Annotated in this window: 55 protein-coding genes and 2 riboswitches (2 of these 57 only partly in view); of the genes, 22 read left to right on the forward strand and 33 right to left on the reverse strand. The window is 71.5% G+C overall.

The window, feature by feature from the left end; all coding sequences use genetic code 11:
• Positions 1-95, reverse strand: the 5' portion of a protein-coding gene (gene rsmH / locus ACQCO7_RS11120) for a 16S rRNA (cytosine(1402)-N(4))-methyltransferase RsmH (RefSeq protein ID WP_464071666.1). It extends 862 nt beyond the left edge of the window; the window shows 95 of its 957 coding nt (coding positions 1-95); its start codon is at positions 93-95; the stop codon falls past the left edge of the window.
• A gap of 353 nt (positions 96-448) precedes the next feature.
• Here rsmH and ACQCO7_RS11125 point away from each other — a divergent pair, with 353 nt between their 5' ends.
• The 4 genes from ACQCO7_RS11125 to ACQCO7_RS11140 all read left to right on the forward strand — a co-directional run bounded on the left by ACQCO7_RS11125 (position 449) and on the right by ACQCO7_RS11140 (position 6271).
• Positions 449-1000, forward strand: a complete 552-nt coding sequence (locus tag ACQCO7_RS11125; protein WP_464071667.1) for a beta-class carbonic anhydrase — start codon at positions 449-451, stop codon at positions 998-1000.
• Between the two features lie 233 nt (positions 1001-1233).
• On the forward strand, positions 1234-2247 hold the full coding sequence (locus tag ACQCO7_RS11130) for an AAA family ATPase (RefSeq protein WP_409114632.1): 1014 nt from the start codon (positions 1234-1236) through the stop codon (positions 2245-2247).
• On the forward strand, positions 2247-3773 hold the full coding sequence (locus tag ACQCO7_RS11135; protein ID WP_464071668.1) for a DUF58 domain-containing protein: 1527 nt from the start codon (positions 2247-2249) through the stop codon (positions 3771-3773). Before ACQCO7_RS11130 ends, ACQCO7_RS11135 begins: the two co-directional genes overlap by 1 nt.
• Entirely contained in the window at positions 3770-6271 is a 2502-nt protein-coding gene (locus tag ACQCO7_RS11140; RefSeq protein ID WP_464071669.1) for a transglutaminase TgpA family protein, read from the forward strand. The genes ACQCO7_RS11135 and ACQCO7_RS11140 overlap by 4 nt, the downstream gene beginning before the upstream one ends.
• A gap of 117 nt (positions 6272-6388) precedes the next feature.
• Here ACQCO7_RS11140 and ACQCO7_RS11145 read toward each other — a convergent pair whose 3' ends face one another.
• The 3 genes from ACQCO7_RS11145 to ACQCO7_RS11155 form a co-directional block, all read right to left on the reverse strand.
• Positions 6389-6781 (reverse strand): DUF3040 domain-containing protein, encoded by a 393-nt coding sequence (locus ACQCO7_RS11145; protein WP_464071670.1) that lies wholly within the window; start codon positions 6779-6781, stop codon positions 6389-6391.
• 284 nt (positions 6782-7065) lie between these two features.
• Positions 7066-7884: a class I SAM-dependent methyltransferase gene (locus ACQCO7_RS11150; RefSeq protein WP_464071671.1), complete on the reverse strand. Its 819-nt coding sequence runs from the start codon at positions 7882-7884 to the stop codon at positions 7066-7068.
• Positions 7885-7991: 107 nt separating this feature from the next.
• Entirely contained in the window at positions 7992-8534 is a 543-nt protein-coding gene (locus tag ACQCO7_RS11155) for an SAV_6107 family HEPN domain-containing protein (RefSeq protein WP_464071672.1), read from the reverse strand.
• 201 nt (positions 8535-8735) lie between these two features.
• On the opposite strand from ACQCO7_RS11155, the gene ACQCO7_RS11160 reads away from it, so the two are divergent.
• The 3 genes from ACQCO7_RS11160 (at position 8736) to ACQCO7_RS11170 (ending at position 12395) form a co-directional block, all read left to right on the forward strand.
• Complete coding sequence (locus tag ACQCO7_RS11160; protein WP_464071673.1) at positions 8736-9362, forward strand: TetR/AcrR family transcriptional regulator; 627 nt, start codon at positions 8736-8738, stop codon at positions 9360-9362.
• A 425-nt stretch (positions 9363-9787) separates the two neighbouring features.
• A complete protein-coding gene (locus ACQCO7_RS11165; protein ID WP_464071674.1) occupies positions 9788-10399 on the forward strand; it encodes a DUF4126 domain-containing protein in 612 nt (203 codons plus the stop codon).
• Between the two features lie 481 nt (positions 10400-10880).
• The gene (locus tag ACQCO7_RS11170; RefSeq protein ID WP_464071675.1) at positions 10881-12395 is read left to right on the forward strand and encodes a phytoene desaturase family protein; all 1515 of its coding nucleotides are present in this window, start codon (positions 10881-10883) and stop codon (positions 12393-12395) included.
• Between the two features lie 63 nt (positions 12396-12458).
• On the opposite strand, the gene ACQCO7_RS11175 is transcribed toward ACQCO7_RS11170, so the two are convergent.
• The 6 genes from ACQCO7_RS11175 to ACQCO7_RS11200 form a co-directional block, all read right to left on the reverse strand.
• On the reverse strand, positions 12459-13406 hold the full coding sequence (locus ACQCO7_RS11175; RefSeq protein WP_464071676.1) for an SCO2102 family sporulation regulator: 948 nt from the start codon (positions 13404-13406) through the stop codon (positions 12459-12461).
• A gap of 59 nt (positions 13407-13465) precedes the next feature.
• Complete coding sequence (gene metF / locus ACQCO7_RS11180) at positions 13466-14389, reverse strand: methylenetetrahydrofolate reductase [NAD(P)H] (protein WP_464071677.1); 924 nt, start codon at positions 14387-14389, stop codon at positions 13466-13468.
• Between the two features lie 435 nt (positions 14390-14824).
• Complete coding sequence (gene thiE, locus ACQCO7_RS11185) at positions 14825-15469, reverse strand: thiamine phosphate synthase (protein WP_464071678.1); 645 nt, start codon at positions 15467-15469, stop codon at positions 14825-14827.
• A 365-nt stretch (positions 15470-15834) separates the two neighbouring features.
• Positions 15835-16200 carry an Rv2175c family DNA-binding protein gene (locus ACQCO7_RS11190; RefSeq protein WP_010350431.1) on the reverse strand — a complete coding sequence of 122 codons (366 nt, stop codon included), beginning with the start codon at positions 16198-16200 and terminating at the stop codon, positions 15835-15837.
• Positions 16201-16502: 302 nt separating this feature from the next.
• Positions 16503-17735, reverse strand: a complete 1233-nt coding sequence (locus ACQCO7_RS11195; protein WP_464071679.1) for an NAD(P)/FAD-dependent oxidoreductase — start codon at positions 17733-17735, stop codon at positions 16503-16505.
• A 32-nt stretch (positions 17736-17767) separates the two neighbouring features.
• The gene (locus tag ACQCO7_RS11200; protein WP_464071680.1) at positions 17768-18112 is read right to left on the reverse strand and encodes a hypothetical protein; all 345 of its coding nucleotides are present in this window, start codon (positions 18110-18112) and stop codon (positions 17768-17770) included.
• Between the two features lie 52 nt (positions 18113-18164).
• Positions 18165-18277: riboswitch (TPP riboswitch) on the forward strand.
• Between ACQCO7_RS11200 and thiO the strand changes: the two genes are divergently transcribed.
• The 6 genes from thiO to ACQCO7_RS11230 all read left to right on the forward strand — a co-directional run bounded on the left by thiO (position 18275) and on the right by ACQCO7_RS11230 (position 24332).
• The gene (thiO, locus tag ACQCO7_RS11205) at positions 18275-19441 is read left to right on the forward strand and encodes a glycine oxidase ThiO (protein ID WP_464071681.1); all 1167 of its coding nucleotides are present in this window, start codon (positions 18275-18277) and stop codon (positions 19439-19441) included. It overlaps the preceding riboswitch by 3 nt.
• Positions 19438-19638, forward strand: a complete 201-nt coding sequence (gene thiS / locus ACQCO7_RS11210) for a sulfur carrier protein ThiS (protein WP_464071682.1) — start codon at positions 19438-19440, stop codon at positions 19636-19638. The genes thiO and thiS overlap by 4 nt, the downstream gene beginning before the upstream one ends.
• Before the next feature lie 3 nt (positions 19639-19641).
• Positions 19642-20436 (forward strand): thiazole synthase, encoded by a 795-nt coding sequence (locus tag ACQCO7_RS11215; protein ID WP_050369798.1) that lies wholly within the window; start codon positions 19642-19644, stop codon positions 20434-20436.
• Positions 20437-20960: 524 nt separating this feature from the next.
• Entirely contained in the window at positions 20961-22874 is a 1914-nt protein-coding gene (gene pknB / locus ACQCO7_RS11220) for a Stk1 family PASTA domain-containing Ser/Thr kinase (protein WP_464071683.1), read from the forward strand.
• Between the two features lie 47 nt (positions 22875-22921).
• Complete coding sequence (locus tag ACQCO7_RS11225) at positions 22922-23788, forward strand: deoxyribonuclease IV (protein ID WP_464071684.1); 867 nt, start codon at positions 22922-22924, stop codon at positions 23786-23788.
• A gap of 73 nt (positions 23789-23861) precedes the next feature.
• The gene (locus tag ACQCO7_RS11230; RefSeq protein WP_464071685.1) at positions 23862-24332 is read left to right on the forward strand and encodes a DUF4396 domain-containing protein; all 471 of its coding nucleotides are present in this window, start codon (positions 23862-23864) and stop codon (positions 24330-24332) included.
• Between the two features lie 40 nt (positions 24333-24372).
• Here ACQCO7_RS11230 and ACQCO7_RS11235 read toward each other — a convergent pair whose 3' ends face one another.
• Entirely contained in the window at positions 24373-25005 is a 633-nt protein-coding gene (locus ACQCO7_RS11235; protein ID WP_464071686.1) for a sulfite oxidase-like oxidoreductase, read from the reverse strand.
• 182 nt (positions 25006-25187) lie between these two features.
• Here ACQCO7_RS11235 and bfr point away from each other — a divergent pair, with 182 nt between their 5' ends.
• Positions 25188-25667, forward strand: coding sequence for a bacterioferritin (gene bfr, locus ACQCO7_RS11240; protein ID WP_409114653.1), 480 nt, complete (start codon positions 25188-25190; stop codon positions 25665-25667).
• Here the strand turns inward: bfr and ACQCO7_RS11245 are convergent.
• Together ACQCO7_RS11245 and ACQCO7_RS11250 are read right to left on the reverse strand one after the other, a co-directional pair.
• Positions 25664-25885 (reverse strand): (2Fe-2S)-binding protein, encoded by a 222-nt coding sequence (locus ACQCO7_RS11245; protein ID WP_050369793.1) that lies wholly within the window; start codon positions 25883-25885, stop codon positions 25664-25666. The genes bfr and ACQCO7_RS11245 overlap by 4 nt on opposite strands.
• A gap of 124 nt (positions 25886-26009) precedes the next feature.
• Positions 26010-27365, reverse strand: a complete 1356-nt coding sequence (locus ACQCO7_RS11250) for a class II 3-deoxy-7-phosphoheptulonate synthase (RefSeq protein WP_464071687.1) — start codon at positions 27363-27365, stop codon at positions 26010-26012.
• A gap of 82 nt (positions 27366-27447) precedes the next feature.
• Here ACQCO7_RS11250 and ACQCO7_RS11255 point away from each other — a divergent pair, with 82 nt between their 5' ends.
• Positions 27448-27504, forward strand: a complete 57-nt coding sequence (locus ACQCO7_RS11255) for a trp operon leader peptide (RefSeq protein WP_107502881.1) — start codon at positions 27448-27450, stop codon at positions 27502-27504.
• Positions 27505-27592: 88 nt separating this feature from the next.
• Entirely contained in the window at positions 27593-29413 is a 1821-nt protein-coding gene (locus ACQCO7_RS11260) for an anthranilate synthase family protein (RefSeq protein WP_464071688.1), read from the forward strand.
• Here the strand turns inward: ACQCO7_RS11260 and ACQCO7_RS11265 are convergent.
• The 4 genes from ACQCO7_RS11265 to ACQCO7_RS11280 are packed head-to-tail and all read right to left on the reverse strand — an operon-like array spanning position 29410 to position 33143.
• Entirely contained in the window at positions 29410-30438 is a 1029-nt protein-coding gene (locus tag ACQCO7_RS11265) for a 6-phosphofructokinase (protein ID WP_464071689.1), read from the reverse strand. The two genes, ACQCO7_RS11260 and ACQCO7_RS11265, sit on opposite strands and share 4 nt — an antisense overlap.
• A 54-nt stretch (positions 30439-30492) precedes the next feature.
• Positions 30493-31161 carry a response regulator gene (locus ACQCO7_RS11270; protein ID WP_464071690.1) on the reverse strand — a complete coding sequence of 223 codons (669 nt, stop codon included), beginning with the start codon at positions 31159-31161 and terminating at the stop codon, positions 30493-30495.
• The gene (gene macS, locus ACQCO7_RS11275; protein ID WP_464071691.1) at positions 31158-32357 is read right to left on the reverse strand and encodes a MacS family sensor histidine kinase; all 1200 of its coding nucleotides are present in this window, start codon (positions 32355-32357) and stop codon (positions 31158-31160) included. Before macS ends, ACQCO7_RS11270 begins: the two co-directional genes overlap by 4 nt.
• Positions 32358-32399: 42 nt before the next feature.
• Complete coding sequence (locus ACQCO7_RS11280) at positions 32400-33143, reverse strand: lysophospholipid acyltransferase family protein (RefSeq protein ID WP_464071692.1); 744 nt, start codon at positions 33141-33143, stop codon at positions 32400-32402.
• Between the two features lie 158 nt (positions 33144-33301).
• Between ACQCO7_RS11280 and ACQCO7_RS11285 the strand changes: the two genes are divergently transcribed.
• Together ACQCO7_RS11285 and ACQCO7_RS11290 are read left to right on the forward strand one after the other, a co-directional pair.
• Entirely contained in the window at positions 33302-34087 is a 786-nt protein-coding gene (locus ACQCO7_RS11285; RefSeq protein ID WP_464071693.1) for an alpha/beta hydrolase, read from the forward strand.
• Positions 34080-34670: a hypothetical protein gene (locus ACQCO7_RS11290; protein WP_464071694.1), complete on the forward strand. Its 591-nt coding sequence runs from the start codon at positions 34080-34082 to the stop codon at positions 34668-34670. Before ACQCO7_RS11285 ends, ACQCO7_RS11290 begins: the two co-directional genes overlap by 8 nt.
• Here the strand turns inward: ACQCO7_RS11290 and ACQCO7_RS11295 are convergent.
• The 6 genes from ACQCO7_RS11295 to ACQCO7_RS11320 all read right to left on the reverse strand — a co-directional run bounded on the left by ACQCO7_RS11295 (position 34667) and on the right by ACQCO7_RS11320 (position 39922).
• Positions 34667-35383 carry an endonuclease/exonuclease/phosphatase family protein gene (locus tag ACQCO7_RS11295; protein ID WP_464071695.1) on the reverse strand — a complete coding sequence of 239 codons (717 nt, stop codon included), beginning with the start codon at positions 35381-35383 and terminating at the stop codon, positions 34667-34669. The two genes, ACQCO7_RS11290 and ACQCO7_RS11295, sit on opposite strands and share 4 nt — an antisense overlap.
• A gap of 152 nt (positions 35384-35535) precedes the next feature.
• Positions 35536-36489, reverse strand: a complete 954-nt coding sequence (locus tag ACQCO7_RS11300; RefSeq protein ID WP_464071696.1) for an ROK family glucokinase — start codon at positions 36487-36489, stop codon at positions 35536-35538.
• A gap of 148 nt (positions 36490-36637) precedes the next feature.
• On the reverse strand, positions 36638-37102 hold the full coding sequence (locus ACQCO7_RS11305; RefSeq protein ID WP_464071697.1) for a DUF5304 domain-containing protein: 465 nt from the start codon (positions 37100-37102) through the stop codon (positions 36638-36640).
• 53 nt (positions 37103-37155) lie between these two features.
• Entirely contained in the window at positions 37156-38298 is a 1143-nt protein-coding gene (locus ACQCO7_RS11310; protein ID WP_464071698.1) for an ArsA family ATPase, read from the reverse strand.
• Between the two features lie 345 nt (positions 38299-38643).
• A complete protein-coding gene (locus tag ACQCO7_RS11315) occupies positions 38644-39081 on the reverse strand; it encodes an SRPBCC family protein (RefSeq protein WP_464071699.1) in 438 nt (145 codons plus the stop codon).
• Positions 39082-39166: 85 nt separating this feature from the next.
• Complete coding sequence (locus ACQCO7_RS11320; RefSeq protein ID WP_464077193.1) at positions 39167-39922, reverse strand: metallophosphoesterase family protein; 756 nt, start codon at positions 39920-39922, stop codon at positions 39167-39169.
• Positions 39923-40200: 278 nt separating this feature from the next.
• Between ACQCO7_RS11320 and ACQCO7_RS11325 the strand changes: the two genes are divergently transcribed.
• Complete coding sequence (locus ACQCO7_RS11325; RefSeq protein WP_464071700.1) at positions 40201-41997, forward strand: AMP-dependent synthetase/ligase; 1797 nt, start codon at positions 40201-40203, stop codon at positions 41995-41997.
• 19 nt (positions 41998-42016) lie between these two features.
• Here the strand turns inward: ACQCO7_RS11325 and ACQCO7_RS11330 are convergent, their stop codons facing one another.
• Both ACQCO7_RS11330 and ACQCO7_RS11335 read right to left on the reverse strand, forming a co-directional pair.
• The gene (locus tag ACQCO7_RS11330) at positions 42017-43648 is read right to left on the reverse strand and encodes a GMC oxidoreductase (RefSeq protein WP_464071701.1); all 1632 of its coding nucleotides are present in this window, start codon (positions 43646-43648) and stop codon (positions 42017-42019) included.
• Between the two features lie 32 nt (positions 43649-43680).
• Positions 43681-44823, reverse strand: coding sequence for a glycosyltransferase family 4 protein (locus ACQCO7_RS11335; protein WP_464071702.1), 1143 nt, complete (start codon positions 44821-44823; stop codon positions 43681-43683).
• Positions 44824-45014: 191 nt separating this feature from the next.
• On the opposite strand from ACQCO7_RS11335, the gene ACQCO7_RS11340 reads away from it, so the two are divergent.
• Positions 45015-46238, forward strand: coding sequence for a glycosyltransferase 87 family protein (locus ACQCO7_RS11340; protein ID WP_464071703.1), 1224 nt, complete (start codon positions 45015-45017; stop codon positions 46236-46238).
• Between the two features lie 53 nt (positions 46239-46291).
• On the opposite strand, the gene ACQCO7_RS11345 is transcribed toward ACQCO7_RS11340, so the two are convergent.
• The 5 genes from ACQCO7_RS11345 to ACQCO7_RS11365 all read right to left on the reverse strand — a co-directional run bounded on the left by ACQCO7_RS11345 (position 46292) and on the right by ACQCO7_RS11365 (position 51621).
• On the reverse strand, positions 46292-47428 hold the full coding sequence (locus ACQCO7_RS11345) for a hypothetical protein (protein WP_464071704.1): 1137 nt from the start codon (positions 47426-47428) through the stop codon (positions 46292-46294).
• Between the two features lie 92 nt (positions 47429-47520).
• Positions 47521-48540: a C40 family peptidase gene (locus ACQCO7_RS11350; RefSeq protein ID WP_464071705.1), complete on the reverse strand. Its 1020-nt coding sequence runs from the start codon at positions 48538-48540 to the stop codon at positions 47521-47523.
• 209 nt (positions 48541-48749) lie between these two features.
• The gene (locus ACQCO7_RS11355; RefSeq protein ID WP_464071706.1) at positions 48750-49790 is read right to left on the reverse strand and encodes a C40 family peptidase; all 1041 of its coding nucleotides are present in this window, start codon (positions 49788-49790) and stop codon (positions 48750-48752) included.
• 213 nt (positions 49791-50003) lie between these two features.
• Complete coding sequence (locus ACQCO7_RS11360; protein WP_464071707.1) at positions 50004-51344, reverse strand: NYN domain-containing protein; 1341 nt, start codon at positions 51342-51344, stop codon at positions 50004-50006.
• Positions 51345-51381: 37 nt separating this feature from the next.
• Positions 51382-51621: a hypothetical protein gene (locus tag ACQCO7_RS11365; RefSeq protein ID WP_010357226.1), complete on the reverse strand. Its 240-nt coding sequence runs from the start codon at positions 51619-51621 to the stop codon at positions 51382-51384.
• A gap of 155 nt (positions 51622-51776) precedes the next feature.
• Here ACQCO7_RS11365 and ACQCO7_RS11370 point away from each other — a divergent pair, with 155 nt between their 5' ends.
• Positions 51777-52484, forward strand: a complete 708-nt coding sequence (locus tag ACQCO7_RS11370; RefSeq protein WP_464071708.1) for a rhomboid family intramembrane serine protease — start codon at positions 51777-51779, stop codon at positions 52482-52484.
• Positions 52481-52762: an Lrp/AsnC family transcriptional regulator gene (locus ACQCO7_RS11375; protein ID WP_010357228.1), complete on the forward strand. Its 282-nt coding sequence runs from the start codon at positions 52481-52483 to the stop codon at positions 52760-52762. The genes ACQCO7_RS11370 and ACQCO7_RS11375 overlap by 4 nt, the downstream gene beginning before the upstream one ends.
• Here the strand turns inward: ACQCO7_RS11375 and ACQCO7_RS11380 are convergent.
• From ACQCO7_RS11380 to qcrB, 3 genes are all read right to left on the reverse strand, one after another.
• The gene (locus tag ACQCO7_RS11380) at positions 52759-54102 is read right to left on the reverse strand and encodes an aminotransferase class V-fold PLP-dependent enzyme (protein ID WP_464071709.1); all 1344 of its coding nucleotides are present in this window, start codon (positions 54100-54102) and stop codon (positions 52759-52761) included. The two genes, ACQCO7_RS11375 and ACQCO7_RS11380, sit on opposite strands and share 4 nt — an antisense overlap.
• Positions 54103-54143: 41 nt before the next feature.
• A riboswitch (SAM riboswitch) is annotated at positions 54144-54260 on the reverse strand.
• A gap of 180 nt (positions 54261-54440) precedes the next feature.
• Positions 54441-55505: an anthranilate phosphoribosyltransferase gene (trpD, locus tag ACQCO7_RS11385; RefSeq protein WP_464071710.1), complete on the reverse strand. Its 1065-nt coding sequence runs from the start codon at positions 55503-55505 to the stop codon at positions 54441-54443.
• 141 nt (positions 55506-55646) lie between these two features.
• Positions 55647-55775 carry the final stretch of a cytochrome bc1 complex cytochrome b subunit gene (gene qcrB, locus ACQCO7_RS11390; protein WP_464071711.1) on the reverse strand. It continues 1512 nt past the right edge of the window, so 129 of the gene's 1641 nt are visible here — the last part of the coding sequence; the start codon falls outside the window, past its right edge; it ends in the stop codon at positions 55647-55649.

Genomic DNA, 55775 nt, shown 5'->3' on the forward strand with positions numbered 1-55775 from the left:
CAGTCGACGACGACCGCTCCCGGCTCCTGAAGCGCTGGTGCCAGCATGTCCAGGCACCGGTGGAGCATCACGGGGACGTGTCGGCTGTTGCTCAAGGGGCCCTCTCAGTTACCGGCGGGGCCCGTACGTACGCGCCGCGCACGCGGGGAGACCACGAGCGGCCGGGCCGGGGTCCCACGGGGAAGTTTCTCGGGTTCGAGTCGGCAGGGAGAGCCTCCGCTGCCGCGCCTCCCGCTTCGCGTCACTTTAGTCCACGCTGTCTCACGGTCAATCAACCGGCCTGCGCGTCGCGGACCCACGCGCGCGTGGGTCCGCGTACCGCGAGAAATCACCCTTTGGGCCCCCACCCGCTCACCCTTGTGGCTTACCTCACACCGAGGGTGCGATGACCCTCATTTTCCCTTCTCACAACGGGACCGGAACGCGGGTGACCAGTACCGTTACAGATATGACGACTTCCGCATCCGTATCGGCAGACTCCGAAGGCGCCATACCTCACGGCGGCACGGTCACCGACCGGCTGGTACAGGCGAACAAGAGCTATGCCTCAGCGTTCACCGACCCGGGCATGGACGCCCGCCCCGTCCTGCGTGTCGCGGTCGTGGCCTGCATGGACGCCCGTCTCGACCTGCACTCCGCGCTCGGCCTCGAACTGGGCGACTGCCACACGATCCGCAACGCGGGCGGTGTGGTCACCGACGACGTGATCCGCTCGCTCACCATCAGCCAGCGCAAGCTGGGCACCAGCTCGATCGTCCTGATCCACCACACCGGCTGCGGCCTGGAGCAGATCACCGAGGAATTCCGCACCGAGCTGGAGGACGAGGTCGGCCAGCGCCCCGCGTGGGCGGTGGAGGCGTTCCGGGACGTCGACCAGGACGTCCGGCAGTCCATGCAGCGGGTGCGCACGTCTCCGTTCCTGTTGCACGCCGACGATGTGCGAGGCTTCGTCTTCGACGTGAAGACGGGTCTGCTGCGCGAGATCGACCCGGCCCGATAGGGCGAGTACGGGGTCCCCGCCCTGTCAACTTCCTGTCACCATTACCGGCAAAAGCCGCAGACCAGGACACATCTCCGGCAGTTATCCACAGCCGAGTGACACGAATCGGTAACGGCGGCAAGAATGCGGTGAGGGCGCCGAGCCGAACATTCCGGGGGCGGCGTCCGTGATTCGGGGTGGGCCGGTTCGCACGACAGCGGCGGCCCGGAACAGTACGGGCCGAGGAGGGCCGGGTGACGACCTATGACGAACGAGCGAGCCTCACTGATCTGACCACCACCGTGGACAGGGTCCGCGGGTCGGTGGAGGGGGTGATCGAGGGCAAGCCCGAGGTCGTACGACTCGCGCTGACCGTGCTGCTCGCCGAGGGGCATCTGCTGATCGAGGATGTCCCCGGCGTCGGCAAGACGATGCTCGCCAAGACCCTGGCGAAGTCCATCGACTGCTCGGTGCGCCGCATCCAGTTCACCCCCGACCTGCTGCCCTCGGACATCACCGGGGTGTCCATCTGGGACCAGCAGCGCCGTGACTTCGAGTTCAAGCCGGGCGCGATCTTCGCGCAGATCGTGATCGGCGACGAGATCAACCGCGCCTCGCCGAAGACCCAGTCCGCGCTCCTGGAGTCCATGGAGGAGCGCCAGGTCACCATCGACGGGCAGTCGTACGAACTGCCGAGCCCGTTCATGGTCGTCGCGACCCAGAACCCGGTCGAGATGGAGGGCACCTACCCGCTGCCCGAGGCGCAGCGCGACCGCTTCATGGCCCGCGTGTCCATCGGCTACCCGAGCCCCGAGGCCGAGCTGGAGATGCTCGACGTGCACGGCGGGGTGAGCCCCCTGGACGACCTCCAGCCGGTCGCGCACGCGCACGACATCGTCAAGCTCGTCGACGCCGTGCGCGGAGTCCATGTCGCCGAGGCGGTCAAGCGGTACGCCGTGGACCTGGTCGGCGCCACCCGCACGCACCCCGACCTCAGACTGGGCGCCTCCCCGCGCGCGACGCTCCACCTCCTGCGCGCGGCGAAGGCCACCGCCGCCCTCTCGGGCCGCGACTACGCCCTCCCCGACGACGTCCAGTCCCTCGCGGTCCCCGTCCTCGCCCACCGCCTCCTGCCCACCGCCCAGGCCCAGCTCAACCGCCGCTCCTCGGAACAGGTCGTCGAGGAGATCCTCCAGCGCACCCCGGTCCCGGCCACCCCCCAGCAGCAACGCGACTACGGCCAGCCGTACGGCTCGCGGGGCCTGTGATGACGCCTGGAGGACCGACACCCGGCGGGTTCCCCGCGGGGAGTGCGCCGGGCGGACAGGGCGGCTTCGCCGGGTCGCCCGCCTCGGGTGGGTATCCCGAGCGGCCTGCCGCGCCACCGGCGTACGGGTCCGTGGGGACGACCGCGAGCGAGCGTCCGGCGGGTGGCCGTGGCGACGGCAAGCCGGGGGAGAAAGGCGGGGTGCGGACCGCGCTTGCCGGGCTCACCACGCGCGGGCGGTCGTTCCTCGCCGCCGGGATAGCCGCGGCCATCTGCGCGTACGTGCTCGGGCAGCCTGATCTGCTGCGGGTCGGGCTGCTGCTCGCGGTGCTGCCGTTGATCTGTGCGGCGGTGCTGTACCGGACGCGGTACCGGGTGGCGGGCAGCCGCAGGCTGTCCCCCGCGCGCGTGCCCGCCGGCAGCGAGGCCCGCGTGCACCTGCGCATGGACAACGTGTCGCGGATGCCGACCGGCCTGCTGATGCTCCAGGACCGGGTGCCGTACGTCCTCGGCCCGCGCCCCCGCTTCGTCCTGGACCGCGTCGAGGCGGGCGGCAGACGCGAGGTCTCCTACCGGGTCCGCTCCGACCTGCGGGGCCGCTACCCCCTGGGCCCCCTCCAGCTGCGCCTGTCCGACCCGTTCGGCATGTGCGAGCTGACCCGCTCGTTCTCGTCGTACGACACCCTGACGGTGATCCCCCGCGTCGACCCCCTCCCCTCGGTGCGCTTCAGCGGCGAGGCGAAGGGGTACGGCGACGGCCGCCAGCGCTCGCTCGCGCTGGCCGGCGAGGACGACGTGATCCCTCGCGGCTACCGCTACGGCGACGACCTGCGCCGCGTCCACTGGCGCTCGACGGCCCGCTACGGCGAGCTGATGGTCCGCCGCGAGGAACAGCCGCAGCGCGCCCGCTGCACGGTCCTGCTGGACACCCGGGGCATCGCGTACGACGGCGTCGGCCCCGACGCGCCCTTCGAGTGGGCGGTCTCGGGCGCCGCCTCGGTCCTCACGCACATGCTGGAGCGCGGCTTCACGGTCCGCCTCCTCACCGACACCGGCAGCTCGGTCCCCGGCGAGGGCACCGAGGGCTTCGTGGGCGGCGGCGAGTCCGCCGAGGCGGCCGGCCTGATGATGGACACCCTCGCCGTGGTCGACCACTCCGACGGCGCGGGCCTCTCGCGCGCGTACGACGTGCTGCGCGGCGGCAACGAGGGCCTCCTCGTCGCGTTCCTCGGCGATCTGGACGAGGAACAGGCGGCGGTGGCCGCGAAGATGCGCCAGCGCAGCGGAGGAGCGATCGCGTTCCTCATCGACAACGACTCCTGGAGCCGTGCCCCGGGCCGTGAACCGAACGGCGGGTCCGATCCGATGAAGGGGCAGACAGCGCAGGCAGAGCGGCTGAGGATGCTGCGGGACGCGGGCTGGACGGCGGTGAGCGTCCCGAGGGGCACCTCGCTGGAGGACCTGTGGCGCCAGGCGGACCGCGAACGGTCGGGCGTGGTGGGCACGATGGGAAGGACGGGATCATGAGCGGGCGGGCGAGACTGACGCTGTGCTCCGCGGCGGCGACGCTGATGGCGGCGACCGCCCTGCTGCCGCTGGTCGACCGCAGCTCGTGGTTCCTCCAGGCGGTGCTGCTCCTGCTGGTCCAGTCGGGCGTGGGCGCGGCGGCCCGCCGGGTCCCGCTGGCCCGGCCGCTGACGGTGGCGGCGCAGGCTCTGGTGACGGTCCTGCTGCTGACCCTGGTCTTCGCCCGCGAGCAGGCCCTCGCGGGGATCGTCCCGGGCCCGGAGGCGATCACGCGCTTCGCGGACCTGTTCCAGGCGGGCGGGGACGACGTGGGCCGGTACGCGATCCCGGCCCCGCTGTCCGACGGCATCCGGCTGATGCTGATCGGCGGGGTCCTGGTGATCGGCCTGATGGTGGACACCCTCGCGGTGACGTTCCGCAACGCGGCCCCGGCCGGACTGCCGCTGCTGGCCCTGTACTCGGTGGCGGCGGGACTGTCCGAGGGGGGCACGGACTGGCTGTGGTTCCTGGTCGCGGCGGCCGGCTATCTGATGCTGCTGCTCGCCGAGGGCCGCGAGCGGCTCTCCCAGTGGGGCCGCGTCTTCGGCGGCGCCCCGCGCGGGCCGGGCGGTCCCGGCGCGGCGGAGGGCCCGGTGGCCCCGGTGCGCACGGGGCGGCGGATCGGCATGGCCGCGCTCGGTGTCGCCCTGGTGGTGCCGCTGCTGCCGATCCCCGCGATCCAGGGCGGTCTGCTGGACGGCACGGGCGCGGGAGTCGGCGCGGGTACGGGCGGCGGGGGCACGATCTCGGCGGTCAACCCGCTGGTGTCGCTGCGCGACAGCCTGAACATCGACCAGGACCGTACGGTCCTGACGCTGCGGACGAACTCCAACGACCTGTCGGACATGTACCTGCGGATCGTCTCCCTGGACGACTTCGACGGCACGACCTGGCGCCCGTCCCGCAAGCGCATCCAGGAGGTCCCCAAGGACTTCCCGACGCCGGTGGGCCTGCGCTCGGACGTGAAGCGCGCGGAGGTCACCACCCAGGTCACGGCCGCCGACTGGTACGCGCAGGACTGGCTGCCGATGCCGTACCCGCCGAGCGGGGTGCGCATCGCCGGTAACTGGCGGTTCGAGCCGGAGGGCATGACGCTCGTCGGGGACCACGGCCAGAACACGCGCGGTCTGACGTACCAGGTCAACAGCCTGGAGGTGCGGCCGACGGCGGAGCAGCTCGCGGCGGCGCCCGAGGCGCGCGCGTCGATCCTGGGCGACTACACGGAGGTGCCGTCCTCGCTGCCGTCGGTGGTGTGGCAGCAGGCCCGGCAGATCACCCGGGGCGCGGAGACGGACTATGCGAAGGCGGTCGCGCTCCAGGACTACTTCGCGGTGACGGGCGGTTTCCAGTACGACACCCAGGTCGACGTCGGGACGGGTCCGGACGCGATCGCCAAGTTCCTGCGGGACAAGCAGGGCTTCTGTGTCCACTACTCGTTCGCGATGGCGGCGATGGCCCGGACGCTGGGCATCCCGGCGCGGGTCGCGGTCGGTTTCGCGCCGGGCACCCCGCAGGGGAACGGCACGGTCCAGGTGAGTCTGAAGGACGCGCACGCGTGGCCGGAGCTGTACTTCGAGGGCATCGGCTGGACCCGGTTCGAGCCGACGCCGACGCGGGGTTCGACGCCGTCGTACACGCTGCCGGACTCCTCGGAGACGACGCTTCCGGCGGCGCCGGAGATCTCGGCCTCGGCGAGCGCGGCGCCCTCGGCGGCGCCGTCCGCGAACGCGAGCTGCTCGGCGGCGCAGCGCAAGGAGAACGGCTGCGCGAGCGCGCTGCCGGCGGGCTCGGCGGCGGGCGGCGACGGGGGCACCCCCTGGTACAAGCTGGCCTGGTGGTCGCTGCTGGCCGTGCTGGTGATCGCGGTGCCGTCGCTGCCGATGCTGTGGCGGCTGCGCAGGCGGTCGGTGCGGCTGGCGTCGGCGCAGCACGCCGGGGCCGGTCCCGGCCGGGACCGCGCGGGGCCCCAGGGTGCCGTGGGTGATCCGCTGGCGCCGGGTGAGGACCCCTCCGTGCGGGCCGGTGAGGCCGCTGTCGCGCATGTCCTGGCGGTGTGGCGGGAACTGACGGACACGGCGTGGGACTTCGGCATCGCGCCGGACGACGCGCTCACGCCCCGGCGGGCCGCCGCGCGGATCGTCGAGCTCGGTGAGCTGGAGGAGCCCGCGGCGCGGTCCGTGCACCGGGTGGCCGGCGCGGTGGAGCAGGTCCTCTTCGCACCGCACCCCCGCGCGGAGGCCGGTCTGGCGGACGAGGCCCGCGCGGTCCGCGCCGCCCTGCGCACCCGCGCGACCTGGCCGGTCCGTCTGCGCGCCTTCGTCGCCCCCCGCTCCGCCGTCCGGGCGATGTGGGACCTCATGGACCGCTGGACGGCCACGAAGGCGTCGTGGGCGGCCCGTTGGGCCGACCTGGCGCAGCGGGCGCCGTGGGGCCGGCGAGGGCAGCAGCAAGGAGGCTGAGAGGCGCGGGAAGGGCCCCTTCCCGACGCCACTCGGTGCGCAGACTAAAGGGGGCCACCCGATCCGGGTGGCCCCCTCAGTCGTACGTGTCAGGAGCCGTGCGCTACGAGCCTCGGGTCACTGGCCCTGTTGCTCGTCGCGGCGGCGCTGCCAGCGTTGCTCGATGCGGTCCATCATGGAGCGCCTCGACCGGGGCTGGCGGGCCTGCTGGCCGCCGGCCGTGGGCTGCTCGCCCGGCTTGGGAGCCTTGCGCCAACCGGTCACGGCGAGCACGGCGCATCCCAGCATGACGAGGAACCCGACCACGCTGAGCCAGACCTGCTGGGCGACCATACCGGCCATGAGGAGCGCGATACCTACGAGGAAGCCGGCGACCGCCTGGTAGACCCGTCGCCGGGTGTACGTTCGCAGCCCGCTTCCCTCAAGCGCTGTCGCGAACTTGGGGTCTTCGGCGTACAGCGCTCGCTCCATCTGCTCAAGCATTCGCTGCTCGTGCTCAGAGAGCGGCACGGCGTCCTCCTCATCGTGCAGTCGCCGGGGCGACCCGGGGGTCCCTTCAGGATAGGCAGGGAATCGCCCCCGTGAAACCCGCCCCTCTACGCCAATTGGCCAACCAGAACCCGTCAAGAGCGTCCCGGCTCGCTGAGGCTTCCATTCCCCGGCGGCCGACCCGTCATGCCGGACGGTCTCCCTCGATCATACGGCGCACGAAGCCGTAACGGAGGGCCTGTGGCGTACTCCATCACGGCCGGGACCATGATCAAGCCAGGGTCAAGGGGGTGTAAAGGGACCGGTCAGCTCGCGCGGGTCTCGCCGAGGACGTGGAGCTGGGTCGCCACGGAGTGGAAAGCGGGCAGTTCCGCCGCCGCCTCCTCCAGCTTCAGCAGGGCCTCCAGCGCGCCGGGCTCGGTGTCGACGAGGACGCCGGGGACGAGGTCGGCGAAGATCCGTACGCCGTGCACCGCGCCGACGGCGAGGCCCGCGCCCTCGACCAGTTCCGTGAGCTGTCCGGCCGTGAAGCGCCGGGGGACGGGGTCACCCTCGCCCCATCGGCCACTGGGGTCACCGAGCGCGTGCCGGGCCTCCTTGAAGTGCCCGGCGAGCGCCCGCGCGAGGACGGCGCCGCCGAGGCCCGCCACGAGGAGGCTGAGGACGCCCTCGGAGCGCAGCGCGGCCACGGCGTTGTGGACGCCGTCGGCCGGGTCGTCGACGTACTCCAGGACGCCGTGGCACAGGACGGCGTCGTACCCGCCGCGCTCCACGACGTCGAAGAGCCCGCCCGCGTCGCCCTGCACGCCCCGGACGCGGTCGGCGACGCCGGCCTCGGCCGCGCGGCGCTCCAGGGCGAACAGGGCGTTGGGGCTGGGGTCGACGACGGTCACCCGGTGGCCGAGCCGGGCGAGCGGTACGGCGAAGTTGCCGCTCCCGCCCCCGGCGTCCAGCACGTCGAGGGACTCCCGGCCGCTGGCCTTGACCCGGCGCTCCAGCGCCTCCTGGAGCACTTCCCACACGACGGCCGTGCGCAGTGACGAACGCGGCCTCGCCGGATCGGTCCCCAGCGCCCCGGTCTGCGGACGTTCCTGCGGGGCGGACGAGCGCGACGGATCCGACACGGCAACTGACTCCTAGACGCGGCCCCGCCGCGTTACCCGGCGGAGCGGACGGACACCCCCGAGGCGGGGGCTTCGTGCGCGTCCACCCTATTGCCTCGGCCGTGCCGTCAGCCCGCGTGCGGGTAGTCGTGGTCGCCTCCCGGCGGGTTCTGGCGGGGCAGGACCGGCTGGACGGACAGCAGGCGTTCCACCAGGCGGACGAACATCGCGACGTCGCGTATGAGGTCGTCGGCGTCGCGCGGGGACGCCGCGCCGACGATGCCGGCCTCGGCGCGGGCCCGCCGGGTGGCGCCCGCGGCGAAGTGGGCGCTCCACTCGGCGAGTTCGGGGGCGATCTCGGGGAGGAGTTCCCAGGCGCTGCGGATGCGGGCGCGGCGCCGGGGTGTGAGGTCGGGGCGGGCGCGGGCCGCGAGGACGGCGGCGGCGGTGCGCAGCGCCGCGAGGTGTGCCGTGGCGTACCGCTCGTTGGGGGTGTCGAGGACGGCCGCCTCGTCCAGCCCCGTACGCGCCTGCGTGAGCAGGTCGAGGGCGGCGGGCGGGGCCGTGGCGCGGCGCAGGACGGGGTGTACGTCGCTCGCCGGGCCGTTCGGTGAGGGGGCAGGGCCGGTGACGTCGTGCCGGTGTGCGGCTGCCGCGCGGTAGCTGGCCATGACGAACCTCCTGTCGTCTGGGTGACGGCACTGTGGCCGTATGTGCCCATCGTGAGGTATGCCACTGACAATCCGTTCTGACCTGGTCTTTTACCTCGGTCGGGAGTTCGACCACCGTCTCGGGCCGCCGCTCGTGCCCCGTCTTCGCGGCGATCTTCGAACCGGCCTCCCGGCGCTCCCGTTCCTGTGAGAATCGACCCCATGGAAAGCAGCACCACGCCGGGCGGTGGCACCCGCCGCGAGGCCACTCGGCAGAAGCTCTACGAGGCGGCCGTCACGCTCATCGCCGAGCAGGGCTTCTCCGCCACCACGGTGGACGAGATCGCCGAGCGCGCGGGCGTCGCCAAGGGCACCGTGTACTACAACTTCGCCAGCAAGTCCGTCCTCTTCGAGGAGCTGCTGCGCCATGGCGTGGGTCTGCTGACCGCCTCCCTGAGAGAGGCGTCGCAGCGTTCCGCGCGCGCGGGCGGTACACGGGTCGACGCGCTGGACGCGATGATCCGCGCGGGGCTCGTCTTCATCGACCGGTATCCCGCGTTCACGCAGCTGTACGTGGCCGAGCTGTGGCGCACGAACCGCGCGTGGCAGTCGACCCTCATGGTCGTGCGGAAAGAGGCGGTGGCCGTCGTCGAGGACGTCCTGCGCGCGGGCGTGGAGGAGCGCGAGTTCGCGGACGACATCGACGTACCGCTGACCGCCGCCGCGCTCGTCGGGATGGTGCTGGTCGCGGCGCTGGACTGGCAGGCGTTCCAGCCGGAGCGGTCGCTGGACGAGGTCCACGCGGCGCTGTCGCGGCTGTTGCAGGGGCGGGTGAGCGGGCGGCTGTAAGGGGCGTCTTCCTGGAGTAGCGCCCCTTACCGAGGCGTACGACGAAAGCGCCGGTCCGACGTGGCCGCGTCCCCCGCGGGCCACCGTCGAACCGGCGCTTCCTCCTCCCCCGTTTCCCCCTGTTCCCCCGGTCCCCCCGTTCCTGCTTCCCCCGTCGGTCCCCCGTCCGGTCGTTCCCCCAGGGGTCCCCCGTGCCTCGCTCCCGCCGACCAGGCCGGCGGAAGGAGCGGTCCGGGACCGGTGCCGGTTCCGCCGCCCCGTGTCGGCGGTACCGGCGCCGGGCCCCTTTCCGTGCCTCCACTCTCCCGTTCACGCAGGTCGGCACCCATCCGCGCGCGTACTCATCTCGGTGGTTAGGTACGGATACTCAGAGCTGTGTGCTCATCACCAGGCCGGTTCGGCCGGGCCTGGTTACGATCGCGTCCGTGTCCGTACTCCCCCTCGTGTTCACCAGCGGCTGGGCCAGCGGCATCAACGCGTACGCGGTGGTGCTGCTGCTCGGCGTGTTCGGCGCGACAGCTCTGAGCGACGAGATCCCTGAAACCCTGCAACGCCCCGAGGTCCTGGTCGTCGCGGGCGTGCTGTTCCTGTGCGACACGGTCGCCGACAAGATCCCGTACGTGGACTCCGTCTGGGACGCCGTCCACACGCTGATCCGGCCCGTCGCGGGCGCCTGGGTCGGCGCGCTCCTCGCGGGCCACTCCGGGTCGCTCTCCGACATCGCCGCGGGCCTCGTGGGCGGCTCCACCGCGCTCGCGAGCCACGCGGTGAAGGCGGGCACGCGGATGGCCGTCAACACGTCGCCCGAGCCCTTCAGCAACCTGATCGTGAGCCTTGCGGAGGATCTCGGCGTCGGGGGGCTGGTCACGTTCGCGATGTTCCACCCCGGGGCGGCGGCGGTGATCGCGGGCACGCTCCTCGTGACCGGCGCGGTCCTCCTGCTCTTCCTCGCGTCCCGCATCCGCCGCTTCCTGCGCCGCAGGGCCCAACGCCGGGAGGAACGACGGCTGGCGGGACGGGAAGGGCCGCCGGGGTGAGGTGACGGGGCTCTTGAGGTGCTGCGGGGTGGCAGGGCGGTGGGTGAGACGGGGTGAGCAGGGCGGGGCTCGGGCGCGCGGGCGGGCCGCCTGGTGGCCAGTTGCTGCACCCGCTGTGACGCGGGGCTCGGGCGCGCGGGGGCGGACCGTCACCCCTCCACGGTCAGACCCTTCCTGAGCCGCGGGGCTCGGGCGCGGGGGCGGACCACCCCGGGGGCAGTTGCGGGACGGGGCACAGCGGGGCGCGGGCGCGCGAGGCCGGGCCCGTCCGAGGGCAGTCGCCGGGCGGGGTGGGGCGTCGTGGTCGGGGCGCACACCGGTCGCCGGGCGGGAAGGGCCGCCATGATCGGCCCGCAGGCGCCGCCGAGTTCCCGTGCTGCCACGGGCCCGCCCGCCGGACCGGCCCGCCACCGCCCCGTGCCCCTAAAGGTCGGCCACCGCCCCGTGCTCACTGTCAGTGGCGGCCGATACAGTCGCCGACATGGGACGGATCGTGGTGATCGGCGCCGGGATGGGCGCGATGGCGGCGGCTGCGCGGTTGGCTGTCGCGGGGCACCGGGTGGTGGTGTACGAGCGGGGGGAGACGTACGGCGGCGGGGTCGGGCGGTGGGAACGGGACGGGTTCCGGTTCGATGTGGGGCCCGGGGTGCTGACCTTGCCCGCGGTGTGGCGGGATCTGTTCGTCAAGACCGGCAAGGAGGCGTTGGAGGACGTCGTCGGGCTGGTGCAGGTCGATCCCTCGGCACGGCACGTGTTCGCGGACGGGAGCGCGGTGTCCTTGCCGAACGCCTCGCGCGCGGGCGTGGTCGCGGCGCTGGACGAGGCGCTGGGGGCGGGGTCGGGCGCGCGGTGGGGGGACTTCCTCGTACGGGCGCGGGAGGCGTGGGACCGTACGCGGCGGCCGTTGCTGGAGGAGCCCCTGTGGCCGAACTGGGAGGTGCTGGCGGGGCGCGAGCCGTACCCGTCGGTCCCGCACAAGCGGCTCCTGCGTACGCGCAGGGCGGGCACGCTCGCCGAGGTCGGCGCCTGGGAGCTGCGGGACACGCGCCTCGCCGCGCTGCTGGAGAGCCACGCCCTCGCGCACGGCCTCGACCCCCGCACCGCGCCCGCGAGCGCGGCCGTCCTGCCGTACCTGGAGCACGCGTTCGGCACCTGGTACGTCCGGGGCGGCCTGCGCGAACTGGCCCGCGCGGTGTACGAACGGTGCCTCGCGCGGCGGGTGGAGTTCGTGTTCGGCGCGGAGGTGGTGCGGGTGGTGGAGAAGGACGGCCGGGTCGCGGGGGTGGAGGTGGCGGAGAGTACGTCCCGGGACGCTCCTGGCTCAGCCGGCAACACCCTCGTGGACGCCGACTTCGTCGTCACCGGCGCCGCCCCCGGCCTCCTCGGTGTCCCCGCGCGCGCGGGGGGCGAGGTGCAGCCGCAGCGGGGACTGCCCAGCCGGCTGACGGTGCTGCTCGCGCTGCGCGGTGCCCGCCCCGAGGACACCCCGCATCTGACCGTCGTCCACACCCCCGACCGCGAGGCCGAGCTGGCGTCCCTCTTCGGTACGACGCCGGCGCCCCCGGCCGCCCCCACGGTCACCGTCCTGCGCCCCGACGACCCCGCGCCGGCCCCGGACGCCGGGCACGAGGCGGTGGTCCTCACGGCCACGGTCCCGGCCGACGTCGAAGGGGATCACGAAGCCACGGCGGAGGCGATGCTGACGGCGGCCGAACGGGCCGTACCGGGCCTGCGGGAGCGGCTCCTGTGGCGCGAGGTGCGTACCCCGGCGGACGTCGCGGCGGCGACCGGCGCGGAAGGTGGCTCGATTCCGCCCCCCGCGCTGGCCGCGGCGGAGGGCCGTCTGCTGCACCCGGCCAACACGACCGCCCTCACCGGGCTGTTCACCGTGGGCGGCTGGTCCCACCCCGGCGGAGGGCTGCCGCACGCGGGCATGTCGGGGGCACTGGTGGCGGGACTGATCGTGGAGGGGCTGGAGTTCAGGGGGTCGCAGTGAGGGCGGGGGCGGCTACGGCGCACGCTTCCCGGCGAGGGCACGCGCCCCGGAACGCCCAGCGCTTCAGAAACGGTACTGCTGCTCGTCGTACCCGTTGCCGTGCTGCTGCTGTTGGCCCTGGCCGTCCTGGTAGTACTGCTGGTCGGCAGGGAGGTCGCCGTAGGACGGGTCGTCCGTGTTGCGCTGCTGGGGGACCCAGACGCCGCCCGCGGGGGTCTCCGTCGGGTAGCCCTGCTGGGCGTACTGGTCCTGGGGGTAGCCCTGCTGGGTGCCGTACTGCTGCTGGTCGTAGCCGGTGGTGTCGTACGAACCCGTGCCGTAGGTCTGGGTGCCGATGTACGGGTCGGAGTAGGCGGCGTACTGCTGCTGCTCGCCGGTGGTGTCGTAGCCGTAGCCCTGCTGCTGGTCGTAGTACGCGGCGTACTGGTCCTGGCCGGTGGCCGCCGCGTACGCGGCGTCGCTGTAGACGCCGTACGTGCCGGTCTCGTCCGGCAGTGGCTGGGGCTCGTAGACCGTGTCGGCGGACGGCTGGAGGGGGCGGGCCGGAGTGAAGACGTCGTCGCGGTCGAAGTCGTCGTCGTAGTCGCCGGTCGCGCGCTCGAAGGCGGCGGTGGCAGCGGCGTCGAGGGCGGGGTCGGCGGCCTCGTACGGCGCACCGGGGGCCTCGGTCATGCCGGGGGGCGGGGCCAGCGGGCCGGCCGGGTCGTCGTCGGTCTTCTTGCCCTTGCGGCGCTTCGTGAAGCTCTCCGCGAGGCCGGGGCGGCTGACCGCCCAGCCCGACTCGAAGCCCTTGCGGAACGACAGGGTGACGTACGTCTGCCCGATCGCGAACGCGACCGCGCCCACGGCGATCACCGGGACCGATGGAATCAGGACACCGAAGACGACGCCCAGGAAGCCGACGAACGCCAGCAGCCGCCAGCGCAGCCGCGCCTTGTACTGCAACAGCACTTCGCCGAGCAGCCAGAGTGCGACGATGCCGAACGCGATGTAGAGGACCGTCCAGCCCATGTACGCCCCTCTTCTCCCAGTGGCCGCTACGCAGTGTGTCTTATTTCCGTGCGACCGGTCTAGGCCCGCGGGGGATGGTGCAGGCCAAGGTTCTCGTAGATTTCCAGCGACGCCGTGGAGTTGTTGAGCGTGATGAAGTGCAGTCCGGGGACGCCCTCGGCGAGCAGCCGCGCGCAGAACTCCGTGGCGAATTCGATACCGATGGAGCGTACAGCGGCCGGATCGTCCTTCGCTGTGAGGATCCGCTCTTTCAGGGCGGACGGGATGACCGCGTTGCTGAGCTGCGGGAGCCGCTCCAGCATGCGGACGCTGGTGACCGGCATGATCTCGGGGATGACCGGGGTGTCGCAACCCGCGGCGGCGACGCGGTCGCGCAGGCGCAGGTACGACTCCGGCTGGAAGAACATCTGGGTGATCGCGTAGTCCGCGCCCGCGCGGCACTTGTCGACGAAGTGCGCGACGTCCGTGTCCCAGTGGTCCGACCTCGGGTGCATCTCCGGGAACGCGGCGACGCCCACGCAGAAGTCGCCGGACTCCTTGATCAGGCGGACCAGTTCCGCCGCGTACGTCAGTCCGCTGGGGTGCGCGATCCAGTCGGCCATCGGGTCGCCGGGCGGGTCTCCCCTGACCGCGAGTATGTTCCTGATCCCGGCGTCGGCGTACTGGCCGATGATGTTGCGCAGTTCGGCGATCGAGTGGTTCACGGCGGTCAGGTGGGCGACCGGGGTGAGCGTCGTGTCGGCGACGATCTGCTGGGTCTCCTTCACCGTCCCCGCGCGCGTGGAGCCGCCGGCGCCGTAGGTCACCGACACGAAGTCCGGTGCCACCGCCTCGACTCTCCTGAGCGCGCTCCACAGACTCCGTTCGCCCTTCGGCGTCTTCGGGGCCGAGAACTCGAACGAGTACGTCGTCTTGCCGGACGCCAGAATGTCACGCACCGTGCGCGCGCGATCGGTCCTTGTGGATGCGGTTCCGAGGGCCATACCCGCAGGTTAGCCAGCACCGGGCCACTCCCCCAACCGGCCCTGGGAAAATTGCCCTAATCCGCGAGGGGAGTGTCCGTATATCGGACGGAGAGTGGGGGGAATGGGCAAGTTCGGTGGTGTTGGGGGGTGTTGGGGGCTGTAGGCGGGGTCGAGGTGGGGTCTAGGTGAGCGGGGGCGGGGGAGGTAGTTCGGGCTCGGGTGGGGTGAGGTGGCTCCGGGGCGGGTTCCTCCGAGCCCTGGCGGGCGCCGGACGGGCGTGTGCGGGGGGTCTCGGCGTCCTTCGGGGGGCTGCCACGCAGTTCCGGGGGTCGGCCGCAGGGGTCCGAGCTTCGGCCGAACCCCGGTACGGCCCTGTGCGCGCCGGTGTCGTGTCCGTGCGGTTCCCGTACGGCCTTCTGCTCGCCGGCGTTCTGTCCGCGCGGCCTTCCCCGGTTACGCCTCGTTCAAGCGCTTCTTGAAGCTCGCCGCTGCCTCGCCGGGGGCGGTTGCCTCTGAGATCGCGCGTACGACCACCACTCTGCGGGCGCCCGCCTCCAGGACCTGGTCGAGGTTCGTGAGGTCGATGCCGCCGATCGCGAACCAGGGGCGGGCGGGGGCGAGGGACGCGGTGCGGCGGACCAGGTCGAGGCCGGGGGCCGGGCGGCCGGGCTTCGTGGGGGTGGGCCAGCAGGGGCCCGTGCAGAAGTAGTCGACGCCCTCCTCGGCCGCCGCGGCCTCCGCCTCCGCCGCCGAGTGCGTGGAGCGGCCGATCAGTGTGTTCCCGCTCACGATCGCCCTCGCCGCGGGGACGGGGAGGTCGCCCTGTCCGAGGTGCAGTACGTCCGCGGCGGCGGCATGCGCGATGTCCGCGCGGTCGTTCACGGCGAGGAGTTTGCCGTGCCGTGCGCAGGCGTCCGCGAACACGGCAAGGTGCTCCAGCTCCTCGGCGGCCTCCAGCCCCTTGTCCCTGAGCTGCACGATGTCCACTCCCCCGGCGAGCACGGCGTCCAGGAACTCCGGGAGGTCGCCTTGGCGCTTACGGGCGTCCACGCAGAGGTAGAGACGGGCGTCGGCGAGCTGCGCTGCGGCGTCGGGCATGGGGTCCCCCGGGGTGGGTTGGGTGGTGGGTCGATGGGAGGGAGTTCCCGGCGGTGGGGTCGGGAAACTTACGAGGCTGGAGGCGTGGGGAGTTCGTCAGGCCCGAGGTGGGCGCCCCGGAGTTTTCGGGCGCGGTGGTTCCGCCTTCGGAGTTCCCTGAGGCTCACCGGCAGGGTCGAGCGGCACCTCTCAGGGACCTTGGGCGGACACGCCCCGCCGAGCTGCGGCTCCAGAAGGCCCGCTGCTCCAGGCGCCGTGCGGGGGCTCACCAGCCGTCACGGTGCGCCCCTCCAGGGAGTGGGCGCCCCCGACGACGTACGGCCGTGCCTCTTCGGGACGCACGGCCGTACCTCACCGCGTGTCGGTCAGACCGCCAGTGCCTGGGCCCGGCGTTTGACCTCGGTGCCCCGGTTCTCCAGGAGTGCCTGGGCCGGGGTGCCGGGGAGAGTGGGGTCGGGAGTGAAGAGCCACTCGATCATCTCCTCGGCCGTGAAGCCGTCGTCCCTCAGGAGCGTCAGGAGGCCGACGAGGCCCTTGACGACCTTGTCGCCGTCGATGAAGGAGGCGGGGACGTGCAGTGCGCGGTTCTCACCGCGGCGGACGGCGATCAGCTGGCCCTCCTTCACCAGTTGCCGTACGCGCGTCACCTCCTCGTCGAGCAGTTCGGCGATGTCGGGCAGCGTCAGCCAGGCGGGGACAAGCGCGTCGATCTTCGTGTCAATCTCGGTCACGACATCAAGCCTGCCATCTGCCACTGACACGCGGAAACGGAGCCCACCCGGACCGGCCCCCTGAGAGCGCCGCAAGAACCCCTCGGGGAGCCCCCGCGCACCCCAAACAGCCCGCTGGACGCCTGCCGGAAGCCCGCCCAGGGGCCCGCCGGCCACCCGCACCGAGGACCTGCCAGGAACGCCGGCATCCGGCCGCCAAACAGGTCGACAGGGAGACAAAGCAGAAGCCCACCCCGACCTCGACACCTCACCCCGTCACCCGAGCCCCCACCCCGACGCCCCTCCGAAACCCGGCCCGCCCCTCACGCCACCGCCGACTTCAACGGCAGCCCCGCATCCCCCAGCACCCCCACATCCATCACAGCCCCCGCCCCGATCAACCGCCTCCCCTGCGCCAGATCCCGAGGCCGGCCCACTGCCAGGAGTGCCACCAGCCGTCCCTCCCGCAGCCAGCACACCGACCACGCCGGTCCGGACGGCTCGCCGCGCCAGACCATCGTGTCGGCCCCCGCATGGTGCCCCGCGTACTGCACGAACCGCCCGAACTGCTCGGACCAGAAGTACGGGACGGGGTCGTAGGCGACCGGAGGGGCGCCGGTGGCGGAGGCGAGGATGTTCGCGGCGACCGTGCGGGGGCCCTGGAGCGCGTTGTCCCAGTGGTGGATCAGGAGGCGTTCGTCGTACCGCGCGGAGGGGAACGAGGCGCAGTCGCCGACGGCGTAGACGTCGGGCGCGGATGTGCGGAGGTGTTCGTCGGTGACGACCTCGCCGTGCGCGCCCAGGGTCACCCCCGAGGAGCGGAGCCACGCCGTCGCGGGCCGCGCGCCGATGCCGACGAGGACCGCCCCCGCGGGGATGCGCGTGCCGTCGTCCAGGAGAACCGCACCCGGCTCGACGCTCCGTACGCGCGCGTGGGTGCGCAGTTCGACCCCGAGGTCGGCGTACCAGGAGGCCATGGGCGCGGCGACGTCGGCAGGCAGCGCGCCCGCGAGCGGGCGGTCCGCGGCCTCGACGACCGTCACCGCGCACCCCGCCTCGCGCGCGGCGGTGGCGAACTCCGCGCCGATCCATCCCGCCCCGACGACCACGACGTCGTGCTGGTCGGCGAGGACGGGACGGAGGCGTTCGACGTCGTCGAGGGTGCGCAGGAGGTGGACGCCGGGGACGCCCTCCGTGCCGGGCAGAAGAATCGGTTCGGCGCCGGTGGCGAGGACGAGGACGTCGTACGGGACCGTACCGGCGTCCGTGTTGACGATGTGCTCCGAGGGACGCACGGCGAGGGCCTCGCGGCCGAGGACGAGGTCGATGCCGAGGCCGGGGAAGTCGATGTCGAACGCGGAGCCGTCGGACTTGCCGAGCAGGACGGCCTTGGAGAGCGGGGGACGGTCGTACGGCTGGTGGGGTTCCGCGCCGATGACGGTGACCGTCCCGGCGAAGCCCTGTTCGCGCAGGGCGACCGCGGTCTGCACCCCGGCCATCCCGGCGCCGACGACGACCACGCGCGGGGCGTCCGTTTCCTGCGTCTGCTCGCTCACTCGATCACCATAGTTGCGTGACGGTGAGTCAGTCAGGGGCCCGGTTCCGTGACCTGCTCCACAACGCTCGTACCGGCGCCGTCCTGGGACTCCCACTCCCAGGTCTCGTCGAGCCGTACGCGCCCGTCGGGGAGGGGTACGACGGTCGACACGCAGTGGCCGGAGGCGGTCGTCCCGTCGGTGCGCAGCTGGACGTACCGGAAGTCGACGCGGTCCCCCGCGCGCGTGCCGACGAGGTGGCCGCGTACGACGTCCCCGCCCGCGTAGTCGGCCCAGACCACGCCGTCGGACTCGTGGTACGTGAACCGGGTGCCCGTGCCGACCTGGCCGGGCGCCTGGTCGGCGACGGGGGCGAACACGAGGCCGTCGAGGGTCAACTGAGGCTCCCTTTACGAGGTGCGGGGGGTGCGGGCTAGGGTGGGGCCAACGTAAAGCACTCGCGGGAGCCCGGGCGTACCGGGCTGAGAGGGAGGCTGGCCGGCCTCCGACCGTACGAACCTGATCCGGGTCATGCCGGCGAAGGGAGGGGCTGGACGCCCATGTCGCCTACGCGTCCGTCTGACGTCCTCGTGGTCGGGGGCGGGATCATCGGCCTTGTCACCGCCTGGCGGGCCGCACAGCGCGGTCTGAGGGCCTCCGTGGTGGATCCCGAGCCGGGGGGCGGGGCCGCTCAGGTCGCCGCCGGGATGCTGGCCGCCGTCACCGAACTGCACCACGGTGAGCAGACCCTGCTGGGTCTGAACCTCGCCTCCGCGCGCCGGTATCCCGATTTCGTGGCCGAGCTGACCGAGGTCACCGGGCACGACGTCGGCTACCGCCGCTGCGGGACGCTCGCCGTCGCGCTCGATGCCGACGACCGGGCCCACCTGCGGGAGCTGCACACGCTGCAACGCCGGTCCGGGCTGGAGTCGGAGTGGCTGTCCGGGCGGGACTGCCGCCGTCTGGAGCCCATGCTCGCGCCCGGTGTGCGCGGGGGGCTGCGCGTCGACGGTGACCATCAGGTCGATCCCCGTCGGCTCGCCGCCGCGCTCGTCGTCGCCTGTGCGCGTGCGGGGGTCGTCCTCCACCGCGAGTGGGCCGAGCGGCTCGACGTCACCGGGGGGCGGGCCACCGGCGTGCACACGCGCGCGGGTGCGTTCCTCGGTGCCGGGCAGGTCGTGCTCGCCGCGGGCAGCCTCAGCGCACGGCTCGACGGGGTCCCCGACGCCGTACGGCCGCCCGTGCGGCCCGTGAAGGGGCAGGTGCTTCGGCTCTCCGTGCCGGCCTCCCACGCGCCCTTCCTGAGCCGTACCGTGCGGGCCGTCGTGCGGGGCAGTCACGTGTATCTCGTGCCCCGTGCCAACGGGGAGCTCGTCGTGGGGGCCACCACCGAGGAGCAGGGGTGGGACACCGTCGTCACCGCGGGGGGTGTGTACGAGTTGCTGCGCGACGCGCACGAGCTGGTGCCCGGGATCACCGAGCTGCCGCTCACGGAGACGCGCGCGGGGTTGCGGCCGGGGTCTCCCGACAACGCGCCTCTCCTCGGGCCGACCGGGCTCGACGGGCTGCTCCTCGCGACCGGGCACTATCGCAACGGGGTCCTGTTGACGCCGGTCACCGGGGATGCGCTCGCGCACGCGTTGACCTGCGGTGAGCTGCCCGAGGAAGCCCGCCCCTTCACTCCCCGGCGCTTCGGTGCCGGTTCGCTTCTGGAGCACTCCGTATGAACATCTCCGTCAATGGCGAGGTGCACGTGGTTGACGCCGGGACTGTGCTCGATTCCGTCGTCCGTGCGCTCGCGCCTGTTCCCTCCGGGGTTGCCGCCGCGCTCAACGAGATCGTCGTCCCGCGCGCGGGGTGGTCCACGACCGTTCTGTCCGACGGGGATCGTGTCGAAGTCCTCACCGCTGTCCAGGGAGGTTGAGCCATGGCTGATGATGCGTTTCTGCTGGGGGGTACGGCGTACTCCTCCCGGCTGATCATGGGGACCGGGGGTGCGGCCAGTCTCGATGTCCTTGAGCGGGCGCTCGTCGCGTCCGGGACCGAGTTGACGACCGTTGCGATGCGGCGGGTGAATCCCTCCACGCAGGGATCGGTTCTGTCCGTTCTTGATCGGCTCGGGGTTCGGGTGTTGCCCAATACGGCCGGGTGTTTCACCGCGGGGGAGGCCGTGCTAACCGCTCGGCTCGCTCGGGAGGCGCTCGGGACGTCGCTCGTCAAGCTTGAAGTGATCGCCGATGAGCGGACGTTGTTGCCGGATCCTGTGGAGTTGCTGGAGGCGGCGGAGGTGTTGGTGGATGACGGGTTCACGGTGTTGCCGTACACGAACGACGATCCTGTCCTTGCGCGGAAGCTGGAGGATGTGGGGTGTGCGGCCGTGATGCCGCTGGGGTCGCCTATCGGGTCCGGGCTCGGTATCCGTAATCCCCACAACTTCCAGTTGATCGTCGAGCACGCGCGCGTGCCGGTGATTCTTGACGCGGGGGCCGGGACGGCTTCGGATGTGGCGTTCGCGATGGAGTTGGGGTGTGCGGGGGTGATGCTGGCGTCTGCGGTGACTCGGGCGCAGGATCCTGTGCTGATGGCGTCCGCGATGCGCTACGCGGTCGAGGCGGGGAGGTCGGCTCGGCTGGCGGGGCGGATTCCTCGGCGGTACTTCGCGGAGGCGTCGTCCCCGGCGGAGGGGTTGGCGGAGTTCGATCCTGAACGCCCGTCGTTCTGAACGATTCCTTTCCCCACCCACGCGCCACCCGTTTCCAGTCGATTGATGGGTGGACGTTTCTCGTAGGGCTTCCCACCGTCGGCGGCCACCCGTCCGGGGAGTCCCCGCGCGAACGCGGCGGCCGGCGAACGCAGCTACTCGGGCGGGCTCGACTCCGGGCAGGCTCAGCCACCAGGCGGACGGGTCGGCTGTCCGTTGAGGGCTCGCGCGCGAGGGACGCTGTCGGGCCCGGCGGGGCCATCCCTCGGGGGTTGGCCTGGCGAGGCCCCCGGGGGCGGGCGCCGGGGGAGGGGTGGCTTCTCGGGCTGGGAGTTTTAGTTTGCGGGGCCCGGTGGTCTGTTCGTCGGGGTGGCGGTGAGCCCTGCCCGTACCCTCTCGGTCTTGCCGTCGTCGCCCTCGCCCCGTGATCCCCGCCACTACCGGAACCCTTCCCTCCAGGGAACTCGCGCGTTTCGCGTCACAAGCGCGTTCCCATTCCGGGTGGGCGGATCTCCGTGTCAGTGGTGGCTCGTAGACTCGGCGGCGTGGATACGACCCTTCAGGACCCTCTCGTCGGGCAGGTGCTCGATGGGCGTTATCGCGTCGATGCGCGGATCGCGGTTGGCGGGATGGCCACGGTTTATCGGGCCGTCGACATGCGGTTGGACCGGGTGCTGGCCGTGAAGGTGATGCATCCGGCGCTGGCCGCGGACAGTGTGTTCGTGGAGCGGTTCATCCGGGAGGCCAAGTCGGTCGCCCGGCTGGCCCATCCGAATGTCGTGCAGGTGTTCGATCAGGGGGCGGACGGGCCGTACGTGTATCTGGCGATGGAGTACGTCGCCGGGTGCACCTTGCGGGATGTGCTGCGGGAGCGGGGCGCGCTGCAACCCAGGGCCGCGCTGGACATTCTGGAGCCGGTGCTGGCCGCGCTGGGCGCCGCGCACCGTGCCGGGTTCGTGCACCGGGACATGAAGCCCGAGAACGTGCTGATAGGGGACGACGGCCGGGTCAAGGTCGCGGACTTCGGGCTCGTACGGTCCGTGGGGACGGTGACGGAAAGCACGGGGGGCGTACTCGGGACAGTCGCGTATCTCGCGCCGGAGCAGACGGAGAGGGGTACGGCGGACGCGCGCGTGGACGTGTACGCGTGCGGGGTCCTGCTGTACGAGATGCTGACCGGCGCGCAGCCGCACGAGGGCGAGACCCCGGCGATCGTCCTGTACAAGCACCTGCACGACGACGTCCCGCCGCCCTCGGCGGCCGTACCGGGTCTGGCGTACGAGCTGGACGAGCTGGTCGCGTCGGCGACGGCGCGCACGCCGGACGTACGGCCGAACGACGCGGTGGAGCTGCTGGGCCTGGTCCGCACCGCGCGCGCCGCGCTGAGCGAGGAGCAGTTGGACGCGGTGCCGCCGCAGTCGACGGCGTCGGAGCACGACATCGCGCAGGACCGCACGAGCGTGATCCCGAGGTCGCTGACGGTCCCGCGCCCGCTGCCGGTGAACGAGGACGACGTCCAGCACACGTCCCGCTTCGAGGCACCCCCTCCCCCGCCGCGCAGGAGTCCGGTACGGCGCCGGCGGGGCGTCGTCGCGCTCGTGGCCGGGGTCCTGCTGTTCCTCGGGATCGGTACGGGCGTCTGGTACATCAACTCGGGGCAGTTCACGAACGTCCCCGCGGTCCTCACGCAGACCGAGGCGGTCGCGAAGAAGCGGCTGGACGACGCGGGGCTCGGTGTCGGGGACGTCGAGCACGCGTACAGCGACACGGTGAAGCGCGGGACCGTCATCAGCACGGACCCCGCGCCCGGCGCCCGCATCCGCAAGAACGACTCGGTGACGCTGACCGTCTCGGACGGCCCGCAGACCGTCCGCGTCCCGGACACCACCGGCCTCACGCAGGCCGAGGCGAGCAAGCGCCTCACCGCTGCCGGGCTCCAACCGGGCGTCGTGACCAGCGAGTTCGACGACTCCGCCGCCAAGGGGACCGTCATCCGCACGACGCCTGCGGTCGGCACGTCCCGGCATGCCGGGTCCGCCGTCGCGCTCGTCGTCAGCAAGGGCGCGGCCGTCGAGATCCCGGACGTCACCGGGCAGGACCTCGACGCGGCGACGACCGCGCTGGAGGGGGCCGGTCTCAAGGTCGAGATCTCCTCGACGCAGGTCAACTCCGAGCTGGACAAGGGCAAGGTCGCGCAGCAGTCGCCCGACGCGGGCGGCGAGGCCGCCGAGGGCGACACGGTCACGCTGACCCTGTCCAAGGGCCCGGAGATGATCGAGGTCCCGGACGTCGTCGGATCGAGCGTCGACGACGCGAAGAAGCGGCTCGAACAGTCCGGCTTCAAGGTCAAGGAGGACCGGGGTCTGCTGGGCCTCTTCGGCGACACGGTGAAGGAGCAGTCGGTGGACGCGGGGGACACGGCGCCGAAGGGATCGACGATCACGATCACCATCCGGTGAGGGTCGCCCGGCGCAACGCCCCCCGCCCCGCGTGACACCCTGGAAGCGTGAACTTCCCCTCCCGTAACCCCGTAGGCGGCCACGTCCCCGTGGCCGGTGGTCTGCACTCCGTCGGTCTCTCGTACGCCGAGGAGCTGGAGGCGGAGACCGTGCAGGTCTTCGTCGCGAACCCGCGGGGGTGGGCGACGCCGGTCGGGAATCCGCGGCAGGACGAGGCGTTCCGGCAGGCGTGCGAGGAGCTGCGCAAGCCCGCGTACGTGCACGCGCCGTACCTGATCAACTTCGGCTCCCACACGGAGGCGACGGTCGAGAGGTCGGTGGAGTCGCTGCGGCACTCGCTGCGCCGGGCGCGGGAGATCGGGGCGCTCGGGGTCGTCGTCCACACGGGAAGCGCGACCGGCGGCCGGGAGCGGAAGGTGGCGCTGAGCCAGGTCCGCGAGCACATGCTGCCGCTGCTGGACGAGCTGACCCACGACGACGACCCGTACCTCCTCCTCGAATCGACGGCCGGACAGGGCTCGTCCCTCTGCTCCCGCACCTGGGACTTCGGCCCCTACTTCGACGCCCTGGACGCCCACCCGAAACTCGGCGTCTGCCTGGACACGTGCCACATCTTCGCCGCGGGCCACGACCTGACCGGCCCGACCGGCATGCACCAGACGCTCGACCTCCTGGTCGGCACGGTCGGCGAGGGCCGCCTGAAGCTGATCCACGCCAACGACTCGAAGGACGTCGTGGGCGCCCACAAGGACCGCCACGAGAACATCGGCTCCGGCCACATCGGCGAGGACCCTTTCCGCGCCCTGATGACCCACCCGGCGACGGAAGGCGTCCCCCTGATCATCGAGACCCCGGGCGGCAAGGAGGGTCACGCGGCGGACGTGGCGCGGCTGAAGAAACTGCGGGACGGCTGACCCTGGGGGAATACCCCAGGGGGGTATAGGGTTCGGCCCGGTGCAGGTTCCGTCCCCGACCCCGGGAGCCCCCATGCAGCACGAAGCACACCCCCACCGCCCCGCCCCCGCGACCTGGGCCATGGCGATCCAGGCCACCCTCCACTGCCTCACCGGATGCGCCATCGGCGAAGTGCTCGGCATGGTGATCGGCACGGCGTTCGGGTGGGGAAACCTGGCGACCACGCTTCTCGCGATCGTGCTGGCGTTCTTCTTCGGCTACTCGCTCACCCTGCGCGGGGTGCTGAAGAGCGGGCTCGGACTGAAGGCGGCCATTCGGGTGGCGTTGGCCGCGGACACGCTGTCGATCGCCGTCATGGAGCTGATCGACAACGGCGTGATCGTGGTGTGGCCGGACGCGATGGACGCGGAACTGGCGGACTTCTTGTTCTGGGGCTCGCTCGCGATCTCCCTGGTGATCGCGTTCCTCGTCACCGTCCCGGTGAACAAGTGGATGATCGGGCGCGGAAAAGGCCACGCGGTGGTTCACCAGCACCACCACTGAACCGACACCACCGCTGAGCCGGCACCACCGTCACTGAGCCTTACAGCTCCGGCCCCTCCCCCGGCGTCTCCTGGTACGAGTACCGCTGCTCGCGCCAGGGGTCGCCGACGTTGTGATAGCCCCGCTCCTCCCAGAATCCGCGCCGGTCGGCGGTCATGTACTCGATGCCGCGCACCCACTTGGGCCCTTTCCAGGCGTAGAGGTGAGGGACGACGAGGCGCAGCGGGAACCCGTGCTCGGCGGTGAGGAGTTCACCGTCCTTGTGGCTGGCGAAGAGGCTGCGGGGGTCGGTGAAGTCGGCGAGCCGGAGGTTGGCGCTGTACCCGTATTCAGCCCACACCATGACGTGCGTGACGTCGGGAGCGGGCGGCGCGAGCGCGAGGACCGCGCTCGCCGGAATACCGCCCCATTCCGCGCCGAGCATGCTGAATTTGGTCACGCAATGGAGGTCGGCGACGACGGTCGCGTACGGCAGAGCCGCGAACTCCTCGTGGCTCCAGCTGTGCTTCTCCCCGTCGGCGGTGGCGCCGAAGACGCGGAAATCCCAGCGTTCGGGGCGGAACTTGGGGACGGGGCCGTAATGCGTGACCGGCCAGCCGCGTTGGAGTCGCTGCCCCGGCGGAAGCTCGGACGGTCCGCTCTCTCCTGATTCCCGCTCCACCGGACGACCCATGGCCCCATCCTGACAGACGCGAATACGAACCCGAAAATCGGGGCAATTCAAACTAAGCATGCCCTTACTTACTAAGCCCGCACTTACTGGACGATCTTCCGTGCCAGTGCCATCATCGGCCGCGTCCTCCCCACAGATCCCCCCGATCCCCCCACGGATCCCGTACGGAAGGAGCCTTGGCGATGCAGGGCGACCCGGAAGTCATCGAATTCCTCAACGAGCAGCTCACGGGTGAGCTGACGGCGATCAACCAGTACTTCCTGCACGCGAAGATGCAGGAGAACTTCGGCTGGACGAAGCTCGCGAAGTACACCCGGCACGAGTCGTTCGACGAGATGAAGCACGCCGAGGTGCTGACCGACCGGATCCTCTTCCTGGAGGGCCTGCCGAACTACCAGCGCCTCTTCCACGTCCGGATCGGCCAGACCGTCAAGGAGATGTTCGAGGCCGACCGCATGGTCGAGGTCGAGGCGATCGACCGCCTGAAGCGCGGCATCAAGGTGATGCGCGAGAAGGGCGACATCACGTCGGCGAACATCTTCGAGTCGATCCTGGAGGACGAGGAGCACCACATCGACTACCTCGACACCCAGCTCGAACTGGTCGAGAAGCTCGGCGAGGCGCTGTACATCGCCCAGCTGATCGAACAGCCGGAGAGCTAAGCGGCTTCCTCCAGGGAAGCGGGCTCCACCGACTCCAGCCGGGTCACCGCCGTCTTGCAGGCACCCCGGCCGAGGATCGCCTGGATACGGCGGACGCACGAGCCGCAGTCCGTCCCGGCCTTGCAGGCGGAGGCTATCTGGCGGGGCGTACAAGCGCCGTCGCCCGCGTGCCGCAGGACCTGCGCCTCGGTCACGCCGAAGCAGCTGCACACGTACACGCGGACTCACCTCCCGCCAAGAACGATTAGGTGAACCTAACCTTACCCGGCGGACAGGTGCCGCAAAAGTGCGAAGGGGCGCGGATCGCATGTGATCCGCGCCCCAAGGCATGAGCCGGTACCTCTACTGGTCGCGGTACATCTCCGCGACGAGGAACGCCAGGTCCAGCGACTGGCTGCGGTTGAGCCGCGGGTCGCAGGCCGTCTCGTACCGCTGGTGCAGGTCGTCGACGAAGATCTCGTCGCCGCCGCCGACACACTCGGTGACGTCGTCACCGGTCAGCTCGACGTGGATGCCGCCCGGGTGCGTGCCGAGGCCCTTGTGGACCTCGAAGAAGCCCTTGACCTCGTCGAGCACGTCGTCGAAGCGGCGGGTCTTGTGGCCCGAGGCCGCCTCGAAGGTGTTGCCGTGCATCGGGTCGGTCACCCAGGCCACCACCGCGCCGGACGCGGTGACCTTCTCGACCAGCTCGGGGAGCTTGTCGCGGACCTTGTCGGCGCCCATGCGGACGACGAACGTCAGCCGCCCGGGCTCCCGGTCGGGGTCGAGCCGCTCGACGTACTGGAGCGCCTCCTCGGCGGTGGTCGTCGGACCGAGCTTGACGCCGATGGGGTTGCGGATGCGCGACGCGAACTCGATGTGCGCGTGGTCGAGCTGGCGGGTGCGCTCGCCGATCCACACCATGTGCGCGGAGACGTCGTACAGCTTGCCGGTGCGGGAGTCGACGCGGGTCAGCGCCGACTCGTAGTCCATCAGCAGCGCCTCGTGCGAGGAGTAGAACTCGACGGTCTTGAACTCCTCCGGGTCGGTCCCGCAGGCCCGCATGAAGTTCAGGGCGTTGTCGATCTCGCGCGCGAGCTGCTCGTAACGCTGGCCGGACGGCGAGGACCTCACGAAGTCCTGGTTCCAGGCGTGCACCTGGCGCAGGTCGGCGTACCCGCCGGTGGTGAAGGCGCGCACCAGGTTCAGCGTCGACGCGGAGGCGTGGTACATCCGCTTCAGCCGCTCGGGGTCCGGGATGCGGGCCTCTTCGGTGAAGTCGAAGCCGTTGACGGAGTCGCCGCGGTACGTCGGCAGGGTCACGCCGTCGCGGGTCTCGGTCGGCTTGGAGCGCGGCTTGGAGTACTGGCCGGCGATGCGGCCGACCTTCACGACCGGCACCGAGGCGGCGTACGTCAGGACGGCGCCCATCTGGAGGAGCGTCTTCAGCTTGGCGCGGATCTGCTCGGCACCCACGGCGTCGAACGCCTCGGCGCAGTCACCGCCCTGGAGAAGGAACGCCTCCCCCTTGGCGACGGCCGCCATCCGGCTGCGCAGCTGGTCGCACTCCCCCGCGAAGACGAGCGGCGGATACGACTCCAGCTCCGCGACAACCTTGCGCAGAGCCTCGGTGTCGGGGTACTCGGGCTGCTGCGCCGCGGGCAGGTCGCGCCAGGTCGCCAGCGCGGCGACGGCTTGGGAATCAGCGTTCACGGTCACGGGCTCCACATTACGGGGTCGTGTCGACGGGTTTTCGCACGGCTCGAAAGGTGAGACACAGGTGTGCTGTAAGGTACGCCGCATGTTCGCGCACTCGACCCGTAACTGGTGGTGGACCGCTCCCCCGGCGGCCCGCTGATCTGCGCGTACAACCCACAGGCCGCCTCCGAGAGGCGGCCTTCGTGTTTCCCAGGGGTCCGTCTCTCCTCCCAGAGAGATCACACCGCATGGACCTCATCAACGACCCCCGCCCCTTCGCGCTCCTGCGCCGCCGCACGCCCGGTCACGACGGCGACACCGTCGAGCTGCTGATCGGGCCGACCGAGGTGTACGACCGCCTCGCCGACCTCCCCGACCACGGCCTCGCGCTCATCCCGTTCCGCCAGATCCGCGAGCGCGGCTTCGACGTCCGCGACGACGGCACCCCGCTGACCGTCCTGCGCCCCGAGGAGACCCGCGTCCTCACGCTGGACGAGGCACTCGCCCGACTCCCCTCCCACGACGTCCGCGTGGACGACGGCCGCTTCGACGTCGACGACGAGGAGTACGGCGAGATCGTCGGGCGGGTCCTGCGGGACGAGATCGGCAGCGGGGAGGGTGCCAACTTCGTGATCCGGCGGACGTACGAAGGTCATATCGACGGCTTCTCCCGGGCGGACGCTCTCGCGCTCTTCCGGCGGCTCCTCGTCGGTGAGCGCGGCGCGTACTGGACCTTCGTCGTCCACACCGGGGAGCGGACCCTCGTCGGCGCGTCCCCCGAGGTGCACGTCCGGATGTCCGGCGGGACCGTCGTCATGAACCCGATCAGCGGGACGTACCGCTATCCCGCCGAGGGGCCGACGCCGGAGCACCTTCTCGGCTTCCTCGCCGACGGCAAGGAGATCGAGGAGCTGTCGATGGTCGTCGACGAGGAGCTGAAGATGATGTGCACGGTCGGGGACATGGGCGGGGTGGTGATCGGGCCCCGGCTGAAGGAGATGGCCCATCTCGCGCACACGGAGTACGAGTTGCGGGGCAAGTCCTCCCTCGACGTACGGGACGTCCTGCGCGAGACCATGTTCGCCGCGACCGTCACCGGGTCGCCCGTGCAGAACGCGTGCCGGGTCATCGAGCGGCACGAGTCCGGGGGGCGGGGGTACTACGCGGGTGCGCTGGCGCTGCTCGGCCGTGACGCCGGAGGTGCGCAGACCCTCGACTCGCCGATCCTGATCCGTACGGCCGACATCTCCGCCGGGGGGCGGCTGCGGGTGTCCGTCGGGGCGACCCTCGTGCGCGGGTCCGATCCGGCGAGCGAGGTGGCGGAGACACATGCGAAGGCCGCGGGTGTGCTGGCGGCTCTGGGGGTACGTCCGTCCCGGCCGCGTTCCGAGCGGGGCCGGCCGCGTCTGGCCGACGATGCGCGGGTGCGGGCCGCGTTGGACGGACGCCGGTCCTCTCTGGCGCCGTTCTGGCTGCGGATGCAGGTGCCGTCGGCGGTGTCTGCCGGTCATGCGCTCGTCGTGGACGGGGAGGACACGTTCACGGCGATGCTCGCGCATGTGCTCCGCACGGACGGGTTCGAGGTGAGCGTCCGCCGCTACGACGAACCCGGGGTACGCGAGACCGTGCTCGCGCACCCCGGTCCCGTCGTCCTGGGCCCCGGGCCCGGTGACCCGTCCGACCTGGCCGACCCGAAGATGCGGTTCCTGCGGGAGCTGGCCGGGGAGTTGCTGCGGGGGCATCGGTACGGGGTGTTGGGGGTGTGCCTCGGGCACGAGCTGATCGCCGCGGAGCTGGGGATGGAGATCGTGCGCAAGGAGGTGCCGTTCCAGGGGGCTCAGGTGGAGATCGAGTTGTTCGGGAGGGCGGAGACGGTCGGGTTCTACAACAGCTTCGTGGCGCGGTGCGGTGAGACCGAGGTGGAGGTGAGCAGGGCCGAGAACGGCGAGGTGCATGCGCTGCGGGGGCCCGGTTTCGCGGGCGTGCAGTTCCACCCGGAGTCGATCCTGACCCTCAACGGAGCAGGGATCGTACGGGAGTTGATGGGAGCCCTGAAGCCGGTCGGCTAACCGAAGAAGACCCCCACCTCCTCGTACAGCTTCGGGTCCACCGTCTTCAGCCGCTCCGTCGCCGCCGCCAGCGGGACCCTGACGATGTCCGTTCCTCGGAGGGCGACCATTACTCCGTGGTCGCCCTCGTGGACCGCGTCTATCGCGTGGAGGCCGAAGCGTGTCGCCAGCCAGCGGTCGAAGGCGCTGGGGGTGCCGCCTCGTTGGACGTGGCCCAGGACCGTTGTGCGGGCCTCGTTGCCTGTTCGTTTCTCGATCTGCTTGGCCAGCCATTCGCCCACCCCGGACAGGCGGACGTGGCCGAAGGAGTCCAGGGACTCGTCCTTGAGGACCAGGTCGCCGTCCTTCGGCATCGCGCCCTCCGCGACGACCACGATCGGCGCGTAGGAGGCGCGGAAGCGGGACCTCACCCAGCCGCAGACCTGGTCGACGTCGAAGCGCTGCTCGGGGATGAGGATCGCGTTCGCGCCCCCCGCGAGGCCCGAGTGCAGCGCGATCCACCCGGCGTGGCGGCCCATGACCTCGACGACCAGGACCCGCATATGGGACTCGGCGGTGGTGTGGAGCCGGTCGATGGCCTCGGTCGCGATGCCCACGGCCGTGTCGAAGCCGAACGTGTAGTCCGTCGCGGAGAGGTCGTTGTCGATGGTCTTGGGGACGCCGACGCAGGGGATGCCCTCCTCGGCGGAGAGCTTCGCGGCGACGCCGAGCGTGTCCTCGCCGCCGATGACGATGAGCGCGTCGACTTCCTGCGCGGCCAGCGTCGCCCTGATCCGCCCGACCCCGTCCTCCTCCCGGTAGGGGTTCGTGCGGGAGGAGCCGAGGATCGTGCCGCCGCGCGGGAGGATGCCGCGTACGGCGGGGATGTCGAGGGGGACGGCGCGGCCGTCCATGACCCCGCGCCAGCCGTCGCGGAAGCCGGTGAATTCGTGGCCGTACTCCTGGACGCCCTTGCGGACGATCGCCCGGATGACGGCGTTGAGGCCGGGGCAGTCGCCGCCTCCGGTCAGTACTCCGACGCGCATGGGACCAGTCCCTTCGTCCTGCCGGTCTGACGAAGTGTCAGTCTCGCGCGCGGTTCACTCGTCGTCGAGACCCCGCTCGATCGCGTACCGGACAAGCTCGACCCGGTTGTGGAGCTGGAGCTTGCCGAGGGTGTTCTGTACGTGGTTCTGGACCGTGCGGTGGGATATGACGAGGCGTTCGGCGATCTGCTTGTAGCTGAGGCCCTTGGCGACGAGGCGCAGCACCTCGGTCTCGCGGTCGGTGAGCCGGGGCGCGTCGGACCGGTCGCCGCCGCCGGAGGAGGGCGCGGGGTCGGAGGCGAGGCGGCGGTACTCGCCGAGGACGAGCCCGGCGAGGCCCGGCGTGAAGACGGGGTCCCCGACGGCCGTACGGCGCACCGCGTCCAGCAGCTCCTCCGTGGACGCCGATTTCAGCAGGTACCCGGTCGCGCCGGACTTCACGGCCTCCAGGACGTCCGCGTGCTCCCCGCTCGCGGACAGGACGAGGACGCGCAGCGCGGGGTTGGCGGCGACGACCTCCTTGCAGACCTGGACGCCGGGTTTGGCGGGGAGGTTGAGGTCGAGGACGAGGACGTCGGGGACGGCGGCCTTGGCGCGGCGTACGGCCTGTTCGCCGTCCCCGGCGGTGGCGACGACGTCGAAGCCGTTCTCGGCGAGGTCCCGGGCGACCGCGTCGCGCCACATGGGGTGGTCGTCGACCACCATCACCTTGATGCCGCTCATGTCCTGCCCTTCTTCGGGACCGTCAGTTCCACCTCGGTGCCCTGGCCGGGCGTGGAGATCAGTTCGGCGCGTCCGCCGAGGTCGCGCAGCCGGCCGCGGATAGACTGGGCGACCCCGAGCCGCCCCTCCCCCTCGGCCTGCGCGAGGCGTCCTTCGGGGATGCCGGGCCCGTCGTCGCGGACGGTGACGATCACCTCGTCCGGCTCGTCCTCGACGAGGATCCAGGCGTGCGCGTCGTCACCGGCGTGCCGGCGCACGTTGTCCAGGGCGGCGCCGACGGCGGAGGCGAGTTCCCGCGCGGCGGCCGGGGCCAGCTCGACGGGGGCGCCGGGTTCGGCGAGGCTGACGCGGGCGGCGGCGTACGGCGCGAGCAGCGGCCGTAGATCGACGGGGCCGTCGGGGTCGGGTTCGTCGACGAGGCGTACGACGGCTCCCTCGGCGAAGTCCTCCGACACCCGGGAGACGGGGACGAGGCCGCCGGAGACCAGCGTGCGCAGGGCGACCTCCTGCTCGCCGGCCATGCGTCCCAGCTCGGCGGCCTCCCCGCCGATGACCGCGCCCCTGCGCTGGACCATGGCCAGGACCTGGAGGACGCTGTCGTGGATGTCCCGGGCGAGGCGTTCGCGTTCGCGGGTCGTGGCCTCGATCTCCAGGGCGCGGGCGAGGGTGCGCTCGGAGGCGCGGGCGACCTCGACGACGTACCCGATGGCGATGGAGGCGACCCAGACGAGGATCACGTTGTGGACGGTGTCGCGGGCGGGCGCCCCGCGCTGGATGAGGTTGGCGACCGCGACCGGAGTGGAGGCGAAGGCGGCCCAGCGCCAGCCGCCCTTGATGGCGAACGCGAGGACGGAGCCGGCCGTCCATATCGACGGCAGCGTGGGGCCGCCGGAGGTGATGCGCTCGTCGGTGACGGCGAGGGGGGTGAGGAGGATGCCGACGACGGCGATGGTGAGGTCGGCGGCGAGGAAGCGCTTCGTGCAGTTGGCGGCGCTCGCGACGCGGGGGATCGTCGCGAGCGTCCATATGAACAGCAGCGGGAAGTAGACGAAGGCGACCTCGGGGCGGTCGAAGTCGTCGTAGGCGCTGATGAACAGGCCGATCGCGTACAGCATGGTCAGGACGCGGTAGCCGGTGAGCGCGCGCCACAGCGGCTGCTCGACCGACATGCGCATGACGCGTTCCCGTTTGGGCATGTCCCCCCACTCCCCCATAGACAGAGACCCCAGGCAGAGACCTTAAGCCTCTTCGGTCTTCTCCTTCTTGGCCTGTGCGAGCTTGGCCTGTGCGAGCGCGGCCTTCTCGGCCTTGGCCGCGTCGGTGAGCTGACGCTTGGCGGCGGTGGCGTAGATGTCGACGTACTCCTGGCCGGAGAGCTTCATGATCTCGTACATGACCTCGTCGGTCATGGCGCGCAGGATGAAGCGGTCCTGGTCGAGCCCCTCGTAGCGGCTGAAGTCGAGGGGCTTGCCGATGCGGATGCCGGGGCGCATCAGCTTGGGCATGACCTGGCCGGGGGGCTGGATCTTCTCCGTGTCGATCATCGCGACGGGGATGACGGGGGCGCCGGTCGCGAGGGCGACGCGGGCGAGACCGCCGGGCTTGCCGCGGTAGAGGCGGCCGTCGGGCGAGCGGGTGCCCTCGGGGTAGATCCCGAACAGCTCGCCGCGCTCCAGGACCTCGATGCCGCTCCTGATCGCGGCCTCACCGGCGCCGCGCGCGCCCGAGCGGTCCACCGGGAGCTGGCCGACGCCCTTGAAGAACGCGGCGGTGAGGCGGCCCTTCACGCCCGGGGTGGTGAAGTACTCGGCCTTCGCGATGAACGTCACCTTGCGGTCGAGGACCGCCGGCAGGAAGAACGAGTCGGAGAACGAGAGGTGGTTGCTCGCCAGGATCGCGGGTCCCTCGGCGGGGATGTTCTCCAGGCCCTCCACCCAGGGCCTGAAGGTGACCTTCAGCGGTCCCCCGATAGCGACCTTCATCGCGCCGTACAACAACCGAGTGCCTCCTGTTTTGTGTCGAACAGACCTTAACCCGGCTCGGTGCGGAACAGGCCGACGGCCCTGGTCGGTGTCAGTGCGGTCGCGTACGGTGAACCACACGTCCCGCCAACGCGTCCTTGAAAGAACAGGAGCCCGAAGTGCCGGTCCTCCCCGGAGCAGAGCCGTTCCGCCACGAGGGCGGAGAGACCGGCGTCCTGCTCTGCCACGGCTTCACCGGTTCCCCGCAGTCGCTGCGCCCCTGGGCCGAGCGTCTCGCGGACCACGGCCTCACGGTCTCGCTGCCGCTGCTGCCCGGGCACGGCACGCGCTGGGAGGACATGGCGCTGACCGGCTGGCCGGACTGGTACGCCGAGGTGGACCGCGAACTGCGCGCCCTGCGCGAGCGCTGTACGACGGTGTTCGTCGCCGGCCTCTCCATGGGCGGCGCCCTCGCCCTGCGCCTCGCCGCGAAGCACGGCGCGGACATCACCGGGGTCGTCGTCGTCAACCCGGCGAACAAGGTGCACGGCCTCGCCGCGTACGCCCTTCCGGTGGCCCGGCACCTCGTCCGCACGACGCCCGGGATCGCCAGCGACATCGCGAAGCCCGGCGCCGAGGAGGTCGGGTACGACCGGGTGCCGCTGCACTGCGCGCACTCCCTGCGCGGCGCGCTGCGGAAGCTGGACGGCGAGCTGCCGCGGGTGACGCAGCCGGTGCTGCTGCTGCGCTCGGCTCAGGACCATGTCGTCCCCTCGGCGGACTCCGCGCGGATCCTGAGCCGGATCTCGTCGTTGGACGTACGCGAGATCGTGTTGGAACAGAGCTACCACGTCGCGACGTTGGACCACGACGCGGACCGTGTCGTCGAGGAGAGCATCGCGTTCATCGACCGGCTCGCAGCCGACAGGGGTGTCGCTGAGGAAGGGACGACGGCAGGTGGCTGAGCACGACTCCGACCGCGAGGACAACGCGGAGCCGGAGGACCAGCACGTCCCGTTCGACGAGGAGGCCGCGTGGGCCGCCATCGTCGCCGGGTACGGGGACGAGCCCAAGGATCCGCCGGGGGCGAAGCCGTTCAAGTCGGTGGAGGACCTGGCGCTGCTGGAGGCGCGGACCAACGACGACGAGAAGCCTCCGGAGAAGCCGGCGGCTCCCGAGGCGTCCGCCGAACCGCCGGCCGACAAGCCGCTCGGCGGTTCCGTGACGTTCGCGCCCGGTATCGGGCCGCGCGACTACTCGCCGGCCGAGCCCGGCGAGGACGACCTCGGCGAGGACGACGAGGGGCACTTCGTGCCCCCCGAGCCGCCGCCGCTGCCCGAGGCCGACGCGACCTCGAAGTTCGCGTGGCTCGGGGTCGTCGGGGGGCCGGTGCTGCTGTTGCTCGCCGTGCTCCTCGGGTGGGACATGACGTGGTGGCTCGCGACGGTCGGCATCGGCGGGTTCCTCGGGGGGTTCGCGACGCTGGTCATGCGGATGCGGACGGACGAGGAAGGGGACGACGATCCCGGGCGGGGTGCGGTCGTCTAGCTCGCGGGGATTCTGAGGGTGGCCAGGACCGGGAGGTGGTCCGTGGCCGCCCTCAGGTCGTTCTCCGTGATGCCGGGGTAGTCCTTCGGGACGCCCGCGGTGAGGACTTCGATGCCCTTCGTCGTGAAGATGGCGTCGATCCTGGTGTTCGGGGCGGTCGCCGGGAAGGTGTGTTCCGTTCCCCACGGGGCCGTCAGCCAGGTGTCCTGGAGGGTCTCCGCGAGGCGTTCGAACGCTCGGCCCGTGGGTGGTTCGTTGATGTCGCCGCCCGCGATCGCGTGGTCCACGCCCATGCCGGCGAGGCGGTCGAGGAGGGTGGCCGTCTGGTCGTAGCGCTCCTCCTCGTCCAGGGAGAGGTGGGTGCTGAGGACTCCCAGGCGGGCGTTGCCGATCCGGACGACGGCTGTCGCGAAGCCGCGTCGGTGGTTGCCGGTGGTGAGGGGGAGGAGGACGTCCTCGGTCCGCTCGACCGTCGTGCGCAGGGAGCAGAGGATCGCCGGGCCCGCCGCTGTGCCGCCGCCGGTGAGGACGACCAGGTCCGCGGCCCTTGCGAGGCGGGCGAGTTTCTTGCGCCAGCGGAAGAAGCGGGGGGCTTCCTGGAGGAGGACCAGGTCGGGGGTGGCTGCCTTGATGATGCGGGCGAGGGCTTGGGGGTCGTCCCTCATGGAGCGGATGTTGTAGGTGAGTACGCGGATGGTGGGGGGCAGGGGCATGGCGTCAATTTACGCCTAGGGGGAAGGGGCGCTGAGGTAGTGCGCGACTGCCGGTTGTGGGTGGCTGGTCGCGCCCACGCGGCGGCAGCCGCACATGGATACAGCCCCGCGCCCCTAAAAACGAAAACCTCGCGCCCGATGGGGAGCGATCCCTACATGATCGGGTCCGGTTCCCTTGCCAGGTCCGCCGCCCCTACCAACCCCGCGTCGTTCCCCAGGCTCGCCGCCAGGACGTCCGCCACCGGGCGCCAATTGCCGCCCACCAGCCACCTCTTGTACGACTTGCGGATCGGGTCGAGGACCAGTTCGCCCTCGTCCGACAGGCCGCCGCCGATGATGAACGCCGACGGGTCGAAGAGGGACGCCAGGTCCGCCAGGCCCGCGCCCACCCAGCGCGCCAGCTCGCGGTACGAGTCGACGGCGACCGGATCGCCCTGCCTCGCGGCCATCGAGATGTGCTTGCCCTCGATGCCGTCGGGGCTGCCGTCGCCGAGGCCGAGGAGGATCTCCGCGTTCTCGGGGGCCGCGTTGGCGCGCTGCTTGGCGTAGCGGACGAGGGCGCGGCCGGAGGCGTACTGCTCCCAGCAGCCCTGCGAGCCGCAGCCGCACAGCAGCCCGTCCGGGACCATGCGGATGTGGCCGAACTCGGCGGCGACGCCGAAGTGCCCGCGGCGGAGTTTGTTGCCGATGATGATGCCGCCGCCGAGGCCGGTGCCGAGGGTGATGCAGATGACGTTGCGGTGGCCCTTGCCCGCGCCGAACCTGTACTCGCCCCAGGCCGCGGCGTTCGCGTCGTTCTCGACGACGACCGGAAGGCCGGTGCGCTGCTCGACCTTCTCCTTCAGCGGCTCGTTACGCCAGTCGATGTTCGGCGCGAAGTACACGGTGGAACGCTGGCGGTTGACGTAACCGGCGGCGCCGATGCCGACACCCACGATCTCGTGCCCGGCGCGCGCTCCCTCGACGGCGGAGGCGATGGCGTCCACGATGCCCTCGGGCGTGCCCGGGGTCGGCACCTTGTGGGTCGACAGGATGGCGCCTTCCTCGTCGACCACGCCGGCCGCGATCTTCGTGCCGCCGATGTCGACGCCGATGGTGAGTCCCATGAATCCCTCAGTTTCGGTCGAGCCCCGCTATGGGCCACCGTACCGGAGGGGGGCCCGAGACCGGCCGACAGATGGGGGACGGCGTCGCGGGTCTGGGCACGCGCATCTGCGGCGTTGTCGTCGGTCACCCCCCATCTGTCGGCCGGTCTCAGTCCACGTCGATGCGCTGGCCCGGGCCCGTGCCGTCGTCCTTGTCGTCTCCGGTGTCGCTCTTCGTCCAGCGGTTCTCCTGGCGCTGGACCGCCGAGCGGTACGCGGCGAGGAGTTCGTTGCCGGCCGCGCTGAGGTGGTCGAAGACGTCCGGGTTGCGTTCGACGACCGGTTCGACGACGGCCTTGGCCTGCTGGACGACCTGGCGGACGACCTGCTGCGCCGCCGGGCCCGCGACCGCGCCGAGGAGGGGGGAGTTGAGGGTGCCGAGCCTGTCGGAGACCGCGTCGAAGAGCTTGCGGAGTTCCTCACCGGCCGAGCCGGGGGGCGGTCCGTACCGGGCTCGGCGGCGGGCCTTCTCCGCGGCCAGGTCCTCTTCGCAGGCGGTGGCCCAGGCGTCCGGGTCCGTCGCCCTCGGCGTCTCTTCGACCGCCTCACGTCCCTGACTGTCGTCGCTGCTCATGACGTCTCCCTACGGCTCGTCCTTACGACGGTACCCGAACGCGCCGCGCTCCTTCACCGGTCCTTCGGCCACAACTCCGGATCCGGCACGAAGCGCGTCCGCAACTCGCCGTCCCTGAGCGAGGCGCCCTCCACCGTGCACCGCCTCAGCACCGAGGGCAGCGGGACGATACGCCGGAACTGGCCGACGGTGACGACGAGTTCGTCCCCTCGCCGGATCAGGTCCAGCTGGTCGCGTACGGCGCCGGGGAGCGGGAGGGTCCACACGAAGACGCCGTCCTGCTCGGTGACCGGCCACTCGACGGGGTGCGCGGGGAGGGCGACGGGGGGTACGGCGAGGTCGTGGAGGTCGTCGGTGCCGCGTGGGTCTCTGCCGAGGTGGAGGACGGGTTCGGCGTCCCACTCGTCGAGCACCTTGCGCTGCTGGGCGACCGGGCCCGCGAGCCATCCCGCCTCGTCCGGGAGTACCCGGTTGGCGACCAGCGCTTCGACGGGCAGCCGCCGCAGCGCGCAGCCGAGCCGGGCGTCCCGTACCGCGTCCGCTCCGGCGGGGCCGGGTTCGGCGACGATCCGTACGGCGGTGCCGGGGTCCGCCAGCACGGCTTGCACGGCGGCCAGTTCGCCGTCCCATTTCCCGGCCGCCTCGTACAGCCACTCCGCCGGCATCGGCACGCCGGCCAGCCGGCCCAGCACCGGGCGCAGGGCGCGGGCGGCTTGCCGCTCGGCGGGAAGGAGCCGCCGGATGTACCGCCGCAGCTCCTCGGGGAGGGCCAGGAGGGAGAGCGCCTGAGGGGTGGCCGGCAGATCGACGACGACCAGTTCGAACCGCTCGGACAGCACGGCGTCCCGCAGCGCACGCAGGAGGCTGAGTTCCCCGGCACCGGGAAGGGGGGTCATCTCCTCGCCTTCGAGCCGTGAGGCACCGAGCAGATCGAGGGCGCCGGTGGCCTTCTCCTGGAACCGGAGAAGGTCGTCCCGGAAACCGAGGGAGGCGTCGGGCCGCCAGGCGGTGAGGTGCTCGCTGACGGCGAGGGGTCTGTCCCCGGTGGCCACTCCGAGCGCGGCTCCCAGACCGTCCCCACGATCAGCGCTGAGGACGAGGGTCCGGGTACCGGCGAGGGAGGCATCCAAGGCGGTGGCCGCAGCAAGAGTCGTACGGCCGGAACCGCCGGGCCCGGTGACCAAGAGAGTGCGCATAAGAATCAACGCTAACGGTTGACTTGCGGCTGCCGGTCGGTGGTGGCTGGTCGCGCAGTTCCCCGCGCCCCTGAAAAACCTGGGCTGAGGCAGTCGTAACAGCTAGCGCTCACGCGGCGGTAGCCGCACATGGATACAGCCCCGCGCCGCTGAAAAGACTGGGCTGAGCCGAGTGTCCGACTACCGCCGAGTGAGCGCGAGCAGGCATCACCGGCCTCAGCCGGACCTTGTCGAGGCGCGAGCCGTCACCGCCGGCCTCGGCCGTGTTTTTAGGGGCGCGGGGCTGTATCTATGTGCGGCTACCGCCGCGTGGGCGCGACCAGCCACACACGACCCGCACCCGAACTACTCGCTCTCCACCCTCTTCTTCAACCCCGCCAGCGCCCGGTCGATGATGACCTTCTCGGCCTTGCGCTTGATCATGCCCAGCATCGGGATCTTGACGTCGACCGTGAGCCGGTACGTGACCTCGGTCGAACCCTCGGACACCGGCTTGAGGGTGTACGAGCCGTCCAGGGAGCGCAGCATCTGGGACTTGACCAGCGTCCAGGAGACCTCGTCGGAACCGGTCCAGGTGTACGCGAGGGTCTGGTCGTCCTTGATCGCGCCCGCGTCCATGACGAGGCGGACCTCCTGGGCCCGGCCGGCCTCGTCGGACTTCAGGACCTCGGCCTCTTTCACCTCACCGGTCCAGTCCGGGTACCGCGCGAAGTCGGCGATGACCGCCATGACCTCGCCCGGTGCCGCCGAGATCGTGATGCTCGAACTGGTGTGTTCCGCCATCGCCGGGATTCCTCCAGATGCGGGCCGGTATGAAGTCACTGCGCGTGAAGGCTACCGCGCCCATGACCAGCCGACTTCACGCCCCTCACCACTCCAGGACCCAGGGCTTCCCGGACCCGGCGAAGTGGCCGACGTTGACGCACTCGGTGGCGCCGACCCGCATCCGCCGGGCGAGGGGCTGGTGGACGTGTCCGAAGAGGGAGTAGCGGGGCCGGGTACGGCGGATCGCGTCGAGCAGCGCACGGCTCCCCCGCTCGAAGCGACGCGCGACGGTGTCGTACACGAGCTCCGGCACCTCCGGAGGAATGTGCGTGCACAGGACGTCGACGGAGCCGAGCGCCTCGATCTTCGCGGCGTACTCCTCGTCGGAGATCTCGAAGGGCGTGCTCATGGGCGTACGAAGGCCCCCGCCGACGAACCCGAACGTACGGCCCCCGATCTCGGCGACCTCGCCGTCGAGGACGGTGGTGCCGGGACCGGCGTACTCCTTCCAGAGCGCGGGCATGTCGACGTTGCCGTAGGTGGCGTACGTCGGCGTCGGGAACGCGGCGAAGAGGTCGGCGTACTGCCTGCGGACGGCGTTCTCGATGACGGCCGCGCGGTCGCCGTCGACGGTGGACCAGAGCTGTCGGCCCAGGTCACGCGCCTCGTCGAAGCGGCGGGCGGTCCGCAGGGCGACGAGCCGGCCCGCGTTTCGCGCGCCGAAGAGGTCGGGGAAGATGCCGCGCGAGTGGTCGGCGTAGTCGAGGAAGAGGATCAGGTCGCCCAGACAGACGAGCGCGTCGGCGCCCTCCCCGGCGCGCGCGAGGTCGTGCGCGTTGCCGTGGACGTCACTCACCACGTGGATACGTGTGGTTGCCATGACGATCAAGGGTAGGCGGGGGGAGGCGGCGCGTGAACAGTGACGTCCGCAACCGCTGTTACTGGCCGGTCGGCAAGTCTGTGGACTACCGTACGCAGAGCAGTACCGAAGATGTGTGACGCAGCGAACATCTCAGCCGGACCCCCTGTCGAAGTCGCCATACCGACCGGTAACGTCCGGGCAGTCCACCGAGCCCTGGACCGTTCCGTCGCATCGCACAACGTCGTGGCGCCGGCGCCCTATGAGGAGCAGCAGTCTTGCGCGAGTTCAGCCTTCCGGCTTTGTACGAGGTCCCTGCGGACGGGAATCTGACCGACATCGTCCGCAGAAACGCCGCGCAGCACCCGGATGTGGCCGTGATCGCCCGCAAGGTGGGCGCCGCGTGGCAGGACGTGACCGCCACGGAGTTCCTCGCCGAGGTGCACGCCGCTGCCAAGGGCCTGATCGCGGCCGGGGTCCAGCCGGGCGACCGGGTGGGGCTGATGTCGCGCACCCGGTACGAGTGGACACTGCTGGACTTCGCGATCTGGAGCGCGGGCGCGGTCACCGTCCCGGTGTACGAGACCAGCTCGCCGGAGCAGATCGGCTGGATCCTCTCCGACTCGGGCGCGACGGCCTGCGTCGTCGAGCTGGACACGCACACGGCGGCCGTCGAGTCGGTGCGCGCCTCGCTGCCGGAGCTGAAGCACGTCTGGCAGATCGAGGCCGGCGGCGTCGAGGAGCTGGGCCGGCTCGGCCGGGACGTGACGGACGCGACGGTCGACGAGCGCAGCGCGCGGGCGAAGGCCGACGACCCGGCGACGATCGTCTACACCTCGGGGACCACCGGCAGACCCAAGGGCTGTGTCCTCACGCACCGCAGCTTCTTCGCGGAGTGCGGGAACGTCGTCGAGCGGCTGCGCCCCCTGTTCCGCACCGGCGAGTGCAGCGTGCTGCTGTTCCTACCGCTGGCGCACGTCTTCGGGCGGCTCGTGCAGATCGCGCCGATGATGGCGCCGATCAAGCTGGGCAACCTCCCGGACATCAAGAACCTCACGGACGAGCTGGCCTCGTTCAGGCCGACGCTGATCCTGGGCGTGCCGCGCGTCTTCGAGAAGGTCTACAACTCGGCGCGCGCGAAGGCGCAGGCCGACGGCAAGGGCGCGATCTTCGACAAGGCCGCCGACACGGCGATCGCCTACAGCAAGGCGCTCGACCTGCCGTCGGGTCCGCCGCTCGGGCTGAAGATCAAGCACAAGGTGTTCGACAAGCTGGTCTACAGCAAGCTGCGCGCGGTCCTGGGCGGCCGGGGCGAGTACGCGATCTCCGGCGGCGCCCCGCTCGGCGAGCGGCTCGGCCACTTCTTCCGGGGCATCGGCTTCACGGTCCTGGAGGGGTACGGCCTCACCGAGTCCTGCGCGGCGACCGCGTTCAACCCGTGGGACCGGCAGAAGATCGGTACGGTCGGCCAGCCGCTGCCCGGCTCGGTCGTCAGGATCGCGGACGACGGGGAGGTGCTGCTGCACGGCGAGCACCTGTTCAAGGAGTACTGGAACAACCCGGCGGCGACCGCCGAGGCGCTGGCCGACAACTGGTTCCACACCGGGGACATCGGCACCCTCGACGAGGACGGCTACCTCTCCATCACCGGCCGCAAGAAGGAGATCATCGTCACGGCGGGCGGCAAGAACGTCGCCCCGGCGGTGATCGAGGACCGTATCCGGGCGCACGCGCTGGTCGCCGAGTGCATGGTCGTCGGGGACGGCCGGCCGTTCGTGGCCGCGCTGGTCACCATCGACGACGAGTTCCTGGGCCGCTGGGCCAGTGAGCACGGCAAGCCGGCGGACGCCACCGCGGCGTCGCTGCGTGACGACCCGGATCTCCTCGCGGTGATCCAGACGGCGGTCGACGACGGCAACGCCGCGGTGTCGAAAGCGGAATCGGTGCGGAAGTTCCGCATTCTCTCCTCCCAGTTCACGGAGGACTCGGGTCACCTCACGCCCTCGCTGAAGCTCAAGCGGAACGTGGTGGCGAAGGACTACGCGGCCGAGATCGAGGCCCTGTACACGAAGTAGCCCGGCCCGGCAGGGCAGTTCATGGCGCGGTGTCCTCCACGAGGACCCGCGCCATCGTTCGCTCCGCCAGCGCGGTGATCGTGACGAACGGGTTCACGCCGATGTTGCCGGGCACGAGCGAGCCGTCGGTGACGTACAGCCGTGGATAGCCTTTGACGCGGCCGTAGTCGTCGGTCGCCTTCCCCAGCACGCAGCCGCCCAGGGGGTGGTAGCAGAAGTCGTCCGCGAAGACCTTGCTGGGCGTGCCGAACAGGTCGTAGCGGTAGATCGTCGCGTTCGCCGCGTTGATCCGGTCGAACAGCTTCTTCGCCATCGCCACGGACACGGCGCTCTGCGCGGCGCTCCAGCTCAGGCCGAGCGCGCCGTTGTCGTACGTCAGCGTCGCGCGCTGCGGGTTCTTCGTGATCGCCAGGTAGAGGCTCACCCAGTTCTCAAGTCCCGTGGGGAGCGGGGCCATTTCGGCGAACACCGGGTTGTCCGTGTTGGCCCAGTCGTCGATGCCCATCACCGGCATCGTGGACTGGTTGGCGCCGGTCGTGTCCCACAGGTGGTTGGCGCGGCCCAGCATGACGTTGCCGTTGGTGCCCCAGCCGGCGCCGACACTCGCGTCCAGGGCGGGGAGGGTGCCCGACTGCCGTGCTCTGACGAGGAGTTCGGTGGTGCCGAGGCTGCCGCCGCCGAGGAACAGGTAGGCGCAGCCGTACTGTTTCGTCTCGACGACCGTTCCGGCCTCGTCGATGCGGTCGGCCGTGAGGACCCAACTCCCGTCCGTGGCGCGGGTGATGGCGGTGACCTTCTCCAGGGTGTGGATGGTGACGTTGCCCGTGCCGAGCGCCGAGGCGAGGTACGTCTTGTCGAGGCTTCGTTTGCCGTAGTTGTTGCCGTAGATGACCTCCTGGCCCAGCGCCGACTTCGTCGCCGTGCCCGCCGCCTCCTTCTGCATGTACGTGAAGTCGTAGACGCTGGGCACGAACGTCGTTCTGAGGCCCGTGTTCGCCGCCGCTTTCCGCGATGTGCGGCTGAACTTGTACCACTCCGTCGACTCGAACCAGGTGGGGTCGATCGTGTTCACGCCCAGCATCTGGCGGGCTCTGGGGAAGTACGTGGCGTACATCTCCGTCGCGTCGACCGTCGGGAACTGCTCCGTGAAGTACGCCTGGTTGGGGGTGACCGCCATCGAGCCGTTCACGAGGGAGCCGCCGCCGACGCCTCTGCCGACGTAGACCGACATGTTCGCGAACTTCACGCGGTCCAGGACGCCGGGGTACAGGGGGATGTCCTTGTTCACGACATCCAGCCACAGGAAGCTCGCGAGGGGGGCCTCGGTGCGGGTCTTGAACCACATCGAGCGCTTGTCCGGATTCGCCGTGTTGCAGAACACCTTGCCGTCCGGGCCGGCCGTGTTCCAGGCGCGGCCCATTTCGAGGACGAGGGTGCGGATGCCGGCCTGCGCGAGCCGCAGGGCGGCCACCGCACCGCCGTAGCCCGAACCGACCACTATCGCCGGGGAGTTGTCGATGGCCTCGGGTTCTTCGGCGTGGGCGGACTGGAGGGAGATACGGGTGAGACCGAGGGTGGCGGCCGTCTGGAGGGCGGCCATGCCGAGGATCTGGCGTCTACTGAGCTGACGTTGCGTCAGATGTGCTGTCATATGCGGAGCATGGGGGGAATGGCGGGTTCCTGCTAGAGAAGCGTCCTCAACTTTTCCGCCAAGAGGTCCCAACGCCACTTCTCCTCGACCCACTTCCGGCCCCTCTCCCCCATCCTTCTCCTCAACTCCCCGTCCCCCAGCAGCACGACGATCCGCTCGGCCGTCTCCTCCACCGACTCGCCGTGTACGACCCACCCCGTCTCCCCGTCCAGCACCGCGTCCGGCGCGCCTCCCGAGTCCCCGGCCACCACCGGCAGTCCGGTCGCCGACGCCTCCAGGTAGACGATCCCCAGCCCCTCGACGTCCAGCCCGCCCCGCCTCGTCCGGCACGGCATCGCGAAGACGTCCCCGGCGCCGTAGTGCGCGGGCAGTTCCTCCCACGGGACGGAACCCGTGAACCTCACCGAGTCCTCGACTCCCGTCTCTGCGGCCAGCTTTCGCAGGTCGCCCTCGTACGGGCCGCCCCCCACGATCAGCAGCACCGCGTCCGGCTCGGCCCTCAGGATGCCCGGCATCGCGCGGATCAGCGTGTCCTGGCCCTTGCGCGGCACCAGCCGCGACACGCACACCACCACCGGGCGGTCCGTCAGCCCCAGCCGCGCCCGGACCTCCGCCCCTCCCGACCCCGGATGGAACGTCTTCTCGTCCACCCCCGGCGGCAGTTGGACCATCCGCGACGCCGCCTGCGCCGACAGCGCCCCGGCGATCCGCGACCGCGTGTACTCGCCCAGATAGGTGACCGTGTCCGTCGAGTCCCCGATCCGCCGCAACAGCCCCCGGGCGACCGGCAGTTGCGCCCACCCCGCCTCGTGCCCGTGCGTCGTGGCGACCAGCCGCCGCGCCCCCGCCCTCCGCAGCGCCGGCGCCATCAGCCCCAGCGGAGCCGCCGCGCCGAACCACACGGACGTACACCCGTGCTCGCGCAGCAACGACACCGCCCGCCGCGTCGCCCCCGGCGTCGGCAGCAGCATCGTCGTACGGCCGCGGACGACCGTGAAGGGCTGCTCGGCGTCGAAGGCGGCGGTGGCCTCGACGCCCTCGCGGGTCCGCTTCCACGTGGACGCGTAGACGACGAGGTCGGCGGGGTCGAGACGCAGCGCCATGTTGTGGAGGAACGCCTGGATGCCACCGGGGCGGGGCGGGAAGTCGTTGGTCACGATGAGGGTCTTGTGCATCGCGGCCGACTGTAACCGACCATGTACCGAGGCCGGACCAGGCACTCGACGACGGGCCACCGGCGACACGGCCGGCGCCCGACCCCACCCCCAGCAACCCACCATGTGCCCGGCCCCGCTTCATGGCTCTCCCACAGTCCCCCGGTGCAGGATGTGCCCGACATGTCGGTCAGGAACGGACAGGGGCGAAAGTGGAGATGCCGGACGCACGGCGGTCGTTGACCGGGCTGCTCGTCACCTGGGGTGTCACCCGGCTGTTCCTGCTCCTGTTCGTGTACCGGATCCTCCTCTTCCCGGGCCCCGACGTGACGACGGACGTCTCGGTGATCTACCGGAGCTGGTACGAGGTCCTGCGCACCGGCACGTTCCCCCTGCACGACGTGACCTGGCAGTACCCGCCCGCCGCCGCACTCCCGCTCCTCGCCCCGGCCCTGCTCCCGTTCCTCGACTACGCGTCCGCGTTCTTCCTGCTGGCCTTCGCCGCGGACCTGGCCGTCCTGACGCTGCTCCTGAACGCCGCGCACCGCCCCGGCCGCACCCGGCGAGGCGTGTGGGTGTGGGTCGCGGGCGTCCCCCTCCTCGGCCCCACGGCCTACTCGCGGTACGACATCCTGGTGACCGCGGTCGCTGTGGCCGCCCTCGTCGCGGGCGCCCGGCGCCCCCGTGTGATGGGCGCCCTGATCGGCTTCGGCGCGCTCCTGAAGGTCTGGCCCGCCCTGCTGCTGGCCGGAGTCGCCCGCCGCAGGGCATGGCTCGCGGCGACCCTGACCACCGCCCTCCTCCTCGCCGCGAGCGCCGTCGTCCCCGGCGCCTTCACCTTCGTCACCTCCCAGCGCGACCGGGGCACGGAGGTCGAGTCCCTGGGCGCGCTGGTCTTCCACCTGGCCCGGCACGTCGGCTGGCACGGCGAGGTCCGCTTCGTCTACGGCTCCCTGGAGTTCACCGGCCCCGGCGTGAGGGCGGTGAGCACGGCGGCCCTGTTCCTGACGTCCGCGGCCTTCGGCTGGCTCCTGATGTGGCGGCTCATGGCCCGCCGCTACTCGGTCCACACCCCGGCGGACGCGGCCTTCACCGCCGTACTCCTCTTCACGCTGTCCAGCCGGGTGATCAGCCCGCAGTACCTGGTGTGGCTGATCGGTACGGCGGCGGTGTGCCTGTGTTTCCGGGGCAGCCGGATGGGCCTCCCGGCGGTGCTGGTCCTGGTCGCGGCCGGGGTGACGGTGATCGAGTTCCCGCTCCGCTTCGACGACGTCGTGCAGAGCACCCCCCTCGGCGTGGCCCTGCTGCTAGCCCGCAACGGCCTCCTGACCACCGCCGCACTCACGGCCTGCGCCCGCCTGTGGCGCTCGACATCGGCCCGCCCGAAGCCACTGCCGCTCCCGACGCAACCGACCCGGGCGAAGGTCTCCTCCTGACCGGCAGCGCCCGCCGCCCGCGACAACGGGGGAAGCTGGAAGGGGCGTGAGCCTCAGCTCGCCAGTTGTTCCTTCACGTACGTCCGCCAGTCCTGCGTGAACTCCTCCAGCGTCACCCCGAGCACGCTCCCCAGCGCGCCCTCCACCGCCCCGGCCCGCTTCCCGTGTGCCCCGACCGCCTTGTAGAACGCGTCCAGCTTCTCCTCGCCCCACCGGCCGGCGATCAGCCGGCACGCCAGCCAGCCGCCCTCGTACGCCTGCGCCAGACGGGTGGCGTCCCCGCCGAATCCGAAGTCGGCGTCGGCGGGCAGCGCGGCGGGGACGTGGCCCTCGTCGACGGCGCCGCGCAGTTCGGGGGCGGCCTGGTCCGGCGTGCGGTCGGTTCCCCGGTAGCCGACCCAGTCCGCGTATCCCTCGGACAGCCACAGGGGGGTCGCCGCGTTGGTGTGGGCGCGGGTCGCGACGTGGGTGGTCTCATGCGTGAGCACGACCTGCCGGCCGACCTCACCGAGCATCCCGTACGCCTCCGGATTGACGACGACCCGATCGGCGGGCGCACGCCCCCCGGTCTCGCCGGTGGTGACGGCCGCGATCCCCCGGTGCGAATCGACGGACGCCCCCAGCAGCTCGGCCATCCCCTCCAGAGACGCGGGCACCACGACGACGACCTTCCGCGCCCAAGCGGTCCCCCAGGCGTCGGACACGGCGGGCACGGCCCGGTCGGCGAGATCGGCGAAACTCCGCAGCCGGTCGCCGGACTCCCCCACGCCCATCACGAGACTGTGCGCCCCCCGTACGACACTGACCCGCCCCTGATCCCACAGCTGCTCCCCGGCACCGTCCCCGGGCCCCTCCGACACCACCGACCACACCCCGCCCTCGTCCCGCCCCAGCGTCACCACCCTCGAGGCGGTGACCGGCACGGAGTCGTACCCCCGAACCCGATAACTGAGCTGGACATCAGCGGTGGCCCGGTCCCCGGCGGCATCGACGGCCCCCAGCCGATAGGACCACTGCGAGAACGGAACGTCGTAGGTGTTCCCCTCCCGCCCCAGCACGACAGAGGCCCGCCGATCAAGAGCGGCCTGCACCTCGGCCCGAGTGGACCCCCCGTCACCCCCGCCGCACCCCACGGCAAGCAGACACAGGGCTATAGCCCCCGACCACGGCACCCGCCTCGCACCAGCCATCGAGACGATCGTACGGGGGAGGACAAGAAGACGAATCCGCACCGACCACCACACACGACCCGCACCCGCCGTCCGACGGAATGCGGCACCCTCTACGGCCGCGTGACCGAAGACACCGGCATCATCCCCACCGGGTCGTACCGGACCGGCGCCCCCGGATACGGCGCATGGATCACCTGCCCGTTGCCCACATACATCCCCACATGACTCGCGTCGGACCGGTACGTCACGATGTCCCCCGGCTGAGCCTGCGACAACGGCACCCGCCGCCCCGCATGGGCCTGCGCCTGGGACGTACGCGGCAGCGAGACCCCCGCCTGCCCGTACGACCACTGCATGAGCCCGGAACAGTCGAACCCGGAAGGCCCACTGGCCCCCCACACATAGGGCCGCCCCAACGCGGAGCGCGCCGCCGCCACCGCCGCGGCGGCCCGAGCGGAGGACGCCTGCCCCCCGCCGAGGAACGGCATGTCCTCGCGCCCGGACCGCGACACCCGGTCATAGCCGGCGCGCTCCGACGGCGAGAGGGAGTTCAGCAGCTCCCGCGCCCGCGCCAACTTCCGCTCGACCGTCCGCTTGTGGGACGCGACGGCCCGACGGTTCTTCTCCAGCTCCCCGAGCTTCCCGGCCGCCTCGGCCCGCTCCTGGGCCAACTCCCGCATGGCGGACTGAAGTTCACGAAGCTCCCCGGCCTGATGGACGGTGAGCCGGTCGAGGGTGGCGGCCTTGTCGAGGTATTCGTCGGGATCGTCGGAGAAGAGGAGCGCGATGGAGGGATCGAGCCCCCCGGCCCGGTACTGGGCCCCGGCGAGCGCCCCGAGCCGCTCCCGCATGGAGTTGATCCGCTCCTGCTGCCGGGCGATGGCGTCCTGCGCCCCGCTCACCTCGTGCCGCAGCCGATCGGCCCGCTCGTCGGCCTTGTTGTACGCCTCGGTGGCCTGCTCGGCCTCGGTGTACAGCCGGTCGACCTCGGCCCGGGTACCCCCGGAGGGCGCCGCCTGGGCGGCGGGAACCACCCCCAGGGCAGCCGCCGCGGCGGACAGCGCGCACAGCGCCGCCCCCGCCCCCCTGTTGAACCCGGACGCCGGTGCAACGCTGCGATGGGACCCCACGGGAAGCCGCACTCCTTCCGCTGACGGACGAGGAAACGCGGCAGACAGTAGCCCTGCGGGAAGGGGGTGGCCAAAGACCCGGAACGGACACGGACGGTGACGTCCCGGCCCAGACGCAGGTCATGGCCGGGACGGACGGTCAGCGCGGACGCCGGGAATCCACTCGTTCGGGGGGACTGTCAGAGGGGGTGTGTCGCAGGCTGGGAGCCTCAGACGCGCACGCCGAACATGAACGGCCCGCCGATGGTGCTCATCGACTCGTAGCGGACGACGGTCCCGGTGCGCGGTGCGTGGATGATCTGCCCGTTGCCCGCGTAGAGCCCGACGTGGTGGAGGTCGTTGAAGAAGAAGACCAGGTCGCCGACGCGCAGGTCGCCGGCGTTGTAGATGCGGGTCCCGATGTTGGCCTGGGACTCCGAGGTGCGCGGAATGGAGACGCCGGCCTGCCCGTAGGCCCAGGAGGTGAGCCCGGAGCAGTCGAACGTGGCCATACCGGCCGTACCGTAGCCGTACGGCTTGTTCAGCTGGGTCTGCGCGGCGGCGAACGCGGCGCCGGCCCGGCCGGACGCGGAGCCGACGTTGCCGAGGTCCACGCGCTCGCCGGCGTCACGGCTGGCACGGCTCTCCTGCTCGTTCAGCGCGGCCTTCTCAGCGGCGGTGAGGGAGTTGAGGAGCTTCTGCGCGTCGGAGAGCTTGCCCTGCACCTCGCGCTTCTTCTTGGAGAGCTGGGCGCGGGTCGAGGAGAGGTCGGCGAGCTTCTCGGAGGCTTCGGCGCGCTGCTGGGCGAGCTGGCGCTGCTTCTCCTGGATCTTCTTCAGCGCCTCGACCTGCTGGGCGCTGAGCTGGTCCTGGGTGGAGGCGCGGTCCAGGAAGCTGTCCGGGTCGGAGGAGAGGAAGAGCTGGACGGAGGAGTCGATGTTCCCGGTGCGGTACTGGGCGGCAGCCGCCATGCCTATGGAGTCGCGGAGCTTGTTCAGCTCGTCCTGGCCCCGGGCGACGTTGTCCTGGATGGTGGAGATCTCCTTCTGGAGCTTCCCCGCCTTCTCCTCGGCGCCGTTCATGGCCTCGGTGGCCTGCTCCGCCTCTTCGTAGAGCTTGTCGACCTTCGACTTGACCTCGTCCTTCGTCGGCTTCTCGCTCGGCGCCGCGTTCGCGGAGTTGGCGCTGAGCGCGACGGCCGCGGCAGCCGCGGTGGTCAGCAGGGTCACGCGCGTGCGCGACGGCGGCTTGGGTCGACGGTGGGACGCCACGGAGACAGGCTCCTTCTCTTGACCGATCACCCCGTACAGCCGATCGATCGCCCAGTTGACCGATCGCTCGTGCGGAGGTTCGAACCGAGACCCTAGTGACCCGACTGTGATCAGTTCAAATCCTGTGGCGTAAAAAAGCGGTCGCGCAACGCATAATTTGCAATCAACCAACAGGCGGTGACGCCAAGTTGACCCTCTGTGGAGGTACGGGGCTCAGGACAGCCGCTTCAGCAGCATCGCCGAAGCCACCGGCCGCGCCCCGGCCTTGGCGACGCCGTCGGCCACCTCCCGGTCGGTGGAGGCGACGATGACGGGTCTGCCGGGCGGCTCCGCGCGCACCAGCTGGCGGATCAGCTCGTCGGCGGTGACGCCGGGTTTCGAGAACAGGACGCGGACGCCCCTCGGCGGTGCGAGCAGGACGGGCGCGGCGAGTTCGGCGCCGTCGAAGACACAGGTCACCTCGGCGCCGGTCTGCGCGGCGAGCGCGGAGAGCTGGCCGAGGAGGCGCAGCCGCTGCTTCTCCAGCGGCATCTGGGGGTAGCCGGTCTTGGTGACGTTGTAGCCGTCGACCACCAGGTGTGCCTGAGGCAGCGCGAGCAACTGATCGAGAATGGCCGGATCGTGCTCCGACAGGGCGCGCGCGGCGATGTCCTTCGGCGTCATCCGGCCGGGTTCGACGGCGTCGACGGTCTCGGCGGGCCGTACGGACACGGGGGGCAGCGCGAGTTCGCGGCGCAGGCCCTGGGTGGCTTCGAGGACGGTGTCCAGCAGGAGCCGTACGCGCATGTCCTCGACGCTGCGGCCCTCGCGGGCGGCGCGGCGGCTGGCCTCCAGGGCGGCCTCGACCTCGCCGAGCCGCGACTTGAGGCGCCGGGTCTCGCTCTCGGCGGCGGACACCTGGGCGCCCGTCTCGGCGCGGACGGCCTCGATCTCGCCCTGGAGCTTGCGCTGGGCGGCCTCGCCGCGCTTGACGTCGCTGAGGGCGGAGCGCAGCTTGCGGTGCGCGGCCTCCGCCTCCCGCTTGGCGGCGTCGAGTTCCTGCCGCAGGCGTTCCGTCTCGGCCTTGACCTGGCCCCGCGCGTGCGCCAGCTCCTCGCGCAGGCGCTCCAGTTCGGCGCGGCTCTCCTCGTCGGCGCGTTCGGCGTCGGCGCGCTGGGCCTCCTCGCCGGCGGCGGTGACGAGCTTGACCCAGCCGGTGGGGCGCAGCACGTAGGCCGCCGCCGCCACGTCCAGCGGGTCGGCGGCCGGGGGCGGCGAACCGGAGTCGAGGGCGCCGGTGAGTTCCGGCTGGGCCTCTCTGAGCTTCTCCCCGATGCGCTGGCGGAACAGCGCGTCGGTCTCCAGCGCGGAGGCCATCGCGTTCCCGGCGAACTTGGTCCGGCGGTTCGGCGCGAACCGGGCGTACTGCCGCAGCTGTGCGGGCAGTTCGGCGAGGGTCAGGCCGCCGAAGCCGTCCGACACGATCTGCACGACCCTGCGGCGCACCCCGTCGGGCAGGGGGCGGTCGAGCACCTCGGCGGCGCCGTCGCCCGGCTCGCCCGTGGTCTCCGCCATCCGTCACACCCCACTTGCCGTGCGGGGCCGCTCCCTCTCAGGAGTCGGCGCCCGGCCTGTCCACGAGTTCCACCGAATCGACTGCGTTGCACCAGCGGCAGCGCACCGACTCGATGGTCTCACTGACCACCTCGCGCTCCTCGACCTTCGGCTCTCCGGCCAGGTCGAGATGGACGTACTCGACGACCTTCGAGGAGCGGGTCACGTCGAACCGGGTGAGGTTTCCGCAGAGGGTGCAGCGCCACCGGGTGGTGGCGGTCGGCAGGGTAACCGTCATCGGAACCGTCCGCTCCTTTTCTGGGCCGTGCGCCGGGGGCGTGCCCCGATGCGTGTGGCCGTAACCCTACGGCCTGCCGGGGACCCGTCGCCCGCCCGTCCGTGGCGGCGAGGCGATATCGGCCGTTGTATCCGCTTGCGTCATGCTCTGTAGCCATGATCGACAGGTGGCGACCCGCCGCGCCGGTGACGTACGGACTGATCGCGCTGTGCTGCGCCGTCTTCGTCCTCGGGCCCGCGTCGGGGCTCAATCCCTCGTACGGCTCCGGCGAGGCGCTGGTCGCGGCGCAGCGGGCGTACTACCACCGCTGGGGGGTCGTGCCCGCCGGCCTCTTCGAGGGGTCGGCGCGGGCCGCGCTCACTCCGCTGACCGCGCTGTTCGTGCACGGCGGCTGGGTCCATCTGCTCGGCAACATGCTCTTCCTCTACGTCTTCGGGGCGATGACCGAGGAACGCATGGGGCGCGTCGAGTTCACCCTCTTCTACACCGGCTGCGGCTGCCTCGCCCTCCTGGGGTACGCGGCTGCCCACGCCGACTCCGCACAGTCCCTCGTGGGGGCGTCCGGAGCGATCTCGGCCGTCCTCGGGGCCTTCCTCTACCTCTTCCCCCGGGCGCGCGTCACCAGTCTTCTGCCGTTCCTCTTCTTCCTCCCCCTGCGCTTCCCCGCCTGGCTGGTCCTCCCCTTCTGGGCGGCCCTCCAGTGGCTCGCCGCGAACCACGCCGCCGACGGCCCCGGCGTCGCCTACCTCGCCCACGTCGTGGGCTTCACGCTCGGGTTCCTGTACGCGTGGGCGCGATTCACCCGTACGACTACAGTTGGGGCCGCCCCAGCACGCGTCCCCGAGGGAGAGAACCAGCCGTGATCACCGCGATCGTCCTGATCAAGACCAGCGTGGACCGGATTCCGGAGATCGCCGAGGAGATCGCCTCCCTGGAGAGCGTGAGCGAGGTGTTCTCGGTGACCGGGACGTACGACCTCATCGCGATGGTCCGGGTGCGGGAGCACGAGGATCTGGCCGACGTCATCCCCGGGCGGATCAGCAAGATCCCCGGCGTGGAGGCGACGGACACGCACGTCGCGTTCCGGACGTACTCCCAGCACGACTTGGAGGCCGCGTTCGCGATCGGCCTGGACTCCTAGGCAGCCGGCACGCAGCGGCCGTTCTCCGTCCGGTACGTCAGCTTCGCGCCCAGCGTCACCAGTTCGCGCACGGCCGCCACGAAGCGCTCCACGTGCTCGTCCGGGGTTCCCGCGCCGAAGCTCACGCGGATCGCGTTCAGGGACGTCGCCCCGCCGCACTCCCCCGCCCGCGCCGCCGTCGCGCCCAGGAGGCGGTCGACGAGGGGGTGCGCGCAGAACAGGCCGTCGCGGACGCCGATGCCGTACTCGGCGGAGAGGGCGGCGGCGAAGTGGGAGCTGTTCCAGCCGTCCACCACGAAGGAGAGGACGCCCACGCGGGGGGCGTCGTCGCCGAAGAGGGACAGGACGCGGACCTGGGGGACGTCCGCGAGGCCCGCGCGGACCGTGCGGATCAGGTGGTGCTCGCGGGCCACGAGGCTGTCGAAGCCCTCCTCCGTCAGCGCCCTGCACGCGGAGGCGATCGCGTAGGCGCCGATCACGTTCGGGGAGCCGGCCTCGTGGCGGGCCGCGTTCTCGTGCCACTCCACCTCGACCGAGCCGTCCGCGGCGCGGCTCACCCTGCGGCTGGCGCCGCCGCCCGCGAGGTACGGCTCGGCCGCGTGCAGCCAGTCCGTACGGCCCGCGAGGACGCCCGCGCCGAAGGGGGCGTACAGCTTGTGGCCGGAGAACGCGATCCAGTCGACGTCCAGGTCCTTCACCGACACGGGGTGGTGCGGGGCGAGCTGGGCCGCGTCCAGGACGATACGGGCGCCGTGCGCGTGCGCCGTCGCCGTCAGCTCGCGGACCGGCCACAGTTCGCCGGTGACGTTCGAGGCGCCGGTCACGCAGACGAGGGCGGGGGCCGTGGTGTCGCGGGCCGCCAGGGCCCGGCCGAGCGTCGCCACCGCCTCCTCGGGGGTGCGGGGGGCGTCCAGGTACGTCACGTCCCGGTGCTGCCAGGGGAGCAGGGACGCGTGGTGCTCGGTCTCGAAGACGTACACCTGGCAGTTCGCGGGGACCGCGCGCGCCAGCAGGTTCAGGGAGTCCGTCGTCGAGCGCGTGAAGATCAGCTCGTCGTCCTCGCGGCAGTCCAGGAACTCCGCGACCGTCCTGCGCGCGGCCTCGAAGAGGTCCGTGGAGAGCTGGGAGAGGTAGCCGGCGCCGCGGTGGACGCTGCCGTAGTACGGGGCGTACGCGGCGACGTCGTCCCAGACGCGCTGGAGGGCGGGGGCGCTGGCCGCGTAGTCGAGGGCCGCGTAGGTGACCTCGCCGCCGGTGACGAGGGGGACGGTGACGTCCCGGCCCAGCACGTCCAGGGGTGCGCAGAGGGTCTGCTCGGAGGCGCGCGTGATGACGGACATGGGGAAGTCTCCTCGACGACCAGGACCCCCGGTCTCAGGAGGGTCCGCGCTTGCCGAGGACCTTGCTGCCCACGGCCTGGTCTTCACCCGGGGCACCCCGCCACGGACGGAGGGTTGCCGGACAGTCGGCCGGGGCCTGATGACTGTCACTCATGACCTGGTTCAGAAAGTAGATGAGGTGATCGCGGGGGCGCAAGTTCTGTCCGGATCGCGGGACGCCTAATAGCTCGGGGGGAACTGTGGTGTGGCGGGTGCAGGGCCGTCGTGGTTGATCGCGCAGTTCCCCGCGCCCCTGAAGGACAGGCGGCTGGCGCCGCCTTGTCCTTCGGGGCGGTCCCCTACTTGTTCGTCGCCGCTACCCAGCGTTCCAGCGTCCTCTTCGCCTCGCCCGAGTCGATCGACTCCGCCGCCTTCGCCATGCCCTCCCGGAGCTGCTCGGCGAGGGTGCCCGTACCGGGGTTCAGGGCCACCAGGGCCGCTGCCGAGTTGAGGAGGACCGCGTCTCTGACCGGGCCCTTCTCGCCGTCGAGGAGGTTGCGGGCCACCTCGGCGTTGTACGCGGGGTCCGCGCCTCGGAGTGCCTCGATGGGGACCAGGCCGATGCCCACGTCCCGGGGGTCGAAGCTCTCCTCCGTGACCTTGTTGTCCCGGACCACCCAGACCCGGGAGGTCGACGTGGTCGTCAGTTCGTCGAGGCCGTCGTCTCCCCGGAAGACCAGGGAGGAGTTGCCCCGGTCCGCCAGGACGCCCGCGATCATCGGGGCCATGCGGGGGTCCGCCACCCCTACCGCCTGGGACTTCACCCGGGCCGGGTTCGTGAGGGGGCCCAGCGCGTTGAAGACCGTACGGATGCCCAACTGGCCTCGGGCGGCGGCGACATGACGCAGCGCCGGGTGGAACTTCACCGCGAAGCAGAAGGTGATGCCCGCCTCCTCGGCGACCTCCGCGACCCGCTTGGGCGTCAGTTCCAGGTTGACGCCCAGCTTCTCCAGGACGTCCGAGGCACCCGACGACGAGGACGCCGCCCGGTTGCCGTGCTTGACGACCTTCGCCCCCGTGCCGGCGACGACCAGCGCGGACATCGTCGAGATGTTGACCGTCTTCGCGCCGTCCCCGCCCGTGCCGACGATGTCGACCGTACGGCCGGACACCTCGATCGTGTTGGCGTGCTCGTACATCGCCCGGACGACCCCGGTGATCTCCTCGACCGTCTCGCCCTTGGCCCGCAGCGCCACCACGAACCCGGCGATCTGCGCGTCCGTGGCCTCGCCGCGCATGATGCGGTCCATGGCCCACGCGGTCGCGTCGGCGCTCTGGTCGTGCCCGGAGAGCAGCGCGTTGAGGACGGAGGGCCAGGAACGGCCCGCCGCGGTGTCGCCTCCAGCGGGGGTCACAGCGCTCATACGGCCGCTCCTGAGAGTCGTAAACCTAGGTTTGTTCGGTGTCGCCCCACCCTATCCAGCCCCGGGTAGCGCGAAGGCCCCGTCCGGGGTTCGGACGGGGCCTTCTGTGGCGACTTTCCCGGGCTCTACCCGGGGCTGGGATCAGTGGTGGCCGTGGCCGCTCGTGATCTCCTTGTACTCGTCGACGGTCGGCTTGGCGATCTGGCTGTCCTCGCCGTAGTACGACTCGCTGAGCTTGGCGCGGAGCTTCTCCGAGCCCTTGACCTTGCG

It is taken from the genome of Streptomyces saintjeani (assembly GCF_055409605.1).

Bases quoted from the DNA above. Each gene is read 5' to 3' on its own strand.
- ACQCO7_RS11125 (WP_464071667.1), top strand. From the start codon at position 449: ATGACGACTTCCGCATCCGTATCGGCAGACTCCGAAGGCGCCATACCT.
- ACQCO7_RS11135 (WP_464071668.1), top strand. From the start codon at position 2,247: ATGACGCCTGGAGGACCGACACCCGGCGGGTTCCCCGCGGGGAGTGCG.
- ACQCO7_RS11140 (WP_464071669.1), top strand. From the start codon at position 3,770: ATGAGCGGGCGGGCGAGACTGACGCTGTGCTCCGCGGCGGCGACGCTG.
- ACQCO7_RS11155 (WP_464071672.1), bottom strand. From the start codon at position 8,534: ATGGCCAGCTACCGCGCGGCAGCCGCACACCGGCACGACGTCACCGGC.
- ACQCO7_RS11160 (WP_464071673.1), top strand. From the start codon at position 8,736: ATGGAAAGCAGCACCACGCCGGGCGGTGGCACCCGCCGCGAGGCCACT.
- ACQCO7_RS11170 (WP_464071675.1), top strand. From the start codon at position 10,881: ATGGGACGGATCGTGGTGATCGGCGCCGGGATGGGCGCGATGGCGGCG.
- ACQCO7_RS11175 (WP_464071676.1), bottom strand. From the start codon at position 13,406: ATGGGCTGGACGGTCCTCTACATCGCGTTCGGCATCGTCGCACTCTGG.
- metF (WP_464071677.1), bottom strand. From the start codon at position 14,389: ATGGCCCTCGGAACCGCATCCACAAGGACCGATCGCGCGCGCACGGTG.
- thiE (WP_464071678.1), bottom strand. From the start codon at position 15,469: ATGCCCGACGCCGCAGCGCAGCTCGCCGACGCCCGTCTCTACCTCTGC.
- thiO (WP_464071681.1), top strand. From the start codon at position 18,275: ATGTCGCCTACGCGTCCGTCTGACGTCCTCGTGGTCGGGGGCGGGATC.
- thiS (WP_464071682.1), top strand. From the start codon at position 19,438: ATGAACATCTCCGTCAATGGCGAGGTGCACGTGGTTGACGCCGGGACT.
- ACQCO7_RS11215 (WP_050369798.1), top strand. From the start codon at position 19,642: ATGGCTGATGATGCGTTTCTGCTGGGGGGTACGGCGTACTCCTCCCGG.
- ACQCO7_RS11230 (WP_464071685.1), top strand. From the start codon at position 23,862: ATGCAGCACGAAGCACACCCCCACCGCCCCGCCCCCGCGACCTGGGCC.
- ACQCO7_RS11235 (WP_464071686.1), bottom strand. From the start codon at position 25,005: ATGGGTCGTCCGGTGGAGCGGGAATCAGGAGAGAGCGGACCGTCCGAG.
- bfr (WP_409114653.1), top strand. From the start codon at position 25,188: ATGCAGGGCGACCCGGAAGTCATCGAATTCCTCAACGAGCAGCTCACG.
- ACQCO7_RS11260 (WP_464071688.1), top strand. From the start codon at position 27,593: ATGGACCTCATCAACGACCCCCGCCCCTTCGCGCTCCTGCGCCGCCGC.
- ACQCO7_RS11265 (WP_464071689.1), bottom strand. From the start codon at position 30,438: ATGCGCGTCGGAGTACTGACCGGAGGCGGCGACTGCCCCGGCCTCAAC.
- ACQCO7_RS11270 (WP_464071690.1), bottom strand. From the start codon at position 31,161: ATGAGCGGCATCAAGGTGATGGTGGTCGACGACCACCCCATGTGGCGC.
- macS (WP_464071691.1), bottom strand. From the start codon at position 32,357: ATGCCCAAACGGGAACGCGTCATGCGCATGTCGGTCGAGCAGCCGCTG.
- ACQCO7_RS11280 (WP_464071692.1), bottom strand. From the start codon at position 33,143: ATGAAGGTCGCTATCGGGGGACCGCTGAAGGTCACCTTCAGGCCCTGG.
- ACQCO7_RS11295 (WP_464071695.1), bottom strand. From the start codon at position 35,383: ATGCCCCTGCCCCCCACCATCCGCGTACTCACCTACAACATCCGCTCC.
- ACQCO7_RS11300 (WP_464071696.1), bottom strand. From the start codon at position 36,489: ATGGGACTCACCATCGGCGTCGACATCGGCGGCACGAAGATCGCGGCC.
- ACQCO7_RS11305 (WP_464071697.1), bottom strand. From the start codon at position 37,102: ATGAGCAGCGACGACAGTCAGGGACGTGAGGCGGTCGAAGAGACGCCG.
- ACQCO7_RS11310 (WP_464071698.1), bottom strand. From the start codon at position 38,298: ATGCGCACTCTCTTGGTCACCGGGCCCGGCGGTTCCGGCCGTACGACT.
- ACQCO7_RS11315 (WP_464071699.1), bottom strand. From the start codon at position 39,081: ATGGCGGAACACACCAGTTCGAGCATCACGATCTCGGCGGCACCGGGC.
- ACQCO7_RS11330 (WP_464071701.1), bottom strand. From the start codon at position 43,648: ATGACAGCACATCTGACGCAACGTCAGCTCAGTAGACGCCAGATCCTC.
- ACQCO7_RS11335 (WP_464071702.1), bottom strand. From the start codon at position 44,823: ATGCACAAGACCCTCATCGTGACCAACGACTTCCCGCCCCGCCCCGGT.
- ACQCO7_RS11345 (WP_464071704.1), bottom strand. From the start codon at position 47,428: ATGGCTGGTGCGAGGCGGGTGCCGTGGTCGGGGGCTATAGCCCTGTGT.
- ACQCO7_RS11360 (WP_464071707.1), bottom strand. From the start codon at position 51,344: ATGGCGGAGACCACGGGCGAGCCGGGCGACGGCGCCGCCGAGGTGCTC.
- ACQCO7_RS11365 (WP_010357226.1), bottom strand. From the start codon at position 51,621: ATGACGGTTACCCTGCCGACCGCCACCACCCGGTGGCGCTGCACCCTC.
- ACQCO7_RS11370 (WP_464071708.1), top strand. From the start codon at position 51,777: ATGATCGACAGGTGGCGACCCGCCGCGCCGGTGACGTACGGACTGATC.
- ACQCO7_RS11380 (WP_464071709.1), bottom strand. From the start codon at position 54,102: ATGTCCGTCATCACGCGCGCCTCCGAGCAGACCCTCTGCGCACCCCTG.
- trpD (WP_464071710.1), bottom strand. From the start codon at position 55,505: ATGAGCGCTGTGACCCCCGCTGGAGGCGACACCGCGGCGGGCCGTTCC.